This window comes from Rhizobium sp. R711 (assembly GCF_002211365.1).
GTDB lineage: Bacteria > Pseudomonadota > Alphaproteobacteria > Rhizobiales > Rhizobiaceae > Rhizobium.
In genome coordinates this window covers 1,026,179-1,082,104 of the sequence record NZ_LOKZ01000001.1, presented here as the reverse complement: position 1 = coordinate 1,082,104, position 55,926 = coordinate 1,026,179, and the positions used below count along the sequence as shown (strand labels likewise).

The window sequence follows — 55,926 nt, the reverse complement described above, 5'->3', positions numbered from 1 at the left end:
CAACGACGCAAGCTTGTCGCGAAGCGCGGTCGCTTCGTTCAGATCAAGCACCGCTGACAGGTTCAGCGTCTTTCCAGTTTTCCTTGCCGCCATCAGCTCTTCCTTGTCTCCTGGTTCTCACTCAACAAACGTGAGCAACGCTCATATACTGGTCTGTTAGTAAACAATCCGCCCTCCGACCGAGGCGACCGGCTGCGCGAATCCGAAATCCTCGTCGTCGGCCACGACATCGGCAGTCTGCTTGCCATCGATCGCCGAGGCCAACAGCGGCGCGCGGCGCGCGGGCTCGGCGTTTTGCCGGGCAATGCGAAATTCGCGGATCGTCTGGCCGAGTTCGACGATAACGGTGTGCAGGTAGTCCGCTCCTTCGGTGGAACGCGCGGCCGAAGCCGCGTTGTCGGTCATCTGCACGCCAAGCCCCTTTACGTCGGCCGTTACGACGTCGATGTTCGCGGCGTGCTCGCTTGCCTGATTTGCGACGGCGGCGATCGCCGTGTTGATCTCGCTGACCTGGCGAACGATGTTGCCGATCGAATCCTGGGTGCGTCCGACCATTTGGACGCCTGCGTCCACTTGCGATTTGGTGGTGCTAACAAGCGTCTTGATCTCGCGCGCGGCGTCCGCCGAGCGCTGCGCCAAGGCCCGCACTTCCTGTGCGACGACGGCAAATCCACGCCCGGAATCACCCGCCCGGGCAGCTTCGATACCGGCATTGAGCGCCAGGAGATTGGTCTGGAAGGCGATCTCGTCGATTGCCCCGATAATCTGGCCGATTCTCTCGGCGGACTGCTCGATATCGGCCATGGCAGCGATCGCGCGCCCGACGACTTCGCCGCTTTGTTCGGCTGCCGTGCGCGTCGAAGCCGCGGCCTGCGCGGCGGCACGGCTGCCTGCGGCACCGTGGCGGACGCTTTCCGAGAGGTCGGCAAGGGCGGCGGCAGAGGAGAGCAACTGCCGGGCATGAGCGGACGCATTGCCGGCAAATTGCTTCGACGCATCGCCGAGCGTCTGCACGGACGTTCCAGCAACCGCGGTCTTTTCGGCGATCGCCTGAAACTCGGACTGGACGGCATCCAGCGCACCGTTGAGCGCCAACGCGATGTCCCGATGGGCGCCGTCCTCCTCGACGGTTGCTCGAACCGTCAAATCACGGGCGGCAAGGCCATTGATCACATCGGCGAAAACGCGAGTGATCTCGGCTTTGTCACAGCTGCGCTGATCGGCGAGCGCGCGTTGCTGGGTCGCCCGCAGGGCATTGAAACGCAGGGAGACGGCAATCTCGACGTCCACCATCACGAGGCGAATGATTGCCGAAATTAGGTCGGAGATTTCCTTGGCGCGACGACGGCTGCTCGGCAGGAAGGAACGGCCGGCCAGCTCGGTCGCAAGGCCACCGATGACATGCTCGAGAACAACGCCATGGCCGGCAACGTGCCAGCGCGGGTCAAGGCCCATCTTGCTTTCGGAATCGGACAGAACCTTCACGCGCTCAGCATAAAGGCTGTCGAAACGCGCATCCGTCAAAACGTCCCAGTGCGAGGCCTGCAGGTCGTGGAGCCGCTCGACCTGGCGCTCACTTTCAAAATTCCGTGCGGCGTCGGGAAAGGACTGAAACCGCTGGAAGAGATCACGCAGGCCGGCGGTCAGGTGTTGCTGAAGATCGACGCGATGGCGCCGGACCAAATCACAGTGTTCGGCATCGAGACCGGCAAAGCGGAGTCGGTCACGCAAGCTTCCTGCCTGCGCTCCTCGTGCCTGATCTGATGGCATTTCCTGCCCCAACGCCTGTCCCCAACCACATGCCGGGCAAGAGGCCCGTCACTAATCTATTACCCCGAGCGGCAGGTACGTTGCTGACAGGTGGCTTGCCTCCGGCCGCCGCCGGCGGCCTGAAGCCTCCCGATCAGTAGATTCTGCTTCGGAGCTGCTTGATGAGATGGATTCCGGATCGACCGGTACGGCGGTGCGGCGTCATGCCTGGTGGGAACGAGTGAATTTTCCCATTCCGACGTTTCATGCAATGTTTATGGTTAATTCCTTGCCTGAAGGTTAATGCGTATTTTATGAATGTCGACTTTCCAGCAGGCCCTAATAACCATCTACGAATTACTGGGCTTGCGTTGCATCGCTGCTACAAGTCCGGCGCAAGCTTTGTGTTATACGCCCAGAAATAACCGTGACATGACGTCAGAAGGATTGGGCAATGATTGTTCTCGGATTGGGGTCTTGCTTCCTCGCAATTGCTGTTCTCGCGGCCGTTACGCTGCTGGACCGCATCGAAGCGACCCGCGGCCAAATTTCCCTGCGCGTCCTTTGAATTTCCATAACTAGGCGGTAAAGACCAGCCACGCGCCCGGCACGCCGGCGCGCTAAACTTCGGCTCTACTACTGCGTTTGCGTTTAACGGAACTTCCGTTCATGTCCGCCAGACTTGGCCTCTTTATCATTCTCGGCGTGACGCTCTGGCGAGTGATCACCCTTCATTTCGACACGACTGATCTATTCGTCGATGAGGCGCAATACTGGCTCTGGTCGCAGCATCTCGACTTCGGCTACTATTCAAAGCCGCCGATGATCGCCTGGGTCATTCGGGCAATGACCGAGCTTGCGGGATCGACATCGATCTATTGGATCAGGCTTTGCGGACCGCTGATCCATATGGCGACCGCAATCATGATGATGAAGACTGCCAAGCGTTTTGTCGGGTCCGACATCGAAGGGTGGACCGGTGTCACCTTCATCACCCTGCCGGGCGTTGCGCTGTCATCGGTGTTCTTCTCCACGGATGTCGTGCTTCTCTTTTTCCTGACCGTCGCGCTGTGGGCCTATTTCGGCCAGACCGCGAAGCGTTCCGCGGGTCTCGCCCTTCTTATGGGATTTGCCTTCGGCTGTGCCTTTCTGTCGAAGTACGCGATCCTCTTTGTTGTTCCCGGAGGGCTGATCGCGCTCATTCTGCTTCCCAGCGCACGTATAGCCTGGCGCGATTTCTTCATATCCGTCATCGTTGCGGTTGCCGTCGCAGCGCCGAACCTCTGGTGGAATCTTGCCCACGACGGCACAACCGTTCGCCACACCACCAACATCGCGCATTGGAGCAAGCTTCGCATCGACGTTGCCGGAGGCCTGGAATTTTTCGTGGCACAATTCGGCGTCGTCGGACCGATCGTGTTCTTCGCGATGCTCTGGGCCGTCGCGCGCGCGATCAAGGACAAGAGCGAGCCGCGGGAAAGGTTGCTGATCTGGCTATCGATGCCGGTCGTTCTGCTGATCACGCTTCAAGCACTGGTCGCCAAGGCCTATGCCAACTGGGGTGTGACCGCCTATATCGCGGGAACGATGCTTGCCGTATGGCTGCTTGACCGTCTCTGGCCAAAGGGATTGCGCATCTCGCTGATGATAAATGGCACGGCCAGTTTCCTGTTTCCGCTCGCCGCGGTCTTTGCGCACCAGCTGGTGCTGCCGAACGGCAACGAGATCATGAAGCGCTATCTCGGCCGCAGTGCGATCAGCCGCGAGGCTGGCGAGGTGGCGCGTCAATCGGTTATCCCAATCATTGTCAGCGACAGCCGCGACTTGCTGGCAGACATGTTCCACACGCTGCGAGACGATCCTGTCCGCATATACGCAAAGCCACCATCCGATGCACCAGACAACTATTACGAGCAGACCTTTGCCCTGCCGAGCGATGTTGCCGAGAGTGTTCTTTTCGTGACGACGCATCCGGTGGACTGCGCACAAACGCCCGAGTTGGTCCGGAGCTGGCAGCCGGTTGAAGGCTATTATCGCGGCAAGACGATCTTTTCCTACAGGATTTCACCGGCCTGCCTCACCGGCAAATAGACCGTCACTTCGGGACGGATGGGAGCCCAAGGCACGTTCCCGACCCCTCAACCTCCACAAACACGACGCCGCCTTTTTCGAAGGCAAGACGCAACTGCGCCTCGGTTGCACGATGAATTTCGTGGTGCTTTCCTTCATAGTCGCGGATTGTGCTGCGAGACACGGCCGCATGCTCTGCGAGGTCGAGCTGCGTCCAGTCAAGCAATCCGCGAGCGGCTCGGCAGAGTGCCGGTGTCAGAATTGTTTCCTTTGCGCCTTGACCCATAATGTCAAACCACCCATATTGGTTGAAATAAGCCATATATGTCATGTTTTAGCCGGGATTTCTAGTTCAGGAGAGAGTGATGCCGCACGATACGCCCCTGATTTCGACAATCGTCGGAGGCCTCGTGCTTGCGTTCCTTCTCGGCGCGCTTTCCAACAAGCTGCGACTGCCTCCCCTGGTCGGATATCTTGTGGCCGGCGTTCTCGCTGGCCCGCATACGCCGGGTTACGTCGCCGACCAGAGCCTTGCGCCCGAACTCGCCGAGATCGGCGTCATCCTGCTTATGTTCGGTGTCGGGCTGCACTTCTCCCTTAAAGATCTCCTGTCCGTTCGTGGCATCGCGGTCCCAGGCGCGATCGCGCAGATCGGATTTGCCACATTGCTCGGCTGGGGACTGGGCGCACTGATGGGATGGCCGACGGGAGGGAGCCTCGTCTTTGGACTTGCTCTTTCCGTCGCTTCGACAGTCGTCCTCTTGAAGGCGCTGCAGGAGCGACGGCTGATCGAGACCGATCGCGGCAAGATCGCGGTCGGTTGGCTGATCGTCGAGGACCTCGCAATGGTTCTGGCGCTTGTCCTCATCCCGGCCGCGGCCAGTATCGGCGGCGGGGATCACGCGACGGTCGAACCCCTTTCTGCCGCGATCAATAGGCTCTTCGGCCTCGACCTCGGCATCGGTGGCATAATCGTCATGACCCTCGTCAAGGTCGCGCTGTTTGTCGGGCTGATGCTGGTTTTCGGGCGACGGATCATTCCCTGGACGATGCACCGCATCGCCCACACCGGATCCCGAGAGCTGTTCCGCCTCGGTGTCCTGGCAATCGCTCTCGGCGTCGCCTTCGGCGCCTCCAAGCTCTTCGGTGTTTCGCTGGCGCTCGGCGCCTTCTTTGCCGGCATGGTCCTCGCCGAAAGCGAGCTCAGCCATCGTGCCGCCCAGGAGAGCCTTCCGCTTCGCGATGCCTTCGCGGTGCTGTTTTTCGTCTCGGTCGGCATGCTCTTTGATCCGAATATTGTTGTCCAGAAGCCGTTATTGCTGCTTGCCACTCTCTTCATTATCGTGATTGGAAAGTCGATCGCCGCCTTCCTGATCGTGCTGTTGTTCCGGAAGCCCGTCGGCACGGCGCTGACTATTTCCGCGAGCCTTGGGCAGATCGGCGAATTCTCCTTTATCCTGGCGACGCTGGGCGTCTCTCTCGGCCTGCTGCCAGAGGAGGGACGCGACCTCATCCTGGCGGGCGCCATCATCTCGATCATTCTCAACCCGCTACTCTTCTACGGTTGCGATCGCCTGCGTCTGTTGTTGGAGCGCACGAAGCGCGACGAGTCTGCCGCGGAGCCGGCGGCACCGGAGCCGGCTGAAGAACCGGCGGTAGCGGATGATGTGCAACCGACAACCCTTCGTGGACACGCAATCCTTGTCGGCTACGGTCGCGTCGGCAGCATCGTAGGGCAGAACCTCAAATCGTCCGGGACGCCTTTCCTTGTGATCGAGGACTCGGACAAGCGCATTGGGGAACTTCGGGACCAGGGAATCGAAGCGATCAGCGGCAATGCGGTTTCGCGCGAGGTACTCGACCTTGCGAACCTCGCCGGCGCGCGCAGTCTTGTCGTCGCCATTCCCAACGCGTTCGAGGCCTGCCGTATTGCCGAGCAAGGCCGCGCCATCACCCCATCCATCCTGATCGTGGCGCGCGCGCATTCGGACGCCGAGGTCGAGGCATTGAAGGAATACGGTGCAGACACCGTCATCATGGGCGAACGAGAAATCGCCATGGGCATGGTTGACCGGCTGGCCCAAGTGCATCATGACAGTGTGCCCTATGAAGACAAAGCCGAGACTGCTACAATCGCAGCCGAGGAAGCGCCTTCTCCCGATAAAGAATGAGAGACTTTTGCGCCGTTGAGCCGGTACGAGGTTGAAAATCCAAATGATCACGAGATGAGGCTCGACGCGCGCCGCATGAGCAGCCGCGTTGCGATCTCCCTGGTCGTTGCCATTTTCGCCTATCTCGGTCTGCTGCTCGGCGGCAATCTCGTCATCGGTCCGACGCGCGGCCCGAATTCGGTTTCTTCGTCCAGCAAGGACAGCCAGCCGCCGCAGGTAAGCGCGCGAGACGTCGTTCGCGGCATCTTGACCCCCGAGCGCAAGCAGGCCTTCAAATATACTCCCTATGATTCCGGTAGCGCGGCAACAAGCGTAACGCCTAGAATCGCGCTCCTCTCAACTGGGGAGCCCACGTATCCGGTCGCCTTCCCCCCGCAGCTTCATGCTGCCGATGGCAAGGCTTACGATTCGCATGGCCCGCCAGCGGCCGCGGCATGAATGCGCGCCTACCCGGCGCTTTCCATTGCTTTTAAGACACGCCGCCTGCGCGAGGAGCGCAGGCTCAAGCGTTATCAAGGATAAACAACAACATGCGTAATTCACCATGGCTGGTGTTCACCTATACGGTGATCATTCTCCTCGGCATTCTGATCGCTTTGCCGAACGCACTGCCGCAATCAACGCTCGACCGCTTGCCTTCATGGTTGCCACACAACCGGGTTTCGCTCGGTCTCGACCTTCGCGGCGGCTCGCACCTCGTTCTCGAAGTCGACGAAGCTGACCTGACCCGTGAGCGCCTGCAATCTCTCCTGCAGGACGCCCGTCGCGTGCTTCGTGAGAAGAGTATCCAGACCAAGTCGATCGTCCGCAACCAGAACCAGATCGTTGTCACCTTGACCGATCCGGCCCAGAGCGACGAAGCCGTCACGCAGCTGAAAACCCTCGGCAACGCGATCGCCACCGGCCTCAGCGCTGGCCAGTCCGATCTCTCGGTAACAACCAATGGCGGCAATATCATCGTCGCCTTCTCGCCCGCCGGCATCGCGGCAAACGTCGACTCGGCCGTTCAGCAGAGCCTCGAAGTCATTCGCCAGCGCGTCGACCAGGTCGGCGTTGCCGAACCGACGATCCAGCGTATCGGCGGGAACCGCGTGCTCGTACAGCTCCCAGGTGCACAGGACCCGTCCCGCCTTCGCCAGCTTCTCGGCTCGACCGCGAAGATGTCCTTCCACATGCTCGCCCCGAACAACCAGCCAGGACCGGGCGTAACGATGCTGCAGGACGAAAAGGGCAATACCTATCCTGTTCTCGACCGCGTCGAGATCTCGGGTGACCGCCTCTCGGATGCCCGCGTCAGCTTCGATCCAAACACGCATGAGCCGGTCGTCAGCTTCCGCTTCGACAGCGCCGGCGCAACCCGATTTGCCGAAATCACCCGCCAGAACGTTGGCAATCCCTTCGCCATCGTCCTCGACGACAAGGTTCTGAGCGCACCTGTCATCCGCGAACCGATCACCGGCGGCTCCGGCCAGATTTCCGGCAGCTTCTCGGCCGAGAGTGCAACCACGCTCGCCGCCATGCTGCGCGCCGGTGCCTTGCCCGCCAAGCTCACCGTCATCGAAGAACGCACCGTCGGTGCTGACCTCGGCGCAGACGCTATCCGCATGGGTATCTATTCGGGTCTCGTCGGCTTCGTGCTCGTCGCAGCGTTCATCTTCATCTTGTACGGCACGTGGGGCTTCCTTGCGAACTTCGCGCTGCTCGTCCACACGATCCTGACCTTCTCGGCCCTGACGCTCGTGGGCGCGACGCTCACCCTGCCAGGTATCGCGGGTGTCGTTCTCGGTATCGGTCTTGCGGTTGACGCGAACGTTCTCATCAACGAGCGCATCCGCGAAGAGACGCGCAAGGGCAAGAGCGCCTTTGCCGCCATCGACACCGGTTTCCGCCGCGCCTATTCCACGATCATCGACGGTAACATGACGGCGCTGATCGCGGCGGCGATCCTGTTCTGGTTCGGTACTGGCCCGGTTCGCGGCTTTGCCGTGACCATGGCGCTTGGCCTGATCATCTCGATGTTCACGTCCGTCGCATTCGTTCGTGTAACGATGATCGAGATCACGCGTCGTCGTAAGCTGAAGGTCCTGAACATCCGTCCGCTGATACCGATGATGTTCAATCCTTACGGCCGCCACATCCAGTTCATGAAGGCTCGCTTCTTCGGCGTGACGGTCTCGGCGCTTCTGTCGATCGCCTCGGTCGTGCTCTTCATTCATCCGGGCCTCAACTACGGCGTCGACTTCCGCGGCGGCATCCAGATGTCGGTTAAGACGCAGGAGGCCGCCGATCTCGGTCGCTTCCGCGAAGGCTTGAACGGCCTTGGCCTCGGCGAAGTCTCACTCCAAACCTACGGTGACAACAACACCATGGCGGTGCGCGCGCAGCGCCAGGACGGTGGAGAAGAAGCCCAGACGGCAGCCGTCGAGAAGCTGAAGGCGGAGATCATCAAGATCGACCCGTCGGCAACCGTGACCGGCACCGACGTCATCGGCCCGAAGGTCAGCGGCGAGCTTGCCTGGGCCGGCATCCTGTCGGTCGTTATCGCAAGCTTGGCGATGCTGTTCTACATCTGGTGGCGCTTCGAGTGGCCATTCGCTGTGGGCGCCATCGTCACGCTCATCCTTGACGTGACCAAGGCGATCGGCTTCTTTGCGCTGACCGGCCTCGACTTCAACCTCACCGCCATCGCCGCAATCCTGACGCTCGTCGGCTATTCGGTGAACGATAAGGTCGTGGTCTATGACCGCATGCGCGAAAACATGCGGCTCTATAAGTCGATGCCGCTGCGCGAAATCATCGACCGGTCGATCAACGAGACGCTGGCACGAAGCCTCTACACCAACGCGACGGCCTTCCTCGCCCTGCTGCCGATGGCGATCTGGGGCGGCAGCGCGGTCTCGAGCTTCGCGATCCCGATGGTCTTCGGCATCCTCGTTGCTGGCGCTTCGTCGATCTTCATCGCAGCGCCGATCCTGCTCTTCCTCGGCGACTGGCGTCGCCGCCACGGCAAGGCCCTCACCGCGGCCGAACCCGAAGCAGAGATCATTCCTCCGCAAGAGGGCCAGCCGCGCAAGACCGCCGGCTGAGTATGATGCTGAGCTGAATGAAATGAGGGCGCCGGCTGCAGAACCGGCGCCCCTTTATTTTCAATGGAGGGAGATTCCGCGGCCCCGGCGCAAGCGCCTCCACGATCAACCGCCACCCTCCGGCAATTCCTCGACGTTCTGGACGAACTGGACAGTTTGGATTTGCAGCCACGCGGAGATACTCTAGTTCTTTGGGCAGAACATTCGAAGCAAGCTCCAACTGCAACGGCATGACGTTTATAATCGCACTGATTCTGGCGCTTACGTCGCCCTCCAAGCCATCCGGACTGTATTCAATGGTATCTGGCATCCATCACGTGACCCTTATCACCCGAAAGGTACAGGCAAACGTGGATTTCTACGCGGGGTTTCTCGGCATGCGGCTGGTCAAACAGACCGCCGGCTTCGAAGACGCCACACAGCTTCACCTCTTTTACGGAGACGCCAAAGGCAGCCCCGGTTCGCTGGTAACCTTCCTCGTATGGGAAGACGGCTCGCCCGGGCGCGTCGGCCACAGCCAGATCGGTGAGTTGTCGCTTGCCATCGATCCCGCCAGCATCGGTTATTGGCTGACGCGCGGCATGAGTTTCGGGATCCGTTCGGAAGGTCCGGTCGATGAGTTTGGTGAACCAGTCCTGCGCCTGAAGGATCCCGACAACATCATCGTCAAGCTCGCCGGAGCCCGCGATCTGAAATCTTCGGCCGTTTGGGATGGGGCGGGTGTGCCGGTGGAGCACGCGGTTCAACGCGTGCGCGGCGTTACCATGCTGACGGAAACGCCGACCGAAAGCCGCGACTTCGTGGAGCGCCATTTCGGTTATCGCTTCCAGGCCAATCGCGGCAACATCGATCGGCTTGTGTCAGAATCCGGCGATATCGTCGACGTCAGGAATGCCCAGGGGTTCTGGTCCGGCGCTCCGGGTCCGGGGACGGCTGATCACGTCGCGTTCCGCGCTACCAGCGTAGAGCGGCTTCACAAGGTTCACGATGCGTTGAAGGAGAGCGGCGCGTCTGCGACGAACCTGCACGATCGCAATTATTTCGAATCGCTCTACGCCCGCGAGCCGGGCGGAACCCTGATCGAACTGGCGACCGACAAGCCCGGCATGACGGTGGACGAGCCACAGGCCACGCTTGGCACCAAGCTTTTCGTTCCCAAGGATCCGATCACCGATCTCAAGGATCTGAAGGTCGTTCTTCCGCAGTTTTCGATGCCCGGCGAGCCGCGTATCAATTATCGCGACCTGCCCTTCGTGCACCGCTTCTATACCCCGCCAGACCCCGACGGCAATGTCTTCGTCCTGTTGCATGGCTCGGGCGGGAACGAAACAACACTAATGCCCCTGCTGCACGAGGTTGCCCCGCATGCCACGCTGCTTGGCGTACGCGGACGGGCGACCGAAGAGGGCATTCCGCGCTGGTATAAGCGCATCACGCCATTCTCCTTCGACCAGGACGACATCAAGAGCGAGGCCGAGGCCTTTGCCGCCTTCATCGAAGGCGCCGTATCCTCATATGGACTGGATCCGAAAAAGATCGTCTATGTCGGCTATTCCAATGGCGCGAACCTGCTCAACTCACTGCTCTATCTGCATCCGAATCTGGTGCACAAGGCGGTCCTGCTGCGCTCCATGTCAGTCCTGAAGACCTATCCGCACGCCGATCTCAAGGGCACGGATCTCCTGGTCATCAGCGGAAAGACGGATGCCTATGGCAAGTACGCCAGCGAGCTTGAGACGCGTCTGAGGCAATCGGGAGCGACCGTCGATTCGGATGTCATTTCCGGCGGACACGACCTCGGCGACGCGGACGTTCCGATCATCCAGAAATGGTTGTTACAGCGGAGCAACTGACTGGACGGGTTCTGGCTGCGCCGGTACGGCGTCTCAGGCGCGGCGAGTCCTATCTCAGGTATGGCGTCCGCGCGGAAACGCCGGCAATTCCGTCCTCTTGCATTGTTCGGAAGCAACGATTGAAAGAAAAAGCGAGCAAGCCGCCGTCAATTCGCGCCAGACGATAGCAAAGAAATAACTTCCGTCCCTGTCGGTTGCACTTTCTGCTTTGCGCTGCGTATGAACAGTGGTCGCGGCGCGCCGGCGCGTGTTGGTTATTTGTTATTCATGAAGAAGTTTGCGTTCGTTTCTCCAGGGTTCTAAAGCCGCTCGCATCATCTACTACGAGACATACAACGCATAAGCATCTCTCAGGCAATATTTGGCGCCTTATAAAATAAATTTTGCTTTTTGCATGTTGCATAACGCTATTCTCATCTTATCAATATTTAATTTCGTACAATTATGAATTTTTAAGAATTATTGCAACTTGATTTATCCACGGTGTTTAAGATCTATTTTTTACATCTATATTTAGATTGTATTATTCTCTACAAGCGGCAAGAAATTACCACATTCGTCTGCGAACTGCTCCATCTGTTCTATTTTGCTGCAGCGCAAAATGCTCCTTGCCGAAGCAGGGTCTCAGCCCTATCCTCGCTTCGACATCGATCGCAGAAGGGGAAATTGAATGCCTCCTCGACCCGTGGACATCAGCCTGATCATCTCGTCGAGAAATCGGGCCCATGGACTGACAAACTGCCTGGATGCTATTTCTGTTGCCGCCCGGCAGGCAGACTATCTGAGACTTGAACTCGTCTTCGTGGACAATGGATCCACAGACGAAACGTCGGATGTCGTGCGGCAGTGGGCGTCGACCGCTCCGATCAAAACCAACTTGATCTATGAAGCGAAGCCCGGTCTCGCCGTCGCCCGCAATACGGGCTTGAGCGCCGCGAGAGGCCGCATCCTCGCCTTCACCGACGACGATTGCGAAATCTTTCCCGACTATTTCAGCACGCTCGCGGCCCTGTTCAGCTCCGATACGGAGATGGTCATGCGCGGCGGCCGGATCGAGCTCGGCGACGCGCGCGACCTGCCGGTGACGATCAAGCCTGAGATGGAACCTGCGGTGCTGACCAGCGACCTGCATGCCGGTGGCTTCATTCATGGTGCCAACATGGCGTTTCCCTACACGCTGGTTGAGAAGATCGGTCTCTTCGACACGCGTTTCGGCGCCGGATCACCGTTCCGTTCCGGCGAGGACACCGATTACGTTCACCGCGCCTTCAATGCCGGCGTGCGTGTCGAATATCTGCCCGATTTTGCCGTCAAACACTTTCATGGGCGGCGCGAGCTTGCGGATATCAAGCGCCTCCAGACCGGCTACGCCTTCGGCAACGGAGCACTATACGCCAAATACCTCTTCGATCGCCGGTCGAACATGCGCGGTATGCTGCGCTGGGAAATCCGCCAGGCGCTTATGGAAACGATGGGGCGCAGAAAACTCAACGAAGAGCTTGGCCTGACCTACCGCAGCCAGCTTCGTGACAACCTGACCGGCATGCTCGCCTACTGGCGGGCTCCGAAGGCAAAGCAGCCCGCCTGAGGCGCTCGCCTCGCCGCCAACAGAATCAACACGCGACTCTTCGCGAGCCAAATTCGATTGGATAATGCATGGCCGATACGGCAATTGCCCACGCCGACCTCAAAAAGAAAACCGCGCTTTCCGTCCTGTGGTCGGTGGTCCGCGTCGCCTGGAGCACGATCGCAACCTTTGTGATCTTCGTCATCCTCGCCCGCATTCTCGGCCCCGGCGATTTCGGCACCTTTGCGCTTGCAAGCCTGTTCGTGGAAATTGGTCGCGTGCTTGCCTATGCGGGCCTCGGCGACGCTGTCACGCGTCAGCTCGATCTCGACGAGGAGCTTGCCGACACGGCCTTCTGGGCGACGATCGCCTTCAGCGCCATCGTTGCTTCGCTTGTGTTCTTCTTTGCACCCTACTACGGCAATCTGGTGCGCGATCCGTCGGTATCAGGCATCCTTCGCTGGCTGGCGCCGCTGCTTCCGATTTCCTCGCTGGCGGTTATCCATAATGCGCGCCTCGCACGCGAATTCGGCCACAAGAGCCTCGCCGGACAGGCAATCGCCGCAAGCCTGCTGTCAGGCATCACCGCCGTCGTCTGCGCCTTTCTCGGCTGGGGCGTCTGGGCGCTCGTGGCGCAGACCGCGGTCAACGCCGCCGTGACCGTGCTCCTCGGCTGGTTCTACTATCCCTGGATGCCGAAGTTTCGCTTCAACGTCACGATGTTCCGGTCCGTCTTTCTCTTCAGCATCAGCCTCGTTGTGACGCAGCTGATGTGGATGCTGCTTGCCCGCGTGCAGGACATCTTCATTTCGCGCTGGTTCGGCCCAGTCGAAGTCGGCCGTTATCGCATTGCCTGGCGGCTGATCGAACTGATCGGGCAGGCAGTGCTCGCGCCGATTGGCAGCGTGTCGCTCGTCACGCTGTCGCGGCTGCAGAACGACCACACGGCCTTCCGCAACGCCTACAACAAGATCGTCGGCGCTGCCGCGCTCGGAACCATGCCGCTGCTGCTCGGCTTCGGCGCTATGTCGAACGACATGATCGCGCTGCTCTTCGGTGACAAGTGGGGCAATGCCGGCGACATCGCCACCGTGCTCGTGCTGATGGCGGTTCCGTTCGTCATGAACTTCTTCGCTTCGTCGGCGCTTTCCGCGGTCAACCGGGCGGAGTCGATCCTGTCCGTCGCCGCCTTGCAGCTTGCGACGACACTGATCCTTACCTGGCTGCTCGTCCCCTACGGCGTTGTCGCTGTTGCTGCGGGCTACACGCTACGCGCCTGGCTGACGATGCCTTATCAGCAATATGTCCTCGCCCGATATGCGCACATCGACGCGAAGAGCACGCTGAAGGCCGTTGCCCTGCCCTTCTGCGGCGCGGCGCTGATGGCCGTCTGCGTCTGGTTTGCGCATCCTGTCGTCCTGGCGCACGTTCACAACCGCTGGCTGGCGCTCGGCCTCAGCATTGGCCTTGGCGGCGTGATTTACCTAGCCTTCCTGCCGATCTTCGGCCGCTCGGTGATCCGCCCCTATATCGCGCTCGCCATGTCCCTCAACCCATTCCGCAAACAGGCCGAAGCTTAGCCGCTTGCATGGACTACTTGTCCGTAAACAAGGAGCATTTCATGGAATCCAATATTACGATCATCAACCGCCTTCAGGGCGTGATCGCCAATTGCCTTTCCGATCTCTTTGATCCGTCCGAGCGTTTTGCGCTTCTCGACTTTCCGAACCATTACAATATCGGTGACAGCGCCATCTGGCTCGGCGAGCTGGCCTATTTCGACCGCAAGCGCACGCGCCCGTCCTACGTAACCGAAATCCCGACCTACGATGAAGACCGGATGCTCAGCGCGATCGGCAGCGGCCGCATCTTCCTGCATGGCGGCGGCAATTTCGGCGATATCTGGGCGGGCTACCGCCAGTTCCGTGAAGGCATGCTCGACAAACACAAGGGCCGCCCGATCATCCAGATGCCGCAGACGATCCATTTCAAGGAGCAGGCCAACGTCGACAGCACCGCACGCGCCATCGAGCGTCACGGTCAGTTCACGCTTCTCGTTCGCGACCAGCGAAGCCTGGAATTTGCCCAGCGCTGGTTCCAGTGCGAAACACGCCTTTGCCCCGACATGGCCTTCTGCATCGGTCCGGTCACCCGTCCGACGCCCCAGCATGAGCTGCTGCTCAATCTGCGCGAGGACCAGGAAGTCGGCGCCGCGCAGGATCTGACGGCGGCAACCTCGCGTCCGGGTACCGTGAAGTCAGACTGGCCCGACGAGCCCGCCGATTTCCAGCGCCAGACGAAACATGCCGCAATCTTGAAAGGCCTGCTGACCGGCCGCATCGGCGGCCGCGCGCGGATGACGGAGCTTGCCTATCGCGAACGGGCGCAGCAGCGTTTCGACCGCGGCGTGGCGCTGCTGGGCTCGGCGCGCCAGGTCATTACCGACCGGATGCACGGGCACATCATGTGCGTGCTTCTCGGCGCCGATCACTGCGTCCTCGACAACAGCTACGGCAAGACGAGCAGCTTCATCCAAGCGTGGGGCACCTGCAACAGCGACAAGGCGGAGCTTGCCTCGACGGTCGACGAGGCGCTTGCCATCCTCGATGCGCGCCGCGTCGCGCCGGCGACCGCGGCCTGAAAGGCTCTCGATCAGCCTCGCCGGGCAACCAGAATCCCGGCGAGCACCACGACGCCGCCGATCGCCTGCATTGGGCCGATCGGCTCGCTGAGCAGCACCCAGGCGAGGATTGCCGCCACGACGGGCTGCAGCAGCAGCGTCAGCGAGGAGAAGGTGGCCGGCAGATAGGCAAGTGCGTAAGCAATGGCCACCTGCCCGCCCGCATGGCTGACGAAGGCGAGGCCGAAGACGATTGCCCAACCGTAGGCCGTTGGCGGCAGCATGTGGCCTTCATAGAAGAAGCCTAGCGGAAAGATACAGACAGCGGCGGACGCAGTGCTCCAGAGCATGATGCGAACCGTATCGAAGCGGCTGCGCAGCTTGCCGATCGCCAGGATGTAGCCCGCATAGAACACGGCTGCGATCACCGCGACGCCATCGCCGCCGAGATCGCCATTGCCCAGTGCCGCCGGGCCTCCCTTCAGGATGACGACACCGGCGAGAGCCAATGCCAGACCGAGAACGAACACAGGCGTGACCGCCGCGCCGAAAAACAGTAGCCCGATCACCGTGACAAAGACGGGGGCAAGATTGGCGAGCAGCGTTGCGTTCGCCACCGACGTCATGGTGATCGAGACATGCCAGGCGGCAAGATCCATGGCAAGCACGACGCCAGGCAGGATCAGCAGGGCATAATCCGAGAGCTTTTCAGGCTTCGGCCCGGCATCCCTGCCCTTCGCAAGCGAGAAGATGAAGATCGGGATCAGGGCTAGGGCCACTCGCCAGAAGGCGGTTGCCATCGGCCCGACTTCGGACAGCCGCACGAAGATCGGCGAGCCGCCGATCGCCGCGCCGCCGAGGATCAGGGCAGCAAGGGGAAATCGGTTGGATGCGGGGGTTTCAGCGATAGTCGAAGCGGCTTGCGACATGTCTCTCGAATGCTTTCTGACCGCCTTAAGACTGGCGGCGAGCAACGGACCTATCAGAAGCTGTGGCGAGCGAATAGCCGAGGAACGGCAAGGGCAGGCAAACGCGCAATCTTAAATATCTGTCGATGCGAATTTACCGCACTGTACAAATCAGCCCGAGATGACGGTCGAGAATTCAGGCGTCCCGCGGATGGTGTTGCTGACCGTGCAGATCTCTTCCGCCGCATGCGCGATCTTCAGGCGCGTCTCTTCGTCGAGGTCGCCTTTGATCGAGAAGACGATGTTGAATGCCTGGACGCGCGACGGGCCATCGCTCGCCTTTTCACCTGTGACGTCGGCGGTAATCTCGGTGACGCGGTCGAGAATGCCCATCTGGCTCGCGGCAATACGGGCGCTCAGGACCAGACAAGCCGACAACGACGCATATAGAAGGTCCAGCGGATTGAAGCCCGGTTGCGAGGCGCCGGTGACGATATCGAGCTCGCCTCTGGTGGCTGAGGTGATATGCGGAAAACCCGTGCGGCCAAGAACGGCGGCAGCGCCAACGGGACGGGGACGGGCCTTGAGGTCGGCCATACGAAAATCCTTTGGTGATGATAGCCTGTGCTAGATAGGCATTTTGAACCACCTGGGCAACGCGCTTCTCGTTAGTGGCGGAAGGACAGCAGACCATCCCAGGTGATTCGCCCTAATCTAACCGCTCGTCAACCTCAGTTTGCCATCCCGATTTCTGAGGATAGCCCCGCGCCAGCTTCAAGACGCAATATAAGTATGCCCTAAAACAGAAACGACTCATTGGAGTTATCCATGCGAGCACTTGCGGCTGTTCCTGTTGCACCGAGCGTCATCATCGATGCCGAGCCCTTCGGCTATGTCAGAAAAGTCTACGTCGACGACGAAGCCTGCTGGGGTCTCTTCGATTCCGATGGCGACGTGATCTTCGTCGGCGACGTCGCCCGCGATTGCCACGACTACGCGGCCAAGGAACAGATCCGGATCCAAATCATCCATTGAACTGTCGGCCGCGCCCGGAACGGCATGAAATCTCAAAGACGGGCGCGGTCAACCTGCCCGGCAAGCGCAATAGGCCTGCCGGACCGAAATGCATGAAAGGCCATCAGCGATATGACGGCGCCGGCGGTGTAACCACCGCCTTCTCGCCGGAGAAGACGATGAACGCGAAGAGTAACACGCCGGCCAGCGTGATGAACGACGCAATCGCCACGATCGGCTCCATGGCCGCGTTGCCCTGAAGCATGAGATAGAGCGACGGCACCATCATCGCGATACCGGCCGTATAGACGTAGTACTGGATCATGGCGATGCGCTTCTCCGCTTTCTGGGGATTGAGCGCATGGTAACCGCCAAAGATCGCCATGGTCACCCAACCCAGGAGATTACAGTGCGCATGCGCGCCGATGACGCTATGATCGCCGGAGATCGCCATTTTCAGGCCCATAACGATGCCGATGATCAGAAATAGAATGGCTGTCTTGAAGTAGAGTTGCGAGATTCGCGGCATAGAGTTCCCCCTCCGTTTGCACCGCAAGTATTATCATGGCGCAGGAGAAAGGAGAACGGCCGACACGGTGGACCGTTAGTTTCACAACACTGTCCCATTACAATCGCCAAAGTGGATCCGCGAATCGGCATTCTTGACCGGTGAGGCGAGCGGCACAGGCAACAGACGACAGCAAATTTATAAGCAATTCCTTAAACTCATCTCAGTTACTCTGTATCGTCGGCTCGTTCGCGGAGAAACGGAAATGCGAGACGTCTACAAACCCTTCGTCGCCAACGACGACCCCGATCGGGACATCCGCTGCCAGGACGCGCTGCAGTTCGCCTTCCGCGATCTCGTCGCGGCATCGGTCGAGGCAGGCTGGAACGAGCAGGAAGCGCTCGAGGCCATCATCGCGCTCGCCGACGACAGCCTCAGGCGGATCGGCGCCAATGACGATGCCAAGGCGCTGCTGGATATGTTGCGCAAGATGGCTTAGGCGGCGATCGGCAGCATATCCTGTCGATCTGAGATCATAGTCGAGTTAGGAAATCTTAGGAGTGGTGCCCAGAGCCGGAATCGAACCAGCGACACGCGGATTTTCAATCCGCTGCTCTACCAACTGAGCTATCTGGGCCAACCCGCTTCGTGGACATTCTTTCCTGCGAAAGAACCGAGGGGCCTTGGTTCGCCCCGGAAGCGAGCGGGGTTATAGCATCTTGTCCGGACATGGCAAGCGCCAAATGACAGTTTTTTGAGAAGCCGTGGAATTTTCCAAATTCATCAACGAATTTAATGGCTTCACTCGTGGAAAAACCGACTTAGTTCTCGCCCTCGCGGTCCGCCTTCGCTTCGTCGTCGGCAACGGGAATGGCGTAGGAGCCGGATAGCCAGCGCGAAAGATCGAGCTCGCGGCAGCGGTTCGAGCAGAACGGGTAGTGTTCGCGCTGGGAGGGCTTGCCGCATTCCGGGCATGGCCGCGTCTTGCGCAGCGGTTCGACCTTGGCGGCTGTTTTCTTTTCGTCCGACATCAGCGGTCCCTTCGAGGATCAGCCCTCGGGCCACCGGCTATGCACGTCGAAGCCTTCGCCGGCCAGCAGAAGGATGGTTTCATAAAGTGGCAGACCGACGACATTGGTGTAGGAACCAACCATCTTCTGCACAAAACTGCCGGCCAGACCCTGGATGCCGTAGGCGCCGGCCTTGCCGCGCCACTGCCCTGACGCAAGGTAGTTCTCGATCTCGAAACCGGAGAGGCGCTTGAAGCGAACCTTGGTCTCGACGATCTTCTGGCGGATCTTGCGGTCGGGCGTCACCAGGCAGACGCCGGTATAGACCCAGTGGCTACGGCCGGAAAGCAGATGCAGCGAGGCCGACGCCTCGTCCGCGAACTCGGCTTTGCCCAGAATCCGGCGCCCCACGGCGACCACGGTGTCGGCAGACAGAATGTAGCTGCCCTTCCACATCATGTCGCCCTTGATGGCGGCAAGTGCTGCCTCGGCCTTTTCCGTCGACAGGCGCCGGGCGAGCGAGCGCGGGTGCTCGGACTTCTTCGGTGTCTCGTCGATATCCATAGGCATGAGACGCGACGGCTCTATCCCTGCCTGATTGAGCAGATCGACGCGGCGGGGCGAGCCGGAAGCCAGAATGAGCTTGTATTTCAGCGTCATGGAACCTCGACCACCGGAAGACGGAGAAAGGAGCCTTTCGAGCCTTGTAAGCCCTACTTGAAGCGGTAGGTGATGCGGCCCTTGGTCAGGTCGTAGGGGGTCATTTCAACGAGAACCTTGTCGCCAGCCAGAACGCGGATGCGGTTCTTGCGCATGCGGCCAGCCGTGTGAGCGATGATCTCGTGTTCGTTTTCGAGCTTCACGCGGAACGTCGCGTTCGGCAAAAGCTCGGTCACAATACCCGGAAATTCGAGGACTTCTTCTTTAGGCATATAGTGGTTTTCTTCCTGTCGGTTGAGATGACGGCAAATAGCCGCCCCAAATTTTGCGCGGAAACTACACAATCAGCGGAGGTTTGTGAACCTAATTGATCGCGTTTCCGTCATTTGTTTCATGCCGATTGCGCGGCGATGCCGTTTCTCCTGACCAGCCGGCTCTCGATGAGTTCGGTCAGGTGATCGCGAACCTCCCGGTAGCTGTCCAGAATCTGCTCTCGCGTGCCTTGGACGACGGTCGGATCCATCGTCGGCCAGTAGACGACTTCGATGGCGTTTGACCGGGTCAGCTCCAGCGCGGCATGGTGTGCCTGCGGCGAGAGCGAGATGATCAGGTCGAAGTAGTCGTCCTCGAGTTCTTCCAGCGTGTGCGGATGATGCCGACCGAGAGAAAGGCCGATCTCCTCCAGCGCGACGTCGACGAAGGGATCCCGCTCCCCGGCCCGGACGCCTGCGGACCTGACGTAGACATTCGCCGGGAGCATGCTGCGGGCGATCACTTCGGCCATCGGGGAGCGAATGGCATTCATGCCGCACATGAACAGGATGGCGCCCGGTCTTGCTCCCTCGCCTGCTTCGACCAGCGTTTCCATCGGCGTCAGCCGCGCCAGTAAAGCACGCAGACCAGCGTGAACAGCCGGCGCGCGGTATCGAAATCGACCTCGATCTTGCCGTTCAGACGGTCCCTCAGCGTCTGTGATCCCTCATTGTGAATGCCGCGCCGCCCCATGTCGATCGCCTCGATGCGGCTGGGCGAGGCCGAGCGGATGGCCTCGTAGTAGCTTTCGCAGATCAGGAAATAATCCTTCACGATGCGGCGAAACGGCGTCAACGACAGGATGTGGGTCGCCACCGCACCGCCGTCCTCCGTCGTGATTGCGAAAACCAGCTTGGAATCGACCAGCGAGATGTTCAGCCGGTACGGACCGCCGGGATGGCCGATCGGCGTGAAGCTGTTTTCCTCAACAAGATCGAAAATGGCGACCGCGCGCTCGTGCTCGACGTCGGGCGTCGCTCGGCCGATGGTGTCGTCAAGGACGACGTCGCAAAGCCGAAAGTCGCCCGCTGCCATCTGTCACCCTTCCAGGTTCAGGCGGATCGCGACCGATCGCGCATGCGCGTCCAGTCCTTCGGAAACCGCAAGCGCGATGGCGGCAGGGCCGAGCGTGCGAAGCTGCTCGGGGCCGAGACGCAGGATCGAGGTGCGCTTGACGAAATCGAGTACGGAAAGACCAGAGGAGAACCGGGCCGAGCGGGCCGTCGGCAAGACGTGGTTCGAGCCGCCGACGTAGTCACCGATCACCTCAGGCGTATGGGCGCCGAGGAAGATCGCGCCGGCATTGCGAATCCGCGGCAGCAGCGCGTCCGGATCGACAACGGCAAGCTCCAGATGTTCGGGCGCGATCCGGTTTGCCAGCGGAATGACGTCCTTCAGCGACTTCATGAGAATGATCGCCCCAAAATCGCGCCAGCTCGCGGCAGCGGTTTCGGCACGATTGAGTGTCTTCAGCTGTCGCTCGACGGCAGCCTCCACCGCCTTGGCGAGCTCGGCATCATCCGTCGCAAGGATCGCCTGCGCGCTTGCATCGTGCTCGGCCTGCGCCAGCAGATCGGCGGCGATCCAATCCGGGTTGTTGTCCTTGTCGGCGATGACAAGCACTTCCGAGGGACCTGCGATCATGTCGATGCCGACGGTGCCGAAGACCTGGCGCTTGGCAGCGGCAACATAGGCATTGCCCGGACCTGTGATCTTGGCGACAGGCGCGATCGTCTCGGTGCCGTAGGCAAGGGCTGCGATCGCCTGCGCGCCGCCGAGGCGATAGATTTCGGTGACGCCCGCAAGCTTGGCGGCGGCGAGAACGGCCGGATTGACCGTGCCACCGGTTGCGGGAACGGCAATGACGATGCGGTCTACGCCGGCAACCTTCGCCGGCACGGCATTCATCAGTACCGAGCTCGGATAGCTCGCCGTACCGCCCGGCACATAGAGCCCGACCGCCTCGATCGCCGTCCACCGGGAGCCGAGGCCGACACCCATGTCGTCTTCGTAAATATCGTCCTTCGGCAACTGGCGACGATGATGCGATTCAATACGCACTGCGGCGACCTTCAAGGCGCCCAGAACTTCGGCCGGAACCGCTTCGACGGCGGCGTCGATCTCGGCCTCGCTCACGCGCATCGGAGTCACGGCGAAATCGATCCCGTCGAATTTCTTCGAATATTCGGCAAGCGCCGCGTCGCCGCGCGCCCTGACATCGTCAATGATGGCGCGAACGGCGTTGTTCACATCCTCGGAGACCTCGCGCTTGGTTGTCAGGAAGGCGGCAAACCGTTGCTCGAAGCCCTCCGATGCCTGATCCAGCCAGATTGCCAATGCGATGTTCCTCTTTAGATACTCTAAGAACCAGATCTCACGCGCCGGGATGACGCGGCTTGGATGCGGTTTCCCACGCCCCGCCGATATCCGCAAGCTGAACCTCGATGCATTCGACATCCAGCGCAATCGTTGCGGTGCCTGACAGCGCCAATTCAACCGTCCCCTCGGGCCCTTCGCCCTTCTGCTCGAAGCGAATGGCCAAAAGGGACAAAACGTCGTCGTGGTTCTGGCGGTCGACACCGGTCGAGCGCACCGCAAGCGCGCGCTTGAAGACGACAGCAGCGCGGCGGCGCTCGAAGCCCTTGCGCTTCTTGCCGGCTTCCTCCCACACGAAGCGGTTGACGGCAACCGAGAACTGACCCTCGCGTGGCGACCAGGCGATATCGGCGACCTTGAAGACGCTATCCTGCAAATGCGCGGAGACGACCGCAAGATCTTCGTTATCGAGCGCAACGAGCCTCAGATCGGTCATTCAGGCAAAACCCCATTCCCAATGCATCGCCGGAACGGCGATGCGTCTGACAACGGACATAAGGCGCGACAGAAGAATGCGCAACCATGACAAAGGGCGTGTGACGCCCTTTTAGTTACTCGCTGACGCGCTCGACGATGGCGCCGCAGCGGGTGAGCTTTTCTTCCAACCGCTCGAAGCCGCGATCGAGGTGATAAACGCGGGACACCATCGTCTCGCCTTCGGCGGCAAGGCCGGCGATGACGAGCGAAACGGACGCACGCAGGTCGGTCGCCATAACAGGCGCACCCTTCAGCCGCGGAACGCCTTCGATCTTCGCCGTTTGGCCCGACAGCGAGATCTTCGCGCCGAGACGCGCCAGTTCCTGCACGTGCATGAAGCGGTTTTCGAAAATCGTCTCGGTGACATGCGAGATGCCGGTCGAGCGCGTCATCAGCGCCATGAATTGCGCCTGCAGGTCGGTCGGGAAGCCCGGAAATGGATCGGTGACGATATCCACCGGCTTGATGCCGACGCCATTGCGGCGGATGCGCATGCCGTTGTTGGTCGGCGAGATCTCGGCACCCGAGCGGCGCAGCGTTTCGAGCGCCGTGTCGAGGAGCGCGACATCCGTGTTCTCGAGCGTAACATCGCCGCCGGCCATGGCGACGGCCATGGCGTAGGTGCCGGTCTCGATGCGATCGGGCAAAACGCGATGGCGCGCGCCGGAGAGCGATGTAACGCCCTCGATCGTGATCGTGCTGGTGCCGGCGCCGGAGATCTTGGCGCCCATGGCGATAAGGCAGTTGGCGAGATCGACGACCTCAGGCTCGCGGGCGGCGTTGCCAATGACCGTCGTTCCACGAGCAAGCGTCGCCGCCATCATCATGACGTGGGTCGCACCTACCGATACTTTCGGGAAAGTATAGCGGGCGCCGATCAGGCCGCCTTGCGGCGCCGTCGCGTTGATATAGCCGCCGTCGATCTCGAGGTTTGCACCAAGCGCGGTCAGGCCATCGAGGAAGAGGTCGACCGGACGCGTGCCGATGGCGCAGCCCCCCGGCAGCGAGACGCGGCACTGGCCTTCGCGGGCGAGCAGCGGACCGATGACCCAGAAGGAGGCGCGCATCTTGGACACCAACTCGTAAGGAGCGGTGGTATCGACAATGGTACGGCAGGTGAAGTGGATGGTGCGCGAATAGGCGTCTTCCTGACGCTCGCGGCGGCCGTTGACGGCAACGTCGACGCCATGATTGCCGAGGATGCGCATCAGGAGCTCGACATCGGCCAGATGCGGCACGTTTTCGAGCGTGAGTGTATCGCTGGTAAGCAGCGAGGCGATCATCAGCGGCAGGGCGGCATTCTTGGCGCCGGAAATCGGAATGATGCCGTTAAGCTCATTGCCGCCGACAATTCTAATACGATCCATGTGCGCTTACGGGCGATGCCCGCCTTTCTGAAAGGCTGTCTGAAAAAAGATGCGGGTGTTTAGACGAAATTAGCGGGAGCTTCAATTCGCCGTGAACCGAACATTACGATTCGTCCATTTTTGCGGCAGGCAGCCCATCCGTCTCGTCCGCCTGCCCGGATCGGCGCGCCCGGGTCTGCTGTTTGCGGCGGGACAAATTTTCTCGGAGCTTTTCGGCGGCGCGCTCGCGGCGCAGTTTCGCCTGGCGTTCGATCTCCGCCTTGCGGCTGTGCTGGCCTTTTTCGGTATTCTCGGTCATGCCGCAGGCTTACCTGAATTTGCGCCAATTCAAAAGTGGCCCGACCTCAATCTCTACAAAGATGGAAATTGCGGCTTGCGCTTATCATGAAGCTGTGGCAATAGGCCCCCCGTTCACGCAATGCAGCCGGTTCGGTTGCGCGTCTGGTCCTTGCTGCCGTAGCTCAGTGGTAGAGCACACCCTTGGTAAGGGTGAGGTCGGTGGTTCAATCCCACTCGGCAGCACCAGTTTTCCATTAAAAAAATCAAGAAATTGAGAGCCGCTTTTTTGTCTTCGATGGGCCACTTGCCCCCGCAAGATACACGAGGATCATCCATGCTTTTGTTTGATGCATTTCTGATCTGGAAAAAGGTAACCCATTCGATACGGCGCAGCCTCATCGGAAAGAAGAGGTTCCATTCAGAAAATGCTCGCTACGCATTCGAGACGATGCCTAAGAAAGTTCCACGCGTCGTATGGATGTATTGGGACAAGCCGCTGGATCAAGCGCCACCAATCGTCCGCTACGCTGTGGATTCCTGGATCAGGAAAAATCCATCCTGGAATGTGAATGTCCTGAGCGATGCAAACGTGGCCGAATTCGTCAGCGTGCCGCCTCATAAACCCGGTCGCAAAATTCAGTGGAGAGCAGATCTAATCAGGGTTGCCCTCCTAAGGGATCATGGCGGGGTTTGGGTGGACGCGACGACTTTCTGCGTCAAACCGTTGGACGAATGGCTGCCACCGCTAATGGAAAGTGGATTCTTCGCCGTTCCGGACAGTTATCCAGGTCGGACAATGGGGATTTCCTTTCTGGCCGCGGAGCCCCAAAATTATCTCGTGTGCAAGTGGTTCCGGTTGATGGTGAAATACTACTCAAAGCCCGGCAAGCTCCTGCATTACTTTTGGGTCATGTATCTTTTTGAGTACATTATAAGGACCGACCGCAGAGCACTCGCTATTTGGAAAGCTACCCCGAAGCTCTCATCGAAGGGTCCGATTCTTCTAAAGCGCATCCTCACGCAGCCGGATCTGTTGGAGCCTGTTCCGGACAACGTCGATACGACAGCGATACCGTGGCTGAAGATCAGCTCTGATACCAAGCTTAGCAACAAAGAGGTCTTGTCCGCCCTCGAAAACAACACCGATATTGACCTCCGGAAGGTCGCCGAAAGCGCGCTTCAAGATCGGCGGCGCGGAGGCCACGCATCATAACTGCACCTCGGTCCGGAGCCCTAACGCCCTGAGATTTCAGTTGAAACGCTCTGCGAGTGCTGCTTAATTGCCAGCAACCAGGAGGACGTCTCATGCGAAATGTGGTTCTAGCGGCTGTGCTTTTGCTGTCGTCCGCATCCTTTGCCGGCGCCGTCACCCAGATCAACGCCCGCGATCATACATGCGGCGAGATCGCGCAAATCATTCGCCAGGAGAAGAAGGTGTTCGTGCGCGTCGGCATCGGTGGCCGAAGCTTCCGTTACCCGCCGGCTCGCTGCGGGCCGGGCGACAAGCGTGAGACAACCAATCTGCGCGATGCCGAGGGAAAGCAGTGCCTGTTAGATTACGCCTGCGTCTACGATCCGGAATCGCTTTATAACTTCCGGTAGGTTCGTGGCGCGCAACGGCAGGTCGTTGGCTCGAAGACGAACGGCCTCAGCGTGATGTCAGGCGTCGAAGTGCCAGTCCTTCGTCGGACGACATGACAGATAATCGGATGCATCGAGATCCTGGATCATCTGCCTCAACGTTCGGACCGTCTCCTCAAATGCCGCAAGCTTCGCATCGGTGACGTCCACTTTGCTGCCGGTGGCGTCGTTGACCTCGAGCCATCGATATTCACCACGTCGCATCGATACGACCAGAGACACATATTTCTGGCATTCCGCGTTCAGCACATGCTTGAGGTCCTGCATCTCCGATCTCCAACGCTGACAGGGGGCGGCTTACGTTGAGGCTTTATGGTTGCACAAAGCGCAACATTCGGCCAGTTAAAAGTGCAAGCAACCGGTCTGCCGCCGCGCGAAGGGAGACCACGCCTTGCTGTGCAAAAGATCGTTAGACCCGGACGCCACGAATACAGCGGTCGACCCCGCACCAGTTTTCCCATTTGCGGGGTCTGAAAATATCGCTAAAATACCTTCAGCATGAGACCTTCTGCAGGAACAAGGGGGCTGATGCGCACGTTTTTGGCCTAAGCAATAGAGGAGCACGCCGATGGCCGCAGAGAGATGGAATGATCCTATCCACGTGGGATTTGAAAATACGGGCGCGCGCACCATCCTCGGTCCCCTGGACGCGCTGAAATACTTGGCAGACCTTTGGCCGAGTGCTCGCGGATTGCGTTATCTGAAGGCAAGAAGCACATGCAGAGCCGCTCTCGACGGCCGCAAGACGGTTGAGGAGGCCCGCGCTGAGTTCGTCGCGGCTGCAGAGGAAGCGAAGCTGAAGGTCCATTGATCAGCCTCATCCGCCGATCCGCGCAGATTTGACAACCTGTCTCAGAATAGGGCGATAGTTTATTTTTGGTTAACCCTTGGCGGCACTTGCTGTTATCAGCACGACAAAGCTGATTGCCATTCAGGCACGTCCCTCAATAGAACATCGACAGCCGTCATGATGATGGTCAGAGGCTCGTCACCCTCTGCGAAAGCAAACGAGCCTCGATTGCAATTAGCCGCCTCACGCCGGCTTTAGACGCCTTCTCCCGATCCTGTCCAACACTTTGCGCCCGAGCTTCTGGCCCGGCCCTTCGATACGCGTGAAACCGAGGTAAGCCAACGCATAGGCTAGCGGCAGAAGGGCGGCCACGACGATCGCGAACCGTACCGGCGCGGAAATCTCAGCCCCGAAATGCCTGATGATGAACGCGGCGATCGGCTGCAGCAGCAGCAAATGGATCAGGTAGACGCCGAACGAAAGTTCGCCGAGCCAATGACAGAAGCGATTTCCCATGACGGAAGAGACACGGTCGCCGAGCCGTCCGATGAGGCCAGGCAACAGGTGATAGTGCACCAGCGCGAAGAAGCCGATCACGAGAAGCACGCGGATGGCGACCTTCGTCGAGGTCATGTCCCCGCCAATCGGAATCATCACCAGAATGACGGCAAGCAAGCCGTTCATGATCGTTTGCCGCTGCGACACGAACAAGCCGTTGGCGATCAGCATGCCGCACAGGAAGACGTGCATCTTCAGCGGCAGGAAAGACGCCATAGGAAAATCGACATGCGCGGCCTGAATGGCCTTGGCGATGAGGAAGGCGGCAAGCGCAACAACGGCAGCGCCCGGCAGCCATCTGGTTCTCCGCAAAAGCAGCATCGCAAGCGGGAAGACTGCATAGAACTGCATCTCCAGCCCAAGACTCCAATCCGGCAGCGGCGTGCGGAACGCATAGGCAGGGTGCAGCCCGAAGACGAAGCTTGCATGAATGAAGAGATTGCGCAGGCTGCCATCCAGATAGCGCTCCGGCAATTGCGGGCCATGCGCGAGAAAGGTGTCAATGACCATGCGGCTCTCATAGAGCTGCGGCCCTAACAGCAGGGCGATGCACAGCATCACATAATAGAGCGGCGCGATGCGGAAGAAGCGCTTCAGCCAGAAGCCGAACCAGGTGGATGGCTTTTCCCAGGGATTAGCCGTCTCGCGCAACTGATAGTGAAAAACCATCAGGAAGCCGGACAGCATAATGAAGAGGTCAACGCCCAAATCCGGCGACGAAAGGATCGGAAGGTGCCAGCCTGTCAGTTGCAGGCTATGGCCCACGAGCACCCAAAGGGCGGCCAGGCCACGCAGGCCGTCGAGGCATCCGATCAGCTTGCTCTCAATGATCATCGGGTATCCTTCTGGTTGAGGCTCAGCTTCGCGGGAAGCTAACGCAATGTGCTGCAACGCACAACGCACAACCAGAAAAGTTGATCAGCCCTACCGAAGAGAGCGCGATCTTGGCTACTCTATTTCACAAGCGAAGCAGAGACGATCAACAGTGACCGTCGCTCTGCACTTCGAGGTAGCCGACGCCGATAATCGTGCCGTCAAAAGACCGAATGAAGGATGGAACATAATGCGTCGTCGGCCTGGTGCATGACACCGAACCGGTATATTCGTTCATCGCCATCTCATCCCGCGGCAGGGCGGAATAGTCGCTCGTGATCTCCAGCGAAGCCGAAGCTGGCGTGATGAAGGTCCCTATTGCCAGCGCAAAAGCCGGCACTCCCAGTCGAAGAAGTCTTCGCATGCGCCTCTCCCGTATTTTGATTACAAGCATTAACTAATGAAAAGCGTTTTTAGTTCCAGTGGCGCCGCTACTACTTTCGCACAGTTAACTCTTCGTATTTTCGATTAAGCTAAATTGTATGATTTTACATGCCGGTAGGTGGACGCTTCTATATGCGCAGCTACGTGCAGTATGCGCGCGCCAAAACTGATGAATTTACAGTATTATATGTGAGTAGCCCGGCTAACGTCGTAGCATCCGGCCGCAGACGTGCCCCTTGCCCACCACGTCTTCAGCGACCGCAATCGCCCGCTCGATATGGCCTTTATGCCGGACGAATCCCTCGAGAACGACGTAAGGTCCGAGGATCGACACGACGATTTCGCTGCTATCGATGTCATCGGCGGCGCTGAGGGCGCTTTCCACCGAGGCGCGGGTTGATGCGACGTCGTGGCCGTGCCCGCAGGCGTCGCCGTGACCTTCCGTCGTCTGAAATCGAAGCACCATGATCGCCTCCGAATGGCAAGAACCAGTCACTGACTAACGCCGGAGGGGAGGTTTAGTTGCGCCGCATCTATCTATACTTGGACGAACCTCACATAGGCCAGCAGGAGCTACTTGGCTTCTCGACCTAGAGGACCATATATACCCACGGTTTAGTGCGGGGTTGCAACGATGAAAATTCTGCTTCCGACAATTCTGTCGGTCGTGATGCTATCGGGCTGCGCCACGGACAGCTCGACCGAGGTACAGCCGATCCCGGGCAGCATCACCTATGGCGAGCAGCCGCGCACAAAGTTGACGAAATCCCCACCCGGCAGTGTCATCTACAATTCCTTCTACGACTCGACCGGCAGCAGGGTTAAGGAAACCTATATCCTCCAACCGGATCGCACCCTGAAGCTGACCCGACGTGTTATCGTACCCGATTACCCCTCACGAAACGGTTCTTGACAGCGGCGTCCTTCGAGAACATTCAAGGAACGTCGAATATTTCCGCGGTGCGATTCTCCGCCGAAGCAACCGGACGGCTGAATGTATCTTGAAAAGCTCAATCCCCAGCAGCGCGCGGCCGTCGAATACGGCACGCTCACTGAGGGCACCCATGTTGCTGGTCCACTGCTGGTCATCGCCGGCGCCGGTTCGGGCAAGACGAACACCCTCGCGCACCGTGTTGCGCATCTCATCGTCAAGGGCGCCGATCCACGCCGGATCCTGCTGATGACATTTTCGCGGCGCGCGGCCACCGAGATGGCCCGGCGTGTCGAGCGCATCTGCGCCCAGGTCCTCGGCGGCAATTCCGGCATCATGGCGGATGCCCTCGCCTGGAGCGGCACCTTTCACGGGATCGGGGCGCGGCTCCTGCGCGACTACGCGGAGCAGATCGGCATCGACCCCGCCTTCACAATCCATGATCGCGAAGACAGCGCAGATCTGATGAACCTCATCCGGCACGAGCTCGGCTTCTCGAAGATGGAGAGCCGATTTCCGACGAAAGGTACCTGCCTTGCGATCTACTCGCGCGTCGTCAATTCGGAAAGCGAACTCCGCCTCGTTCTGCGCGACGCGTTCCCGTGGTGCTCGGCCTGGGAAAATCAGCTACGGGAACTCTTCGGCGCCTATGTCGAAGCCAAGCAGAACCAGAACATTCTCGATTATGACGATCTGCTGCTCTACTGGGCGCAGATGGTCAGCGAGCCGATCATCGCGGACGATATCGGCAGCCGTTTCGACCATGTGCTGGTTGATGAATACCAGGATACGAACCGGTTGCAGGCCTCGATCCTGCTCGCATTGAAGCCCGGCGGACAAGGCCTGACTGTCGTTGGCGACGATGCGCAGTCGATCTATTCCTTTCGTGCGGCCACTGTGCGCAACATTCTCGACTTTCCGGCGGCATTCAGCCCCTCCGCAAACATCATCACGCTCGATCGCAACTACCGCTCGACGCAGCCGATCCTGGCGGCGGCGAACGCCGTCATCGATCTCGCCTCGGAGCGCTTCACCAAGAACCTCTGGACGGAGCGCCAATCGGCCCAGCGTCCAAAGCTTGTCACCGTGCGCGACGAGACCGACCAGGCGCGATACGTCGCCGATAAGGTGCTGGAGAACCGCGAGGAAGGCGTGAAGCTCAAGCAGCAGTCGGTGCTTTTCCGCGCATCGCATCACAGCGGCGCGCTGGAAGTCGAGCTGACCCGCCGCAACATTCCGTTCGTGAAATTCGGCGGGCTGAAATTCCTCGACAGCGCCCATGTGAAGGACATGCTGGCCGCTTTGCGCTTTGCCCAGAATCCGCGCGACCGCGTCGCCGGCTTCCGGTTGATGCAACTGCTCCCGGGCGTCGGACCCTCGACGGCGCAGCGCGTCATCGACCAGATGGCGGCGGATTCGAGCCCGATGCAGGTGCTTGCCGAACTGCCGGCCCCTCCCCGCTCCGGAGAGGATTGGACGGCCTTCGTTTCGATGCTGCAGGAGGTAAAGATAGGCAAGGCCGGCTGGCCGGCGGAGATCGGCCTCGTTCGCGAGTGGTATTCGCCGCATCTCGAACGCCTGCACGAGGACGCCTCGACCCGCCAGGCTGACCTGCTGCAACTGGAGCAGATCGCCAACGGCTATCCTTCCCGCGAGCGCTTCCTGACGGAACTGACGCTCGACCCACCGGATGCGACGAGCGACCAAGCCGGCGTACCGCTGCTCGACGAGGATTATCTGATCCTGTCGACGATCCATTCCGCCAAGGGACAGGAATGGACGAGAGTGTTCATGCTTAATGTCGTTGACGGCTGCATCCCGTCCGACCTTGCGGTCGGCACCAGCGCCGAGATCGAGGAAGAACGGCGACTTCTCTACGTCGCGATGACCCGCGCGAAGGACAATCTCGACCTCGTCGTGCCGCAGCGCTTCTTCACGCACGGCCAGAACGCGCAGGGCGACCGGCATGTCTACGCCTCGCGTACGCGCTTCATCCCGGCAACGCTGCTGCAGTTCTTCGAGGTGGTCGGCTGGCCGCAGGCCAGAGCCGGTGGCAGCGCCTCGCATCAGGCGCGACAGGTGCGCGTCGATGTCGGTGCGCGCATGCGCGGGATGTGGCGCTGAAGATTAGAGCGCGAGCGGTGGCTCAGCCGGCCGGAAGAAGGCATCAATGGCCGCCTGGTCGACCGCTTCCGGTGTCGCCGGCATCCAGTGTGGATTGCGATCCTTGTCGATAATGGCGGCGCGGATGCCCTCGTAGAAATCCGGGCTTTTCAATATTTGCTGGCAGGCGCCGAGTTCGCGGTTCAGGCACTCGGCAAGGTTTCTGCTTTGCCGGCCCTGGCGCAGCAGACGAAGAGCAATCTTAAGACTGGTCGGGGAGCGCGTCTCGATGATGCGCAGCGTTTCAGCGGCAAAATCGCCGGGCTCCCTTTGCAGCGCATGGATGATTTCCTCGACTGTGCCGAAATGAAAGCAACGTTCGATCAGGTCGCGGTTGCTTCTGATCGAGCTCGTCCCCGGATTGCTGGAAAGGTTTTTCAGCACCGCCTCGACGTCACGCTGCGCTGCGTTTCGCGGCAATTCCGCCAGCGTGTCGACGATGTCAGGCAGCCGGAAGGAAGCGATGTGGTGATCGGCCAATCCAGCATAGATGATATCTGCTGCGTCGATCGTCAGTCCCGTCAATCCCATCCACGTACCGGCCTCGCCCGGCGCACGCGGCAGCAGCCACGTCGCCCCGACATCCGGGAAATAGCCGATCCCGGTTTCCGGCATGGCAAGCTTGGTTCGTTCGGTCACGACACGGTGGCGCCCGTGCGATGAGAGACCGACGCCACCACCCATGGTGATGCCGTCCATCAGAGCGACATAGGGCTTGGGATAGGTCGCGATACGGTGATTCAGGCGAAACTCTTCGCGCCAGAAAGTCATGGCCAGATCGGTGCCGGCGCGGCCGCTTTCGTGCAGTGCGCGAATGTCGCCGCCGGCGCAGAAGCCGCGCTCCCCTTCCCCGGATACGATCACAGTGGCGACATTGGCGTCCGCTGCGAAGTCGTCCATTGCTGCGGCAAAGGCGCGGACCATGTCGAGTGTCAGGCTGTTCAGCGCACGCGGTCGATTGAGGCGGATGAGACCGGCCGAGGCGCGCCGTTCGACAATCACCTCACTCTGCTGAACCTCATCCCGCATGCTGACCTCCTCGCTTCCATGACACCGCTTCGCCGCAATTCGGGAACCTCGCTTGGAGTGAACCGGCATTGCCGCATGACGTCACCTTACCGCACTCGGCGGCATAGTCGATGGCCGCCGGCGGAGGTCGAGGATTGCATTGGGTCTCAGAACGACGCGGCGGCGAGCGCCCGGTGGAGGCTCTGTAGATCGTCGGCGTTGCGATTGAGCAGAAACTCTTCCCAGTCGAGCGCGCTTTGAACGATCGTCTCCAATGAATCGTGTGTCGGCTTCCAATCCAGAACGCGTTGGGCAAGCCGTGAGTCTGCGACAACGCTTGCGGCGTCGCCCGGACGCCTCGGCGCCATATGAACCTTGAAGGAGCGTCCGCGCAGACGGGTGACCATGTTAAGCACGTCGAGCACGGAATAGCCGGTGCCGTAGCCGCAATTGGCGACGAGCGAGCCGCTTCCACGGCGTAAATGCTGAAGCGCCTTCAGATGAGCCACGGTGAGATCGCTCACATGGATGTAGTCGCGCACGCCGGTACCGTCGTGAGTCGGGTAATCGATGCCGTAAACATGAACGCCGCTGCGTTTACCAAGCGCTGCCTCGCAGGCGACCTTGATCAGGTGCGTCGCGCCTGAAGTCGATTGACCGCTGCGTCCGAGCGGATCGGCGCCGGCGACGTTGAAGTAGCGCAGCGCCACATAGTCGAAGTCGTAGGCCGCCGCCGCGTCCCGCAGCATGAATTCCGTCATCAGCTTCGACTGGCCGTAGGGGTTCTCGGGATTGAGCGGCGCCGTCTCCTTGACCGGCTCGGACGTGTTCTGTGGCCCGTAGACGGCAGCCGTGGAGGAAAAGACGAAATGGCGAATGTTGACATTGATCGCAGCGCTCAACAGCGCCCGCGTCTTGCCGGAATTGTTGTCGTAATAGGCAAGCGGATCTGCAACGGATGCGGGCACGATCGCCGAACCGGCAAAGTGGATGATCGCTTCGATGTCGTTCTCGATGAAGATCGTCTTGAGAACCTGGGCATCGGCGACATCGCCGAGATAGAAACGCGCACCCGGAGCGACCGCCCAGCGAAAGCCAGTCGATAGATTGTCGAGGACAACGACGTCCTCCCCCGCATCCAGCAATGTCCAGACCATGTGGCTGCCGATATAGCCCGCCCCGCCCGTGACCAAAATTGCCATGTCCTGCATCTCCGCCTCATTTACGCGGGGTGCATCTGGCGCGGCTTTTCCTTACAGAATCTCCTATCGAATCCGGCTTCCAGGGTTTCAGCCCGGGTAAGTTTGATGGCGTGGTTAGAGGCCGATTTCGCGCTCTGCTACAATTTTATCGATCCGCCGTTTGAACAAGAAAGTGACCGCCCATGGCCCAAAACAGACATCTCCGCACCGTTCATACAAGGCGTTCCAGAAACACGCGTTCATAGCTCTTGAATGGCGGGGTTTTCCCATATCTTGAATTCGCCTCTATCGCTTCAGCGTCTCTGGCAACCTCTTCGCGATACAGAAAATAGGCGGCGTCATCCAGGAAAGTGAATCGCGCAACAGCAAGCGCACGAAGTTCATCCTTCCCTGTTCCTGGGAAGCTCAAGACTGCCCCAGCCGGGCCCTGACGAGAAATGAAGTATCCGTCGTGCGTCCCGCCGTAACGTTCAATCAGCTTCATCCAAGTCCGCGCGTAGCTTTTGAACTCACTAATCGCATCCGGGTCGATGTAATAGCGAACCTCGCAAATGACGGGGGTGTTGGACATTGGAGCTCCTCAGGACAACAGTGGACCGTTTACATGGCCTTTCGAAGAAGGCCAATCATCGAATGACGGCCGCTGGGGCCCAAAGTCGACGATCAGTCGGTCAATGACGATGGATTGTGCTTTCAGTTTTGCTTCCGCAACTCACCTCGGCGAGACGCGAAGAGTGCCGCGACATCAATCCTAAATGGTGCTACGCTTCTCCGCGGGTCGCTCCGATCCCCGGAGAAAAGGGCATGGGTAATTCTGAGGAAAGGCCTTCGTCCGCGTCATCGCGCGGCGGGGGTAGGGTCATTGCGGACGAAGTCCGTCGATCTCCTGCTCTCGCGCTTATTGTTTTCGTGCCCGTTGTTATTCTCCTGGAACGGATCGTGCCCGATGCGCATACGCTGCTGTTCCTCGTTTCAGTGGTGGCGATTGTGCCTTTGGCCGCGCTCCTCAGCCGCGCAACCGAAGCCATTGCCGCCAGGACCGGAGACGCTGTCGGCGGCCTGCTAAACGCCACCCTCGGGAATCTGACCGAACTTGTGATCTCGCTTGCGGCTCTTCAGGCCGGGCAATACCTATTGGTCAAGGCGTCCCTGGCAGGCGCGATTGTGACCAATACCCTATTCATGCTCGGAGGTGCATTTTTCCTTGGAGGTCTCAAGCATCACGTCCAGGAATTCAATCGCATCAACGCACGCTTTCAGGCCTGTCTTCTATTCCTTGCAACAATCGCCATTCTGGTTCCATCGTTGATTAGTGAAGTGGACCAGCCTCCTGCCCTGCATGTCTCTCAAGACCTCAGCCTGGGCTTGGCGGTTCTTCTCATCGTGGTCTATGCGCTCGGTATGCTGTTTTCATTGAGGACACACCGGGAGCTTTTCGCCAGCGTCGGCCACGCGGATGAAGACGAAAAACCTTGGCCGCTCGGGCTCAGCGTCATCCTGTTGATCGTCGTTACGCTATTGGTCGCGATGGTGAGCGAGATCTTCGTCAGTTCGGTACAAGTCGCGGCAGAGCACCTTGGAATGACACCCGCCTTCGTCGGTTTCATCGTCGTAGCCTTGGTGGGCGCAGCCGCGGAGATGACCACCGCCTTTTCGGCCGCCCGTGCAAATCGCCTCGATCTCAGCGTCGGGATCGCACTGGGCAGTGCAGCCCAGATTGCCCTCTTTGTCGCGCCGGTCCTGGTGCTCGTCAGCTATTTCGTCGGCCCAGAACCGATGACCCTTCAGTTTTGGCGGGGCGCGGTCACGATGATGATCGTTGCCACGATAGCAGCAACCCTCTTGTCCAATGGCGGGCGTGGAGCATGGTATGCCGGGGTCATGGCCCTTGCGCTCTATGCCATTTTTGCATTCACGTTGTTTGTCTTGCCTCCTGCAAATCCGTCTTGATGTATGCGCACTGAGCAACTGGCATAAGACGCCAGGTGCGTGGTCATCCGCGCCTCGGACCTCGGGCATGCGGTTCGACAGCACTGCAAGGGAGGCATGGCGACGCACCATACGAACTGAGAGGGAGAAGGCATGGCGGAAAGCTCCAGGGTTCAATCGAAGCGAATGAGACGACTGTTCTTTGCCGCGCTGTTCCAGCAGGTTCGCATATTATGGCCAGTCATCTCCGGGATTCTTGTCATCATGATTGGCTTCGGCGCGGTCATCGGCCAGATCGAAGACTGGCGATTCGGTGAAACGGTGTATTTCACTTTCGTCACGGGACTGACGATCGGCTACGGTGATCTTGCGCCGAAGCATACCTTGGCGCGGATACTGGCGTTGGTGATCGGCTTTTCCGGCATCGTCCTGACTGGCCTGGTCGCGGCCGTCAGCGTGAAAGCGCTCGACGCGGCGGACCGCGAAAGCCGGACGGAATGAAGCCTCCTCCGGCAGTTTTGTGGTGTCGGCTTCCGCAAACTCTGAGACTTCGGCACTGGTAAATCTTATCGACGCGCCGTCTTCAGACGCCGACGCTCTCGATTGCCGAGGCTGCCGCCGGTGTCTTGAGGCGCAAGCCGAGAACCATCGGCACACTGATCGCGTAAACGACGACGACCGATAGCCAGATGGCACCGGGCCATTGCTCTCTGACGACGAAGTAGAAGCTCGAGAAAGCCAGCGGCCCAACGATCGACGCCAGACTCACGGCGGATGCCAGCACGCCCTGGAACTGGCCTTGCTGGCTCTCGTCGACCTGCCGGGTCGCCAGCGATTGCAAAGCCGGCACGCCAATGCCGCCGAGAGCGAAAACCGGCATGATCGCGAAGATCATCCAGCTTTGGGTCGCGAAAGCCATGACGATCAGTGCAATGCAGACGCCGGCAACGCCCGTCAGAACGGCGGCGCGTTCACCGACCAGCTTCACGATTGGCCCCGGGAGGAACGCCTGGGCGAGCGTCTGGCAGACGCCGAAGGTGCCGAGTGAAAGGCCAATCCAAAGCCCGTTCCATTGGAATGTGTCGCTACCCCAGAGGGCCCAGCATGTGCCGTAGGCCTCCCCGGTGGCGCTGAAGACGAAAAAGATGAAGATGATGGGCAACACGCTCCTCACCGAAAACACCCAGCGCAGTGGTCGAAGGGGATTGAGTGCGCTCAAGTCGATCTTCTCGCGGGTCGGCATGTGTGACTCCGGTAGCACCAAGAACGCCAGCAGGAGATTGCAGGCGTTCAGCACCGCCGCCGCGATGAACGGCAGCCGCAGCCAATGGTCGCCAAGGGCACCGCCGAGGATAGGACCGATGATGAAGCCGATGCCGAACATGGCGTTGAACAAGCCGAAGCGACGGGCGCGCATGTGTTCAGGAGAAATGTCGGTGATGTAGGCGGTAGCCACGGACATGTTGGCGCTTGTCAGGCCCGCGATCGCGCGGCCGAGCAGCAGCATCCAGAGATTGGATGCAAACGCCAGGAACGAGTAGTTGATGGCTGCGCCAGCAAGGGAAATCAGCAGCACCGGTCGACGGCCGAGCCTATCGCTAAGGGCGCCAAGCACCGGCGCAAAAATGAACTGCATGACCGCGTAGAGAGCGGTCATTGTGCCTATGTAGGGCGCCACGCCCCTGGAATGAGTGACCTCCTGCAGCAACGAAGGCAGAATCGGAAAGATGAGGCCGATGCCGACGGCATCGAGGACAATGGCGGTAAAGATGATAATGAGTGGTCTGTTCATGGGCGTGTTCCGATCGACGCAAGCGTGCAGCGTCGCCGCGAGGCGCCTGAGGCTTGCGGTGGTTGGGCCTGACGCGACGTCAGGCATTGCTTTTTGGAAAACGCTGGCCGAACCATGCTTCAAAAGCGCATGGCTGGCGTGTACTCGGCCACCTGGACGACTATTCGTCCACCTGTTTACTCCGCTGTTGACGGATCAAGGGAAGCGGCCGCTTTGCGCGATAATCGCCAATTACACCCGACGATCGCAGACGACAAGTCACTTTTTGCCAATGACGAACGAACCGGTGGCGGGTCGCTGACGCCCTCAGCGCCGTCGAAGGAATTCCGTAAGGTCTTCCCACAGGATCACAAGCCCAATGACAAGTAGTCCGCCGGGAACGAGATAATACAGGATTCTAACGGGATAGACGGTGAAGAACAGCAGGTACAGAAGACCGTAGATCCCGGCGACCACCAGAACCGTGCCCAAAACGAGGGAAATTATCTTCCTCACCAAGACGCCCCCTCACTAAACCCCTAAGGGAATTGCTACACCAAACATGCCCAAGCTGTATAGCAGAACGACGTCACCGTCGTTCGGAACGCCTCGACGAGACGACGAGGTATTCAGCGCAGGACGCCGTCCTCGCGGTCATTCTAGGCGTGCTCCGTACGCGCAGCTGATGCTTCCCGGCGATACATTCATCTGCAATCGGGCCCGAAGCGGACCTGCTCTCACAACTCCATGACCATCTCGTGCCAGGCCATGCAGCCATGATCTGACGCGGAGGGCTTGATGTAGCGGTAGCCCATTTTCGCGTAAAGCGACACATGCTTGTCCTTGCACATGAGGTATCGTCTCCTTCCCCACCTCCCTCATCTGTTCGATGAAGCGCTGCATGAGGAGCTTCGAATAGCCCTTTCCCTGCGCGGACGGATCAACGACGACGGACATGATAACAACGTTCGGAGCTTCAGGATCATGACCGACCAACCAGTTCCTTAAACTCTTCGTCGGACATCACGACGTGGAACGCGCAGCCGCTGTTGATGAAACCAACGATTTCTTCGTCGGCTTCCAGGATAAGAAACCCCCGAGGGTACTCCGCAATTCGTTTGACGATCCTTTCTAATGGCGCGGCTTCGTCGCCTTCGTAAGCCGAGGTTTCGATTTGAAAGCATCGGAGGGCGTCATCAGGTGCTGGTTGGCGGAAACATAAAGTGGTCACTGGCTAATCCTTGTGGTGTCCCGAGCCTAAATCACAGCGCATCCATGCTTGCGCTGCATTGTTTGCATGCCATAATGTAATACATGCATTCTGCCCTGCGTCGACTAGATCTCAATCTTCTCATCGCCTTCGACGCCCTGATCCGGAATCGGAGCGTCCTCGCTGCTGCCGACGAGATTGGCATGAGCCCATCGGCATTCAGCCACGCGCTTGGACGATTGCGCACCGCGTTGTCGGACGAACTCTTTGTCCGATTTGGAAATGCTATGCAGCCGACGACCTATGCGGTTGAACTGGCTGAGAGCGTTCGGGAAGCCCTGCGGATCCTCTCCGATGGACTGGCTGGAGCACAGATGTTCGACCCGGCGACGAGTGCTCAAACCTTCATTTTTGCTGCCACAGATTTTACCGCCTTTGCTGTCCTTCCGCGCCTGATCGCATTATTGGACAAGGCTGCGCCGGATCTGCGAACCAAGGTCGTCTATTCGACGCGAGCCCAGGCCTTTGACGATCTATCCGCAGGCCGCGTCGATTTCTCACTCGGATTTTCAGAGGATGCATTGCGAGCCGAAGGCGTCGAAGCCTTCGACTGTTTCGAGGACGACTATGTCGTGGCGGCGCGGCAGGCTCATAGCAGGATCGAGGAGACGCTGTCCTTAGAGGATTATCTACGAGAAAAGCATGTCGTCGTCACACCGTGGAGCGAATCGTCCAGCGTCGTGAACGCGGCGCTACTCCGCCAAGGATACCGTCGGGAGGTTGTCGTCGAGCTTCCAAGCCTCTTGGCGGCACCGTTCATCGTCGGGAGAACCGATCATCTGATAACGCTGCCCAAGCTTGCGGCGATGCAGATGGCGGAGGCGGCATCTCTGAGAATATTTCCGGCACCATTCGAAGTTGCGCCTTACACCCTGCGCGTTTTCTTCCATTCGAGGCATGCTGGAACGTCGGCGCATCGATGGATGCGAGATCAACTGCAGAATTTGGCGAAACAGATGCGATTAGGGTTGATGCGATGACCGCTGTTGGGACAGACGCCTCTATCGGATCCTCTGAGTTCGCGTGGTGGCTTTGGCGCACAATCGCGCAAACTCCCAATGGAGCCGGGCACCGGACCGCACTAAAGCTTCAGGATGTAATCGCACAACCTGTCCGCCGCCATCCGGATCTGGGCCGGATCGCGCAGGAAGCAGGCGCGCAGGAAGAGCTCGCCGCCCGGGCCGAAGGCCGCACCCGGCGCTAGCCCGACACCTGTCTTGTCGACAATGTCGATCGCTGCCTTGCGGCTGTCGGTCACCCCATCGATCTTCAGAAAGGCGTAGAGCGCGCCATCCGGCTTCAGCGTTTCGACGCGGTTCGTCGCAATCAGCGCGTCGCAAAGGATGTCGCGGGAACGCCTGGCCTTTTCAATGTTGGACTGCACGAACGCGTCGCCGTCGTTCAAGGCGGCGACCGCCCCCCGTTGCATGAACTGCGCCACGCCCGAGGTCGAATACTGGATGAGGTTCTCGAGCACCTGGCCGGTCTGCGGTGGGGCAACGATCCAGCCGACGCGCCAGCCGGTCATCGACCAGTTCTTCGAGAAGGAGTTGACGAACATGACCTTGTTGTCCGGCTCCATAATGTCGAGGAAAGACGGCGCGCGACCGCCGGCAAAGTAATAGCGCGCGTAGATCTCGTCAGCCATGATCCAGAGGTCATGCTTGCGCGCGAGCGCGAGGATATCTGCCAGATCGTCCCTGGTTGCTGTCCAGCCGGTCGGGTTGGACGGCGTGTTGATGAACAGCCCCTTCGTCCTCGGCGTGATCGCCGCCGCGATACGATCGAGATCGACTGACCACCTGCCGCCCTCGAACGTCAGCTGCACGCCGACCGAACGGGCGCCGGCAATTTCCAGGGCGGCCGCTATGTTCGGCCAGGCGGGCGTCAGATAGACGAGCTCGTCACCTGGCGAAGTCAATGCCTGCACGGAGATCTGGATCGCCTGCATGCCGGAACCGGTGACGTAAAAATGCTCGACCGGCAGGGTCACGTCGAAATGCCTGGCGTAGTAGTCCGAGAGCGCCTGACGCAGTTCGGGAATGCCGCGCTGGTAGGTATAGAAGGTCTCGCCGCCCGCAAGCGCGTCAATTGCCGCCTTGTTGATGAACTCCGGCGTCGGCAGATCGCCCTCGCCGACCCAAAGCGGCAGAAGGCCATCGCGGCCACGGGCATAGTTGACGACTTCGACGATCCCGCTTTCAGGTGCCATAACGGCGCGCGGGCTAAGGCTGCTGACAATCGACATGCATCACTCCGGTTTGCGCCTACATAAAGCAAAGACGTTCGGAAATCTCATGACAATCGGTGAAGCCGCATCGATTTTTGTGATGATTGATCCCGCCGAAACGGTAGGATCGATCCTCAACTCATGCCGGGCGCTTGGCCAGCAGGTCGCGGATTTCCGTCAGCAACGCGACATCGGCCGGCGGCGCAGCGGCCTCCTCCTTCGCCTGCTTGATCTTCAGCTGCTTGTCGACCTGCTTCTGCAGCGTATTCACGCCCTTGACCATCAGGAAGATGATCCAGGCAAGGATGAGGAAGTTGATGAGAACCGTGATGAAGCTGCCATAAGCGAGCACCGCTCCCTGCTGGCGAGCGGCGGCCAGGGTCTGCGCGTTGACATTGGAGGACAGGCCGATGAAGTAGTTCGAAAAGTCGAAGCCGCCAAAGACGGCGCCGACGATCGGCATGATCACATCGTCGACCAGCGACTTCACGATACCGCCAAAGGCACCGCCGATGATGACACCGACAGCAAGGTCCATGACGTTGCCGCGGGCGATAAATGCTTTGAACTCACTGAGCATCCGATCCGTCTCCCTCTGATGCAGTCTCATTGACAGGTCATTGTTTTCATTAGCTACATCTTCGATGCAATTAATCAATTGGCGATAATCAATTATCGACAGCCTTCGAACGTCTTTGACTTAAGGCCTAGAGCCCGCCCGATGTTCAAACTTTGGGAATTGCCTTAGTCTTGGTGCTCCGTGAGGACCGGCGCGTGGTGCCGGTGGAGGTTCGATGCTGCCAGGTTGGGTCATAATTGCATCCGCGTTCGGCTATCTGCTCCTGCTTTTCGCAGTGGCGAGCCATGGCGACCGCAGACGGCGAATGTTCGGTACGCCGGCCGGCGGCCGCCCGGCCGTCTATGCGCTCAGCCTCGCGATCTACTGCACATCCTGGACCTATTTCGGCAGCGTCGGGCTGGCATCGCAGCGCGGGCTGGAATTCCTCGGCATCTATATCGGCCCCATCCTCGTCTTCACGCTCGGCATGCCCGTGCTGCGACGGATCACCGAGCTTGCCAAAGCCGAGAAGCTGACGTCGGTTGCCGATTTCATTTCCGCGCGCTACGGCAAGAACCCCGCGGTCGCGACCATCGTGGCGCTGATCTCGCTGGTCGGCGCCATCCCCTATATCGCGCTGCAGCTGAAATCGGTGTCGAGCACCATGACGGCGATGCTCAACCCGTCGGACTACGGCATCGGCAGCGGCAATCTCTATTTTCTCGACCTGCCGCTGCTCGTGACGCTCGTGCTGGCCTGCTTCGCAATCATGTTCGGCACACGCCATACGGATGCGACGGAGCACCAGGATGGATTGATCCTCGCCGTCGCCATGGAGTCCGTGGTCAAGCTTTTTGCCTTTCTCACGGCCGGCATCTGCGTGATCTGGTTCCTGTTCGACGGTCCTCTCGACCTCTGGCAAAAGGCGAGCGAAAACCAGCTTGTGCTCTCGGCTGTGCACTACAAGACGCCGATCAGCCGCTGGATCGCGCTGACGCTGCTATCGGCCTTCGCGATCATCATGCTGCCGCGACAATTCCACGTCACGGTTGTCGAGAACAGAACCGCACGGGAACTTCGGCTCGCCGGCTTCCTCTTCCCTCTCTATCTGATAGTCATCAATCTCTTCGTACTGCCGGTGGCAATCGGTGGCCTGCTGACCTTCGGCGGCAGCGGCAGTGCCGACCTCTACGTGCTTTCGCTACCGCTCGCGGGGCCGATGCCCGTCGTCTCGCTGATTACCTTCATCGGCGGCTTTTCGGCGGCGACGGCCATGGTGATCGTCGCGTCCGTCGCGCTCTCGATCATGGTGTCGAACGACATCATCATGCCGATCTTCCTGCACCGGAAGCTGACCGATCGCACAGGGCAGCGCAGCGACTTCGCCAAGACGCTGCTCAACATACGGCGCAGCGCGATCTTCGCCGTGCTGCTGCTCGGCTACGCCTATTATCGCTCAACCGACAGCACAGCGGGGCTCGCCTCGATCGGCTTGCTCTCCTTCGCCGCGATTGCGCAGATGGCCCCTGCCCTGTTCGGCGGCCTGGTCTGGCGGCGGGCCAATGCACGCGGCGCCATCCTGGGGCTCACGTCGGGTTTCGTGATCTGGGTCTACCTGCTGTTCCTGCCTTCGCTTGGCGGGCCGGACTATTCGGGCGTCGCAAGCGCCGTTCTCGGCTTCATCTTTCCGGGTACGACGGTCTTCACTGGCAACGCTGCCGATCCGCTGGTCAACGCCACGGTGATGAGCCTGCTTGTCAACACGGCCTTCTTCATTATCGGTTCGGTGACCCGTAATGCACGACCGCTCGAACGCATCCAGGCCGGAATCTTCGTCAAGCGGCAATCCCGCTCGCAGTTTGCCACGCGCGGCTGGAAGACCCGTATCAGCGTCGGCGATTTGAAGGCGACGGTCTCCCGCTATCTTGGCGAAGAGCGCATGGAGCGCTCGTTCCAGACCTATCAGCAAAATTCTGGCCGCGATCTGGAAGATGATCAGCCGGCCGACATGGCGCTGATCCACTTTACCGAACAGCTGCTCGGCAGCGCCATCGGGTCCTCGTCCGCCCGGCTCGTCTTGTCGCTGATCCTCCAGAAGGTGGAGGACGCCTCCGCCGATACCGCCTGGCTGCTCGACCAGGCGAGCGAGGCACTGCAATATAACCAGGACATGCTGCAGACTGCGCTTTCGCAGATGGACCAGGGCATCGCGGTGTTCGACAGCTCGAACAACCTGACGATCTGGAACCGGCGTTTCCGGCAATTGCTTGATCTGCCGGAGAATACTGGACAAGTCGGCTTCCCGCTGGCCGACATCGTGGCGATCCTCAGCCAGCGCGGCGACATTGCGGCCGGCGACGTCAACCAGACAGTCCGGCATTTCCTGACGCTGGACAAGCCCTTCGCGCTGGTGCTTGGCGGTGGCGAGCGCATCATCGAAGTGCGATCCAATGCCATGCCTGATAAGGGCATCGTTGCGACTTTCACCGACATCACCCAGCGGGTCGCCGCCGACCGGGCATTGAAGCAGGCGAATGAAACGCTGGAACAGCGCGTCGTCGAGCGCACGGCAGAGCTCACCCGCGTCAACCACGAACTCGGCGAGGCGCGGGCTGCGGCTGACGAGGCCAATCTCGGCAAGACACGGTTCTTCGCCGCCGCCGGCCACGACATCCTGCAACCGCTCAATGCCGCCCGGCTCTATTCCTCGGCGCTGGTCGAGCGCATGGGCCAATCCGAAAGCAGCGCCATCGTCCGCAATATCGATTCCGCGCTGGAATCGGTCGAGACCATCCTTGGCGCCGTGCTCGATATTTCGCGGCTCGATACCGGGGCCATGCGGCCACGCCTCGCCTCCGTGCCCCTCTCCGATCTGCTGGAGCGTATCCAGACCGATTTCGCACCGATCGCCCGCGAGAAAAGGCTGAAGCTGGTGGTGATGCCGACCTCGCTGCGGGTTCGCTCCGACCCCAACCTGCTGCGCCGCCTCGTGCAAAATCTGGTCTCCAACGCGATCAAATACACGATCGACGGCAAGGTGCTGGTCGGTGCGCGCCGGCGCGGACACCAGGTCGTCATTCAGGTGATGGATTCGGGGATCGGAATTCCGCCGTCGAAGTTCCGGACCGTCTTCAAGGAATTCGCCCGCCTCGACGAAGGCGCCAAAACAGCCTCGGGGCTCGGCCTTGGCCTTTCAATCGTCGATCGCATCGCGCGCGTCCTCAACCATCCGGTGGAATTGCACTCGACACACGGCAAGGGCACGGATTTCCGCATCATCATGCCGCGCGACGCGTCGCGACTTCCCGAGCGGTTGGGTGTTGCTCAAACGGTGGAACATTCAGCGCAGAACCTCAAGGGGCTGAAGGTCCTCTGCGTCGACAACGAACTGCATATTTTGGAAGGTATGCAGCTCCTGATCAGCGGCTGGGGCTGCGAAGTTCGATGCCTGGGCTCGCTGGCAGAGATCGACGCACTCGATGCGCGCCAGGCGCCGCCCGACCTTGTTATCGCGGACTATCACCTTGGCGACGGCACCGGCGTTTCGGCCATCCTGACGCTCCGAGAGCGGTTCATGGCGTTCATTCCAGCGCTGATCGTCACCGCGGATCGCACGCCGGAAGTCCGCGCCGAAGTCGAGCGGCACGGCATCGGCCTCCAGCACAAACCGGTCCGCCCGGCGGCGCTGAGGGCCTACATTACGCAGATTTCCGCTCAGAAGCGTGCAGCGGCGGAGTGACATTCCCGTCCGTCGTCAGGACCCCGGGATCGCAAGTCGCCGAACGCAGTAGCGCTGCGCGGCTGCCGGTCTGAGTTAAAGGTAGCTCGTCACCGCGGGTTCGTTCCACCAGTTGTCGTGACGCCCGTCCATATAGCGAACCGGCAGAGCCGCAAGCTCTTCGGGCGATATGTCATCAAGGCAGGCGATGTTGATCGAAACATAGTCTCCGCCAATCTCTGGAATTTGACCATGCCCATAGGCATGAAGGCCGCATGTCGGGCAGAAGCGGTGATGGCCGCTCATCGTTGCGAACTGATAGTCAGCGGCCGCCGTCTCCTCGCACAGCAGACGGAAATCCTCGGGCTTCACGACCGCGCCCCAATAGCGCCGCTTGCCGCAGACGGTGCAATTGCAGCGGCCGGTGCCGGCCTGGAGATCGGCATCGACCTCGTAGCGGATTTTGCCGCAATGGCAGCTGCCCGTGTAGGTTTTCTTCATGGATTTCCTCCTCCGCCCTTTGCAATGGTCAATCGTCATGACAATATGTTGTCATGACCGATGAAATACCAATACGACAACATATTGTCAAACAAAACCGCCCGAGACGGACCGCCGAAGGCGATGCCTTCTCGCTGTTCACCATCGCTGCGCTGCGGCTCGCAGGCCGGTTGACCGCCGCCGGCGACGAGTTGGCGAAGCCCGCCGGACAGACGAGCGCCCGCTGGCAGGTACTTGCCGGTGCGCGAAGTGGCGCGCATTCCGTCGCGCAGATTGCGCGCCTGCTCGGGGTCGCCCGACAGGGCGTGCAACGGCTGGCGGATGCACTCGAAGGCGACGGGCTGATCAGCTATGTCGATAACCCGCAGCATCAGCGCGCCAAACTGGTAAAATTGACGGAGGAAGGCGAATCCCGCCTCGCCGCGATCGAGACAGCGCAGGCGGAGTGGGCCGACAGGCTCGGGCAGTCATTTGCCGTCGCCGAGATGGAGGCAGCCCTGGCCGTCATGACCAGAGTGATCGAAACCCTCGACACGGAAACTGGCAAGGCATAGGCCGGCTATGGCGCCGATCGGCCTGAAGCAAGTAGCTTATGATATCTGCTAAAGGACGCGAGCAATCGCGGGGTGGCCCCTAAGCCGGAGGCTACAGTACATAGAGCAACGCGGTATCAGGTTCCCTGGACGGCCTGCGCCCCATTGGAACTGACATTGGCTGCATGCGCTTCGAGGATTGCGGCGGCTATGACCTTCTGAAGCTCGTAAACCAGTGTGCGCGAGCGCTTGCGATCCAGATCCTGCGCCGCCTTCGCAAGATTCAATCCTTCGTTCAGGACGATATGGTGAGCTCGCGTCAGCGCCCAGCTTTCAATATCAAGACTTATCATTCGGAATCTCCGCCAAATCATTCAGCATCAACGACATTCACCGAATCACGATACGCAGAGCGCTTACACAGCAAGAAGAATCACAGTTGCAATATTTCGCAAATAACATTTTCCGAAGAATACGCGCGCAATGCGAAATTCTTCTTGAGCTGCGATAGATACAACCGCACTACCTCTGAGCCCGCACAACTGAGTCCGGGCTCTGCTCAAAAATATTCGGCGAAGCTTGCACGGACCTGCACACACCACGGCGCGCATTTTTATCGATCGCCCGTAAGCGCACGGAAGACCGGGAGGGCGCCGCAATCAGACTTTCGTGGCCGGGCCCTTGTTGCGATCCAAGAGGGCCTTCACCGTAACATCGTTGATCTTGCCGCTCGGCTCCTGGCCGATCGACTTCTGGAAGCTCTTGATCGCCGCAACGGTCTTCGCGCCCATCTCGCCGTCCGGCTGGCCGGCGTCGAAGCCGTTGTTGTTGAGAATCGCCTGGATGTTGCGGATCGCTCTCTTCATGTCGACCGTCGAGGTCTTGGTGGCATTGCCGACCCATTCATCCGGAACGTCGACGCCGTTCGCCTTGCTGTCGAGCGGCGCGGCCTTCCAGAGGTCTGCCTTGGCACGCGCCTTTTCCAGCTGGTCCGGCTTCATCGCGTTGGCAACTTCGTCGCGCTTCTGTGCCGCGTCCTTGTCACCGCCCTTGGCCGCAACCGCGAACCACTTGTAGGATTCGGTCAGATCCTGCGTGACCCCATTGCCGCGAGCGCAGAGGATCGCCAGATTGAACTGGCTGTCGGTAACGCCGAGGTCGGCCGCCTTGATGAACCAGTCCGCCGCCACCTTGTAGTCCTGCTGGCCGAGCGCACCGGACGCGTAGAGCACGGCGAGATTGTGCATCGCACTGGCATTGCCCTGGTTGGCGGCCTGTTCGTAATATTGCGTCGCCTTGGCGATATCGCGTCCGACGCCCGTGCCCTTCTCGTAAATGTTGCCGAGACGATATTCGGCCGGCGCGAAGCCCTTGTTTGCGGCGAGCTGATACCAATTTGCCGCTTCCTTCGCATCGACGGCGACACCGGCACGGCCCTCGCTATAGCGGGCACCAATTTCGAAGAGTGCCAGCGGATCGCCGCTCTTGGCTGCATCGGCGAGTGACTTCGGCTGCACCGTATCCGGGACGGCAATGCTTGCCGTTTCCGCGGTCGGTGTGGTGGCCACTCCAGCCGCAATCGGCGCAGTATCCTTGGCAACGAAACCGGAGGCGTCCTGAGGAGCGCCGGAAGGCGCAAGCGGCGCCGCCGCGTCACCGTTCAGCGGCGCGGTCGCAGTCAGATGGTCGGGTGCTGCCGGTGCGGGTGCCTGATCGCTGCTCGTCATCGGCGCGACAGGGGCCGCTGCAGCCGGGACTTCCGGAGCGATTGCAGCGACTTGGTCCGGCGCGGTTTCGCTGTCGGGCGGCAGCGAATTGCTTGATGTATCCGTCAGCACGGCAACTTCGGCGGACGGCGCCGGCTCACCGCTCGTCAGCGTGCGTGCGAGCGGAAACGCCATGATCGCCAGAAGCACGGCGCCGACGGCAAGCAGGATCGGACGGCGGAAGCGCGAGAAGGCGCCTCCCTTGGTCGAATCCTTAACCTTTGCCTTCTTGTCGGCTTTGGCGGGCTGCGGCTTGGCGCCGGGTTCGGTCTCCATTGCCGCGGCCTGCGCGGCGCGGCGGGCGGCGGCAATGTAGTCGGCGCGCTCGTTTTCCGTTGCGGGCTTGGCGTTCGTTCGCGCAGCGTTCTGGCTGGCGCGCACGCGTTCCAGGATTTTCTTGACATCGGGCGCACCCGAGCCCGGCTCCAGCGGCTCATTGGCGGCTTCGGGCGGCATCACATCGACGGGATCGATGGATGGAGCCGGATCGATCACAGTGCGCTCGGCGGCAGTGGTTTCCGCCTTCACCTTTTTGCTTGGCAGCAGACGCTTGCCGAGGCTCGCAAGGAGGCTGCTCTTTGAGGCATCGGCGGATGCGACAGGCTTCGTCGCCGCCTCAATGGCGACCACGCTGGTATCGGTCGCAGCCATAACCGGTATGGCCAGCGCTTGCTCGGTGACCTCTGGCTGGTGGCCTGCAGGGGCGCGGGTTCCGAACACCGCCGGTCTCTGCGCGTCCTCGGTACCGGCCTGCATCATCGCGTAGGTATCGACCGCGAAATCGACATCGGCGCTCGGCATTCTCGGCGCAGGCCTTGCGGCGGCGCGATCTTCCATCGTGTCCAATCGCTCGGCGATCTGGACCAGTGTTTCGTGCAGGGCCTGGAAGGTCTTGTGCGTGCGCTCCTCGCTGCTGCGGCTGAGGTCCTCAAGCTGGCGGAGATCTTCGGCAAGCGCAGTGAGCGCAGACATGTCGGCTGCGGCCGGCGCACCGCCCTGGAAGACGCCGCTTCTCGCATAGGCTTCGACCACCGCTTCCGCCGCCTGGCGGGCGGCCTCGATGATATATTCGTCGCTGGTCGCCATGTAGTCTTCGATCGCACCCATGCGGCGGTCGAAATCCAGCGGCAACTCGGCTGCGGGCCGCGGCTCGCTCATCAGGGCCGAGAGGTTTGCGATCTGGTCTTCAAGGTTCTTCAGCGCATAGGAATCGGCCGCCGGCGCGGCGGTGCTTTCCTCAAGGCGTGCGGCGATATCGCCGAGCCGGCTTTCGATGCGACGGATGGCGCTATCGTCCGCGGGAGCGGCGACAGGTTGAAGCGGCTGGAAATCCATTTCGTCGATGCGGCGTGCGAGATAGTCCAGGCGCTGCGCCAGCGCATCGTTGACCGAGCCGACCTCGAGCGCATCGATCTTGCGCGAGATGTCGGCAAGCGCGCCGGTCAGTTCCGGTTGCGGCGCGGCCTTGTGGCTTCGCTCGAGCAGGTAGGACAGATGCTCCAGGCGTTCGTCGAGGCGCGAGGCGGCCTCGGCGTTGGCGAGTTCCTCGACGCGCAGCGTCAGCGTTTCGAGCCGATCCGCCATGGCATCGGTCGGAACTGCGCGGCTCGCGACGCTATGGCCCATCATGTCGATCTGCTCGCCCAAGGCGTTCAGGCGGCCTTCGAGGCGATGCATCATGGCGGGATCGCCGCTGGTGGCAGCGCGGCCGGTTGCCGCAATGGCGCGGCTGATTTCGTCGAGCCGGCTATCGACCGCCGCAAACTGCTCGGCCATCGCCCGATCATGCGGCTGGATCATCGTGCCAAACTGCTCCATCGCCGTCGCGATAGAGAGAAGCTTGTCTTCCAGCGCCCGCACGGCCGGGCTTTCGCCCAAGCCGCCGATATGGCGCTTGATGTCGTCGAGCCGGTAGGCAAGCGCCACCAGCTCTTCCTGCAGGCCCGCCGTATCGAGCGCATGCAGCTGGTTCTCGAAGCCGTCCCAGCGCGTCTCCATATGGCGGATTGAATCTTCGCGCGCGAGCCCGTCCATCAGCGAGCGCAGCTCTTCGAACTCGCCGCGCAACCCTTGCGCTTCGGGCGCATTGGAGCGACCGGCAAGCTGGTCGATGCTGCTGGCGAGACGGCCCATATCGGCGCGAATGTCATCGGCGAAGCGGCGGTCTTCGGCACCGACCTTGATGCTGCGGATCTCCTCGCGCAGCGCGTTCATTTCCCGCGTCACACCATCGGAGATGTCGCGTTTCAGGTCCTGACGAAGATTGACGAGCGCCTGAGCGATCTCGGTCATGGTGTCGTCTGCGGCGCGATAGGCCGGCTTTGGATCGGCCGGACGCAGTGCGCGTTCGGCAACCGGAAGCGGCGCGCGCGATGGGGCCGGCTGCTCGCGCGTATGTGATACGGGCTCGTGCACTACAGGGCGTTCCCGGCTTGCCTCCAGAACGCGCTGGCGCTGGCGAATTTCGGCGAAAGGATCCGGCCGGGCTTCAGCGCCATAGGGTGCGCGGCCGGCATAGGGATCAGCGTAGGCCTCGCGCTCCGGCGACGGGGCGCGCTGGCGCTGGTCGCGAGCGCTCGCGCCCATCAAACCCTCGATCCTCGCTTCCAGACCTTCGATGGTGCGGTTCAGCGCATCGAGCGACGCCCTGTCGGAGTGCCGTGGGGAATTTGATCGCGATCCGTTCATTTTCTTGCTCGCTTCATCTGTCCGAACCCTCGTCAGGGCCGATCATTGGCTTCCGTCAGCGCCGCATCGAGATGCGGACGTGAGCACCGTTCATGAAGGGATAATCAATTAGACTTTCCTCAACCTGTGCGGCGTAGCGGCATTCCATGAAACGCGAGACTGAAAAAAGGAATGCAAGTCGCCAATGCTCAGACAGCACCTTTCATGAAACGTGGTAAACAACCCGTTAATCGGCGTGAGATTTTTTTAACTTTTCAGTATTTTCAGCCGTTTCCGTGCTGAAACGGGCCGCAAGCGCTCCGCGCGCGTCCAGCGGCATGTTAGGCGGATATCAGAAGGATTCCGTCCACGGCCGCACCTCGATTTCCTGCGACCAGGCGCTCCGGTGTTGCAGGAGCACATTGATATAGGTCTGCGCGATGGCGTCAGGATCGAGCGTCGCATCCGGCTTGGTCGGGTCTTCCCGGCGCATCTCCGAACGGATTCCACCGTCGATGATGAAATGGGCGACGTGAATGCCCTTTGGCCCGAGCTCACGGGCAGCGCTCTGGGCAAGACCGCGAAGCGCAAACTTGCCCATGGCGAACGCGGCCGACTGGGCATATCCCTTGATGCTCGCCGTCGCCCCGGTAAACAGGATCGCGCCGCGCCCATGCGGAAGCATGCGCCTTGCGGCCTGCTGGCTGACCAGGAAGCCCCCGTAGGCGCTGATGGCGATTGCCTGTTCGACGGCGGCTGGATCGAGTTCCGCCAAAGGACCGCGCAGGCGGCCACTGGCGTTATAGATGACGACATCGGGATCACCCATCGCAGCCGCGACGTCGTCAAAGAGTGCGGCGACGGAAGCTGGCTGCGCGGCATCCGCGGCAAAGGTCAACGCGCCGGTTTCGCCGGCGAGTTTGCTCAGCTTGTCGGTGTTGCGCGCCGCCAGCGCAACCTTGACGCCGCGCTCGCTCAACTGACGCGTAAGCGAGGCGCTGAGCCCCGGGCCTGCGCCGACGATGAGAGCGGAACTGTAAGGAAACTCGGTCATGGCTGTCCTCCGGTCGTTGTCGCCGAAACCTGCGGCTCAGAATACCCGTCGTGTTTGCCTGCGGATACCAGGCGAACCAGCATATGAAGCCAATTGCGGGTAAGCGCTTGTGCTGCTCGCTTGGATGATCCGCCGACACTCACTCGATCGCGCCGCCACGCCAAGCGCGTGCGAGCAGGATCGACAGGACAAAATGCAGGACGACTGCTGGCCAAAGCAGGACGCCCGTCAGCCCATGGGCGAGGCCGAGATAGGCGAGATATAGTGCCACGAGCGCGCTGTAGAACAGCATGCCTTCGAGGGGCCGACTCCGCCAGCAGGCGATCCCCAGTCCGATCAGCGCGAGGCCTGCAACGCGCGCGGCGGCCGCCGCCACGCCCACCAGCGCCTCCCCAAGCAATAACTCACCGACGAGCGCGGGAATGGCCACCAACGCGAGGCCAGTCACGATTTCACCGATGGCCGCGACAGCCAGCGCCCTGTTCATCACGCCGATCCTCCTCTCGGACCTCGGGTCAAGGCGACACTGCAGCACTAGCACGGAGGCAGCAGATAGTAGCCGCAGGCCCGTGGCGGTGCCGATGGACTTCGTCGCCGGCGCGGTAATGGCATTTTCGGCCAAAGCCGTCGACGATATGAGAACGCCGAGTGTCGCGGCTACAGCTATGGTGCTGATGGCGTGCTTGAGGCTCATTGGTTGCTCCTCCCTAGCTTGAAGGTCAGCTTGTCGATCTTGCCTGTGAACTTGAACGGCGTGTCGTAGCGATACTCCAGCAGCTCCACGCTGGTGCGGGTGCCTTGGCCGATGTCAAAAGTTTCGTCCTCGGGGCAGGTCACCGGAATGCCGTGCTCCAGGGAGTTCGTGGCCACTTGCTTTCCGTCGACGGAGAGGACGCCCGTGCCACCCGTACCAAGTTCGGTGCCGGTCGTTTTGTAGTCGAAGACGACGGTGTGCTTGCCGGCCTCGAGTTCCGGCCCCTCCCACATCGTGCGCTTGAGGTCGAGGAGGTTGTAGAGGTACACGACCCGGCCTCTGCCGACGCCGAAGTCCCCCCTGCTGAGGAACAGACCGTAGCCGCCGAAGCGCCCGCCCTGCGTGACGATCATGCCATCCGCGCCGCCTTCGGGAATCTCGATGTCGGCGGTGATCGTATAGGACTTGTTCAGAATATCAGGGGCGGCGCTGGCCGGCACGCCGGTCAACTCCCCGGGATAGGTGAATTCCGTCCCGAAAATCGTCTCGCGCAGCTTGTTCCAGTCGTCGTCGAACAGGTGCATGTCGCCGATCTTCTTGATCCATTCCGGCGTCGGGTGGTGTGGCGCATGGGTGGCACCAGGCACGTAATAGACGAGCCAGGGCTTGCCAGGAGCAACCTCCTTGAGCTGTTTGATGTAGCCGATGGCCTCGTCGGCCATTGCAGTCTCCATGTTCCAGCCGGGATTTCCTTCGAAGGGGTAGATGGCGGTTGTGTTGCGGAAGAGGTTCGGCTGCCACTGACTGGCATCGCCGCCGACGAAGCCATAGAAGTAATCGAAGCCCATGCAGTTCGGCCACTGATTGAACGGCCCAGCCTGGCTTGATTGATAGTACGGCGTGCTGTGGTCCTTGCCGAACCATGAGGTAGCGTATCCATTCTCCTTGAGTATCGTGCCCTTTTCGATGGGGATGATCGAATCGTACCCTGAATACCCTGTCGCTAATTCGCCGACGACGCCGAAGCCGACCGAATGATGGTTGCGCCCGGTGATCAGGGCAGCCCGCGTCGGCGAGCAGAGCGACGTGGAGTGGAAATTGGTGAAGCGCAGCCCCTGCTTGGCGATACGATCCATCGCAGGCGTAGGAATGACACCGCCAAAGGTACTCGGAGCACCGAAACCCTGGTCGTCCGTCATGATCAGGAGCACATTGGGGGCGCCTTTCGGCGCACACCGCCGAAATTCGGATCGGGCGGTGGAAGTTGTTTTCCGGTGATCGTGGCGGTGGCTTCGGGCGAACCTGGAGTACCGGTGACCTGTTGAGCCCATCCTGAGGCACAACCAAGAGCTAGGAAGCCCGCACATGCAAGCAAACTGCGAACGATCGGTATCTCGGCAGCCCCCTCAAGCGTTGCAACCGGATTTCTCGCACAACTCGCACAATTAGAAGTTTCTAATATACCATGAGGGCGAAGCCAGGTCGAGCCTTGCCTTTGGGTCCACAACCCCAAAGGCAGTGACGGCAGCCCGATCCCCACCTGCAGCCCGCGCTGCAATGTTTGTGTTGAAACATGCCTCTGCTGCGGGTACCCAGTCAGCGATTCCCGCTGCATCTGGGTCCAATGAAATAGAGGCGCGAATGGTGACAAGTCGACTGGGGCGGCTGCGGTTTAGCATCTTAAAGCGGCCCGGGCCGCGGGGGCTACACCCGCCGCGCCTTGATCGTATTCATCACGAAGCTCGTCTCGATCGTATCGACGCATTTCAGGCGGGCGATCTTTTCCTTGATGAACCGCTCGTAGTCTTCGAGGCCCGAACTCATCACCTTCAGCACGTAGTCGCGCGACCCGGTCACCAGATGGCATTCGAGTACCTCGTCCCACTCGCGCACGGCGCTCTCGAACATCTCGATCTCGTCCTCGTGCTGGCGGCTGAGGCGAATGGAGGCCAGCGCCGTCATCGTCCAGCCGTCGATGGCAGGATCGACGAGCGTGGTGTAGCCCTTGATAATCTCCGCGTCCTCAAGCCGGCGTAGGCGACGCAGGCAGGCCGATGCGGAAAGCCCAACGCGTTCCGCAAGCTCGTTGTTCGGAAGGCGGGCATCGACCATCAGTTCTTTCAGGATCTTCCGGTCCATATCGTCAGCAATTTTCTGCGTCACAATTCGCCATTCTCCGCACTAAGTTGCTCAAGAGAGCATGGCGACGCGGCAAATAGCAAGAACAGCCCGCGCGTTCTGATATAATTTGCGAGCATCACGGCATCTCTCGAGGAGACGACAATGACCGCACCGCACCCTTCCAAGACTCATATCGGCAATCATGCGCTGCATCCCGAGACGCAGATGCTGAATTATGGCTACGACCCGGAACTGTCGGAAGGGGCGGTGAAGCCGCCGGTATTCCTGACGTCGACATTCGTCTTCAAATCCGCCGAGGATGGCCGGGATTTCTTCGACTACGTATCCGGCCGCAAGGAGCCACCGGCCGGCAAGGGTGCGGGTCTCGTCTATTCGCGTTTCAATCATCCCAACAGCGAGATCGTCGAGGACCGGCTTGCCGTCTATGAGCGTACCGAAAGCTGCGCCCTCTTCTCGTCCGGCATGTCGGCGATCGCCACGACCCTCTTGGCCTTCGTTCGTCCTGGTGATGCGGTGCTCCACTCCCAGCCGCTCTATGGTGGAACGGAAACCCTGCTGGCAAGGACGTTTCTCAATCTCGGCGTTGCGGCTGTCGGCTTTGCAGACGGCGTCAGCGAGGCATCGGTGCAGGCGGCTGCGGAAGACGCCATGGCAAAGGGCCGCGTGTCTGTCATCCTCGTCGAGACGCCAGCCAATCCGACGAATAGCCTCGTCGACGTCGTAATGATCCGCCGTGTCGCCGACGCGATCGGCCGGAAGCAGGGCCATACGCCAATTATCGCTTGCGACAACACGCTGCTTGGCCCCGTCTTCCAGCGGCCGATCGAACACGGCGCCGATATCTCGCTCTATTCGCTGACCAAGTATGTCGGCGGCCATTCGGATCTGATCGCCGGTGCGGCACTCGGCTCGAAGGCCGTGATGAAGCAGGTCAAGGCGCTGCGCGGTGCCATCGGCACGCAGCTTGACCCGCATTCGTGCTGGATGCTCGGCCGTTCGTTGGAAACGCTGCAGATCCGCATGGAGCGAGCCGATAGCAACGCCCGCGTGGTCGCCGACTTCCTGCGCGAGCACCCGAAGGTCGAGGGGATTCACTACCTGCCCTATCACGATGCCAATTCGCCAGTCGGGCGCGTCTTCGCGGCGCAGTGCAGCGGCGCCGGATCGACCTTCTCCTTCGACATCAAAGGCGGCCAGCCCGCATCCTTCAAGTTCCTGAACGCCCTGCAGATCTTCAAGCTGGCGGTCAGCCTGGGCGGTACGGAATCGCTTGCCAGCCACCCGGCAACGATGACCCATTCCGGCGTGCCGGCCGACGTTCGCCAACGGATCGGCGTCCTGGAATCAACCATCCGCCTATCGATCGGCATCGAGCATCCGGACGATCTCGTCGCCGATCTGCAGCAGGCGCTGGACGCCGCGTGATTTTAGTGGCGGCTCAGGCGGCCGCCGTTTCCCTTACATCGTCGAGCAGGAAATGCACGACGACATATTTCGTCGTGTAGTGTCGGCCGC

The 55,926-nt window shown here is 60.5% G+C and carries 55 protein-coding genes, 2 tRNA genes and 1 pseudogene (2 of these 58 only partly in view); 22 read left to right on the top strand and 36 right to left on the bottom strand.

Annotated features, from left to right (window positions below; translation table 11 throughout):
* Both ATY80_RS05275 and ATY80_RS05270 read right to left on the bottom strand, forming a co-directional pair.
* Positions 1-93, bottom strand: the beginning of a protein-coding gene (locus tag ATY80_RS05275; RefSeq protein ID WP_088691356.1) for an STAS domain-containing protein. Its footprint begins 204 nt before the window's first position; only the first 93 of its 297 coding nucleotides appear in the window; it begins with the start codon at positions 91-93; its stop codon lies beyond the left edge, outside the window.
* Between the two features lie 63 nt (positions 94-156).
* On the bottom strand, positions 157-1,770 hold the full coding sequence (locus ATY80_RS05270) for a globin-coupled sensor protein (protein WP_088691355.1): 1,614 nt from the start codon (positions 1,768-1,770) through the stop codon (positions 157-159).
* Positions 1,771-2,418: 648 nt separating this feature from the next.
* Between ATY80_RS05270 and ATY80_RS05265 the strand changes: the two genes are divergently transcribed.
* The gene (locus tag ATY80_RS05265) at positions 2,419-3,840 is read left to right on the top strand and encodes a glycosyltransferase family 39 protein (RefSeq protein WP_088691354.1); all 1,422 of its coding nucleotides are present in this window, start codon (positions 2,419-2,421) and stop codon (positions 3,838-3,840) included.
* 4 nt (positions 3,841-3,844) lie between these two features.
* On the opposite strand, the gene ATY80_RS05260 is transcribed toward ATY80_RS05265, so the two are convergent.
* Positions 3,845-4,150, bottom strand: coding sequence for a transcriptional regulator (locus tag ATY80_RS05260; RefSeq protein WP_088691353.1), 306 nt, complete (start codon positions 4,148-4,150; stop codon positions 3,845-3,847).
* Between the two features lie 34 nt (positions 4,151-4,184).
* On the opposite strand from ATY80_RS05260, the gene ybaL reads away from it, so the two are divergent.
* The 7 genes from ybaL (at position 4,185) to ATY80_RS05225 (ending at position 15,137) form a co-directional block, all read left to right on the top strand.
* Complete coding sequence (gene ybaL, locus ATY80_RS05255) at positions 4,185-5,990, top strand: YbaL family putative K(+) efflux transporter (RefSeq protein ID WP_088691352.1); 1,806 nt, start codon at positions 4,185-4,187, stop codon at positions 5,988-5,990.
* A 54-nt stretch (positions 5,991-6,044) separates the two neighbouring features.
* On the top strand, positions 6,045-6,428 hold the full coding sequence (locus ATY80_RS05250; protein ID WP_088691351.1) for a hypothetical protein: 384 nt from the start codon (positions 6,045-6,047) through the stop codon (positions 6,426-6,428).
* 92 nt (positions 6,429-6,520) lie between these two features.
* A complete protein-coding gene (gene secD / locus ATY80_RS05245; protein ID WP_088691350.1) occupies positions 6,521-9,076 on the top strand; it encodes a protein translocase subunit SecD in 2,556 nt (851 codons plus the stop codon).
* Positions 9,077-9,306: 230 nt separating this feature from the next.
* Positions 9,307-10,929, top strand: coding sequence for a VOC family protein (locus ATY80_RS05240; protein ID WP_189637085.1), 1,623 nt, complete (start codon positions 9,307-9,309; stop codon positions 10,927-10,929).
* A 670-nt stretch (positions 10,930-11,599) separates the two neighbouring features.
* Entirely contained in the window at positions 11,600-12,517 is a 918-nt protein-coding gene (locus tag ATY80_RS05235; protein ID WP_088691349.1) for a glycosyltransferase family 2 protein, read from the top strand.
* Positions 12,518-12,585: 68 nt separating this feature from the next.
* A complete protein-coding gene (locus ATY80_RS05230; protein ID WP_088691348.1) occupies positions 12,586-14,076 on the top strand; it encodes a lipopolysaccharide biosynthesis protein in 1,491 nt (496 codons plus the stop codon).
* A 41-nt stretch (positions 14,077-14,117) separates the two neighbouring features.
* Complete coding sequence (locus ATY80_RS05225; RefSeq protein WP_088691347.1) at positions 14,118-15,137, top strand: polysaccharide pyruvyl transferase family protein; 1,020 nt, start codon at positions 14,118-14,120, stop codon at positions 15,135-15,137.
* Positions 15,138-15,148: 11 nt separating this feature from the next.
* Here ATY80_RS05225 and ATY80_RS05220 read toward each other — a convergent pair whose 3' ends face one another.
* The gene (locus tag ATY80_RS05220; protein ID WP_088691346.1) at positions 15,149-16,045 is read right to left on the bottom strand and encodes a DMT family transporter; all 897 of its coding nucleotides are present in this window, start codon (positions 16,043-16,045) and stop codon (positions 15,149-15,151) included.
* A gap of 150 nt (positions 16,046-16,195) precedes the next feature.
* Positions 16,196-16,621, bottom strand: a complete 426-nt coding sequence (locus ATY80_RS05215; RefSeq protein WP_088691345.1) for an OsmC family protein — start codon at positions 16,619-16,621, stop codon at positions 16,196-16,198.
* 231 nt (positions 16,622-16,852) lie between these two features.
* Here ATY80_RS05215 and ATY80_RS05210 point away from each other — a divergent pair, with 231 nt between their 5' ends.
* Positions 16,853-17,059, top strand: coding sequence for a hypothetical protein (locus ATY80_RS05210; protein WP_088691344.1), 207 nt, complete (start codon positions 16,853-16,855; stop codon positions 17,057-17,059).
* Positions 17,060-17,162: 103 nt separating this feature from the next.
* Here ATY80_RS05210 and ATY80_RS05205 read toward each other — a convergent pair whose 3' ends face one another.
* Positions 17,163-17,567, bottom strand: a complete 405-nt coding sequence (locus ATY80_RS05205) for a hypothetical protein (RefSeq protein ID WP_088691343.1) — start codon at positions 17,565-17,567, stop codon at positions 17,163-17,165.
* A gap of 244 nt (positions 17,568-17,811) precedes the next feature.
* Between ATY80_RS05205 and ATY80_RS05200 the strand changes: the two genes are divergently transcribed.
* The gene (locus ATY80_RS05200) at positions 17,812-18,045 is read left to right on the top strand and encodes a hypothetical protein (protein WP_088691342.1); all 234 of its coding nucleotides are present in this window, start codon (positions 17,812-17,814) and stop codon (positions 18,043-18,045) included.
* Positions 18,046-18,107: 62 nt separating this feature from the next.
* On the opposite strand, the gene ATY80_RS05195 is transcribed toward ATY80_RS05200, so the two are convergent.
* The 10 genes from ATY80_RS05195 to ATY80_RS05150 form a co-directional block, all read right to left on the bottom strand.
* Positions 18,108-18,183 (bottom strand) — tRNA-Phe (locus ATY80_RS05195).
* Between the two features lie 184 nt (positions 18,184-18,367).
* Positions 18,368-18,577 carry a DNA gyrase inhibitor YacG gene (gene yacG, locus ATY80_RS05190; protein ID WP_088691341.1) on the bottom strand — a complete coding sequence of 70 codons (210 nt, stop codon included), beginning with the start codon at positions 18,575-18,577 and terminating at the stop codon, positions 18,368-18,370.
* Positions 18,578-18,595: 18 nt separating this feature from the next.
* Complete coding sequence (locus tag ATY80_RS05185; RefSeq protein WP_088691340.1) at positions 18,596-19,216, bottom strand: Maf-like protein; 621 nt, start codon at positions 19,214-19,216, stop codon at positions 18,596-18,598.
* Positions 19,217-19,269: 53 nt separating this feature from the next.
* On the bottom strand, positions 19,270-19,488 hold the full coding sequence (infA, locus tag ATY80_RS05180) for a translation initiation factor IF-1 (RefSeq protein ID WP_003545338.1): 219 nt from the start codon (positions 19,486-19,488) through the stop codon (positions 19,270-19,272).
* A gap of 119 nt (positions 19,489-19,607) precedes the next feature.
* Entirely contained in the window at positions 19,608-20,084 is a 477-nt protein-coding gene (locus ATY80_RS05175; protein ID WP_088691339.1) for a low molecular weight phosphatase family protein, read from the bottom strand.
* Positions 20,085-20,089: 5 nt separating this feature from the next.
* Entirely contained in the window at positions 20,090-20,563 is a 474-nt protein-coding gene (locus ATY80_RS05170; protein WP_007529989.1) for a UPF0262 family protein, read from the bottom strand.
* A gap of 3 nt (positions 20,564-20,566) precedes the next feature.
* Entirely contained in the window at positions 20,567-21,865 is a 1,299-nt protein-coding gene (gene hisD, locus ATY80_RS05165; protein WP_088691338.1) for a histidinol dehydrogenase, read from the bottom strand.
* 37 nt (positions 21,866-21,902) lie between these two features.
* Entirely contained in the window at positions 21,903-22,340 is a 438-nt protein-coding gene (locus tag ATY80_RS05160; protein WP_088691337.1) for a DUF2948 family protein, read from the bottom strand.
* A 115-nt stretch (positions 22,341-22,455) separates the two neighbouring features.
* Positions 22,456-23,748: a UDP-N-acetylglucosamine 1-carboxyvinyltransferase gene (murA, locus tag ATY80_RS05155; RefSeq protein ID WP_088691336.1), complete on the bottom strand. Its 1,293-nt coding sequence runs from the start codon at positions 23,746-23,748 to the stop codon at positions 22,456-22,458.
* A gap of 103 nt (positions 23,749-23,851) precedes the next feature.
* Positions 23,852-24,046 (bottom strand): hypothetical protein, encoded by a 195-nt coding sequence (locus ATY80_RS05150; RefSeq protein ID WP_088691335.1) that lies wholly within the window; start codon positions 24,044-24,046, stop codon positions 23,852-23,854.
* 152 nt (positions 24,047-24,198) lie between these two features.
* Here ATY80_RS05150 and ATY80_RS05145 point away from each other — a divergent pair.
* The 3 genes from ATY80_RS05145 to ATY80_RS05135 all read left to right on the top strand — a co-directional run bounded on the left by ATY80_RS05145 (position 24,199) and on the right by ATY80_RS05135 (position 25,629).
* Positions 24,199-24,273, top strand: a tRNA-Thr gene (locus tag ATY80_RS05145).
* An 88-nt stretch (positions 24,274-24,361) separates the two neighbouring features.
* On the top strand, positions 24,362-25,240 hold the full coding sequence (locus tag ATY80_RS05140) for a capsular polysaccharide synthesis protein (protein WP_088691334.1): 879 nt from the start codon (positions 24,362-24,364) through the stop codon (positions 25,238-25,240).
* A gap of 92 nt (positions 25,241-25,332) precedes the next feature.
* Positions 25,333-25,629, top strand: a complete 297-nt coding sequence (locus tag ATY80_RS05135) for a hypothetical protein (protein WP_088691333.1) — start codon at positions 25,333-25,335, stop codon at positions 25,627-25,629.
* A 57-nt stretch (positions 25,630-25,686) separates the two neighbouring features.
* Here ATY80_RS05135 and ATY80_RS05130 read toward each other — a convergent pair whose 3' ends face one another.
* The gene (locus ATY80_RS05130; RefSeq protein WP_088691332.1) at positions 25,687-25,935 is read right to left on the bottom strand and encodes a hypothetical protein; all 249 of its coding nucleotides are present in this window, start codon (positions 25,933-25,935) and stop codon (positions 25,687-25,689) included.
* Between the two features lie 301 nt (positions 25,936-26,236).
* Here ATY80_RS05130 and ATY80_RS05125 point away from each other — a divergent pair, with 301 nt between their 5' ends.
* The gene (locus tag ATY80_RS05125) at positions 26,237-26,479 is read left to right on the top strand and encodes a DUF982 domain-containing protein (protein WP_088691331.1); all 243 of its coding nucleotides are present in this window, start codon (positions 26,237-26,239) and stop codon (positions 26,477-26,479) included.
* A 222-nt stretch (positions 26,480-26,701) separates the two neighbouring features.
* On the opposite strand, the gene ATY80_RS05120 is transcribed toward ATY80_RS05125, so the two are convergent.
* The 3 genes from ATY80_RS05120 to ATY80_RS05110 all read right to left on the bottom strand — a co-directional run bounded on the left by ATY80_RS05120 (position 26,702) and on the right by ATY80_RS05110 (position 28,739).
* Positions 26,702-27,850: an acyltransferase gene (locus ATY80_RS05120; RefSeq protein WP_088691330.1), complete on the bottom strand. Its 1,149-nt coding sequence runs from the start codon at positions 27,848-27,850 to the stop codon at positions 26,702-26,704.
* A gap of 145 nt (positions 27,851-27,995) precedes the next feature.
* The gene (locus ATY80_RS05115) at positions 27,996-28,253 is read right to left on the bottom strand and encodes a hypothetical protein (protein ID WP_088691329.1); all 258 of its coding nucleotides are present in this window, start codon (positions 28,251-28,253) and stop codon (positions 27,996-27,998) included.
* 222 nt (positions 28,254-28,475) lie between these two features.
* Positions 28,476-28,739, bottom strand: a complete 264-nt coding sequence (locus tag ATY80_RS05110; RefSeq protein ID WP_088691328.1) for a BON domain-containing protein — start codon at positions 28,737-28,739, stop codon at positions 28,476-28,478.
* Positions 28,740-28,907: 168 nt separating this feature from the next.
* On the opposite strand from ATY80_RS05110, the gene ATY80_RS05105 reads away from it, so the two are divergent.
* Both ATY80_RS05105 and ATY80_RS05100 read left to right on the top strand, forming a co-directional pair.
* Positions 28,908-29,186 carry a hypothetical protein gene (locus ATY80_RS05105; RefSeq protein ID WP_088691327.1) on the top strand — a complete coding sequence of 93 codons (279 nt, stop codon included), beginning with the start codon at positions 28,908-28,910 and terminating at the stop codon, positions 29,184-29,186.
* 81 nt (positions 29,187-29,267) lie between these two features.
* A complete protein-coding gene (locus ATY80_RS05100) occupies positions 29,268-31,328 on the top strand; it encodes an ATP-dependent helicase (protein ID WP_088691326.1) in 2,061 nt (686 codons plus the stop codon).
* A gap of 3 nt (positions 31,329-31,331) precedes the next feature.
* Here the strand turns inward: ATY80_RS05100 and ATY80_RS05095 are convergent, their stop codons facing one another.
* The 3 genes from ATY80_RS05095 to ATY80_RS05085 all read right to left on the bottom strand — a co-directional run bounded on the left by ATY80_RS05095 (position 31,332) and on the right by ATY80_RS05085 (position 34,148).
* On the bottom strand, positions 31,332-32,396 hold the full coding sequence (locus ATY80_RS05095) for an enoyl-CoA hydratase/isomerase family protein (RefSeq protein ID WP_088691325.1): 1,065 nt from the start codon (positions 32,394-32,396) through the stop codon (positions 31,332-31,334).
* A gap of 146 nt (positions 32,397-32,542) precedes the next feature.
* Positions 32,543-33,577, bottom strand: a complete 1,035-nt coding sequence (galE, locus tag ATY80_RS05090) for a UDP-glucose 4-epimerase GalE (protein ID WP_088691503.1) — start codon at positions 33,575-33,577, stop codon at positions 32,543-32,545.
* Between the two features lie 211 nt (positions 33,578-33,788).
* Positions 33,789-34,148, bottom strand: coding sequence for an NIPSNAP family protein (locus ATY80_RS05085; protein ID WP_088691324.1), 360 nt, complete (start codon positions 34,146-34,148; stop codon positions 33,789-33,791).
* Positions 34,149-34,381: 233 nt separating this feature from the next.
* Here ATY80_RS05085 and cax point away from each other — a divergent pair, with 233 nt between their 5' ends.
* Entirely contained in the window at positions 34,382-35,527 is a 1,146-nt protein-coding gene (gene cax / locus ATY80_RS05080; RefSeq protein ID WP_088691323.1) for a calcium/proton exchanger, read from the top strand.
* A 165-nt stretch (positions 35,528-35,692) separates the two neighbouring features.
* Positions 35,693-36,007 (top strand): potassium channel family protein, encoded by a 315-nt coding sequence (locus ATY80_RS05075; protein WP_088691502.1) that lies wholly within the window; start codon positions 35,693-35,695, stop codon positions 36,005-36,007.
* 82 nt (positions 36,008-36,089) lie between these two features.
* On the opposite strand, the gene ATY80_RS05070 is transcribed toward ATY80_RS05075, so the two are convergent.
* The 3 genes from ATY80_RS05070 to ATY80_RS29205 form a co-directional block, all read right to left on the bottom strand.
* Positions 36,090-37,298, bottom strand: coding sequence for a TCR/Tet family MFS transporter (locus ATY80_RS05070; protein WP_088691322.1), 1,209 nt, complete (start codon positions 37,296-37,298; stop codon positions 36,090-36,092).
* Positions 37,299-37,604: 306 nt separating this feature from the next.
* Complete coding sequence (locus ATY80_RS05065; RefSeq protein ID WP_245306755.1) at positions 37,605-37,793, bottom strand: hypothetical protein; 189 nt, start codon at positions 37,791-37,793, stop codon at positions 37,605-37,607.
* Positions 37,794-38,259: 466 nt separating this feature from the next.
* Positions 38,260-38,508 carry a hypothetical protein gene (locus ATY80_RS29205; RefSeq protein ID WP_210190810.1) on the bottom strand — a complete coding sequence of 83 codons (249 nt, stop codon included), beginning with the start codon at positions 38,506-38,508 and terminating at the stop codon, positions 38,260-38,262.
* An 83-nt stretch (positions 38,509-38,591) separates the two neighbouring features.
* Here ATY80_RS29205 and ATY80_RS05055 point away from each other — a divergent pair, with 83 nt between their 5' ends.
* Positions 38,592-39,527, top strand: coding sequence for a LysR substrate-binding domain-containing protein (locus ATY80_RS05055; RefSeq protein ID WP_088691320.1), 936 nt, complete (start codon positions 38,592-38,594; stop codon positions 39,525-39,527).
* A gap of 101 nt (positions 39,528-39,628) precedes the next feature.
* Here ATY80_RS05055 and ATY80_RS05050 read toward each other — a convergent pair whose 3' ends face one another.
* Complete coding sequence (locus ATY80_RS05050) at positions 39,629-40,795, bottom strand: pyridoxal phosphate-dependent aminotransferase (RefSeq protein ID WP_088691319.1); 1,167 nt, start codon at positions 40,793-40,795, stop codon at positions 39,629-39,631.
* 121 nt (positions 40,796-40,916) lie between these two features.
* Positions 40,917-41,357 (bottom strand): large conductance mechanosensitive channel protein MscL, encoded by a 441-nt coding sequence (gene mscL / locus ATY80_RS05045; protein WP_088691318.1) that lies wholly within the window; start codon positions 41,355-41,357, stop codon positions 40,917-40,919.
* Positions 41,358-41,571: 214 nt separating this feature from the next.
* On the opposite strand from mscL, the gene ATY80_RS05040 reads away from it, so the two are divergent.
* Entirely contained in the window at positions 41,572-45,075 is a 3,504-nt protein-coding gene (locus ATY80_RS05040) for a PAS-domain containing protein (RefSeq protein ID WP_088691317.1), read from the top strand.
* A 75-nt stretch (positions 45,076-45,150) separates the two neighbouring features.
* On the opposite strand, the gene ATY80_RS05035 is transcribed toward ATY80_RS05040, so the two are convergent.
* Entirely contained in the window at positions 45,151-45,555 is a 405-nt protein-coding gene (locus ATY80_RS05035; protein WP_088691316.1) for a GFA family protein, read from the bottom strand.
* A gap of 53 nt (positions 45,556-45,608) precedes the next feature.
* Here ATY80_RS05035 and ATY80_RS05030 point away from each other — a divergent pair, with 53 nt between their 5' ends.
* Complete coding sequence (locus ATY80_RS05030; protein ID WP_088691315.1) at positions 45,609-46,109, top strand: MarR family transcriptional regulator; 501 nt, start codon at positions 45,609-45,611, stop codon at positions 46,107-46,109.
* 116 nt (positions 46,110-46,225) lie between these two features.
* Here the strand turns inward: ATY80_RS05030 and ATY80_RS05025 are convergent, their stop codons facing one another.
* The 6 genes and pseudogenes from ATY80_RS05025 to ATY80_RS05000 all read right to left on the bottom strand — a co-directional run bounded on the left by ATY80_RS05025 (position 46,226) and on the right by ATY80_RS05000 (position 54,432).
* Entirely contained in the window at positions 46,226-46,441 is a 216-nt protein-coding gene (locus ATY80_RS05025; RefSeq protein WP_088691314.1) for a hypothetical protein, read from the bottom strand.
* 306 nt (positions 46,442-46,747) lie between these two features.
* Positions 46,748-50,542 (bottom strand): SEL1-like repeat protein, encoded by a 3,795-nt coding sequence (locus tag ATY80_RS05020; protein WP_088691313.1) that lies wholly within the window; start codon positions 50,540-50,542, stop codon positions 46,748-46,750.
* Positions 50,543-50,873: 331 nt separating this feature from the next.
* Positions 50,874-51,575: an SDR family NAD(P)-dependent oxidoreductase gene (locus ATY80_RS05015; RefSeq protein ID WP_088691312.1), complete on the bottom strand. Its 702-nt coding sequence runs from the start codon at positions 51,573-51,575 to the stop codon at positions 50,874-50,876.
* Positions 51,576-51,714: 139 nt separating this feature from the next.
* Positions 51,715-52,269 carry a hypothetical protein gene (locus ATY80_RS29455; RefSeq protein WP_245306754.1) on the bottom strand — a complete coding sequence of 185 codons (555 nt, stop codon included), beginning with the start codon at positions 52,267-52,269 and terminating at the stop codon, positions 51,715-51,717.
* Positions 52,266-53,662 (bottom strand): annotated as a pseudogene (locus ATY80_RS05005) (sulfatase-like hydrolase/transferase). Before ATY80_RS05005 ends, ATY80_RS29455 begins: the two are co-directional and overlap by 4 nt.
* A 311-nt stretch (positions 53,663-53,973) precedes the next feature.
* Entirely contained in the window at positions 53,974-54,432 is a 459-nt protein-coding gene (locus ATY80_RS05000; RefSeq protein ID WP_088691311.1) for an Lrp/AsnC family transcriptional regulator, read from the bottom strand.
* Between the two features lie 120 nt (positions 54,433-54,552).
* Here ATY80_RS05000 and ATY80_RS04995 point away from each other — a divergent pair, with 120 nt between their 5' ends.
* Entirely contained in the window at positions 54,553-55,836 is a 1,284-nt protein-coding gene (locus ATY80_RS04995) for a cystathionine gamma-synthase family protein (RefSeq protein ID WP_088691310.1), read from the top strand.
* Between the two features lie 13 nt (positions 55,837-55,849).
* Here ATY80_RS04995 and ATY80_RS04990 read toward each other — a convergent pair whose 3' ends face one another.
* Positions 55,850-55,926 carry the end of a hypothetical protein gene (locus ATY80_RS04990; protein WP_088691309.1) on the bottom strand. 295 nt of this gene lie beyond the right edge of the window, so only the last 77 of its 372 coding nucleotides appear in the window; its start codon lies beyond the right edge, outside the window; the stop codon is at positions 55,850-55,852.

Bases quoted from the DNA above. Each gene is read 5' to 3' on its own strand.
- ATY80_RS05270 (WP_088691355.1), bottom strand. From the start codon at position 1,770: ATGCCATCAGATCAGGCACGAGGAGCGCAGGCAGGAAGCTTGCGTGAC.
- ATY80_RS05265 (WP_088691354.1), top strand. From the start codon at position 2,419: ATGTCCGCCAGACTTGGCCTCTTTATCATTCTCGGCGTGACGCTCTGG.
- ATY80_RS05260 (WP_088691353.1), bottom strand. From the start codon at position 4,150: ATGACATATATGGCTTATTTCAACCAATATGGGTGGTTTGACATTATG.
- ybaL (WP_088691352.1), top strand. From the start codon at position 4,185: ATGCCGCACGATACGCCCCTGATTTCGACAATCGTCGGAGGCCTCGTG.
- ATY80_RS05250 (WP_088691351.1), top strand. From the start codon at position 6,045: ATGAGGCTCGACGCGCGCCGCATGAGCAGCCGCGTTGCGATCTCCCTG.
- secD (WP_088691350.1), top strand. From the start codon at position 6,521: ATGCGTAATTCACCATGGCTGGTGTTCACCTATACGGTGATCATTCTC.
- ATY80_RS05240 (WP_189637085.1), top strand. From the start codon at position 9,307: ATGACGTTTATAATCGCACTGATTCTGGCGCTTACGTCGCCCTCCAAG.
- ATY80_RS05235 (WP_088691349.1), top strand. From the start codon at position 11,600: ATGCCTCCTCGACCCGTGGACATCAGCCTGATCATCTCGTCGAGAAAT.
- ATY80_RS05230 (WP_088691348.1), top strand. From the start codon at position 12,586: ATGGCCGATACGGCAATTGCCCACGCCGACCTCAAAAAGAAAACCGCG.
- ATY80_RS05225 (WP_088691347.1), top strand. From the start codon at position 14,118: ATGGAATCCAATATTACGATCATCAACCGCCTTCAGGGCGTGATCGCC.
- ATY80_RS05220 (WP_088691346.1), bottom strand. From the start codon at position 16,045: ATGTCGCAAGCCGCTTCGACTATCGCTGAAACCCCCGCATCCAACCGA.
- ATY80_RS05215 (WP_088691345.1), bottom strand. From the start codon at position 16,621: ATGGCCGACCTCAAGGCCCGTCCCCGTCCCGTTGGCGCTGCCGCCGTT.
- ATY80_RS05210 (WP_088691344.1), top strand. From the start codon at position 16,853: ATGCGAGCACTTGCGGCTGTTCCTGTTGCACCGAGCGTCATCATCGAT.
- ATY80_RS05205 (WP_088691343.1), bottom strand. From the start codon at position 17,567: ATGCCGCGAATCTCGCAACTCTACTTCAAGACAGCCATTCTATTTCTG.
- ATY80_RS05200 (WP_088691342.1), top strand. From the start codon at position 17,812: ATGCGAGACGTCTACAAACCCTTCGTCGCCAACGACGACCCCGATCGG.
- yacG (WP_088691341.1), bottom strand. From the start codon at position 18,577: ATGTCGGACGAAAAGAAAACAGCCGCCAAGGTCGAACCGCTGCGCAAG.
- ATY80_RS05185 (WP_088691340.1), bottom strand. From the start codon at position 19,216: ATGACGCTGAAATACAAGCTCATTCTGGCTTCCGGCTCGCCCCGCCGC.
- infA (WP_003545338.1), bottom strand. From the start codon at position 19,488: ATGCCTAAAGAAGAAGTCCTCGAATTTCCGGGTATTGTGACCGAGCTT.
- ATY80_RS05175 (WP_088691339.1), bottom strand. From the start codon at position 20,084: ATGGAAACGCTGGTCGAAGCAGGCGAGGGAGCAAGACCGGGCGCCATC.
- ATY80_RS05170 (WP_007529989.1), bottom strand. From the start codon at position 20,563: ATGGCAGCGGGCGACTTTCGGCTTTGCGACGTCGTCCTTGACGACACC.
- ATY80_RS05160 (WP_088691337.1), bottom strand. From the start codon at position 22,340: ATGACCGATCTGAGGCTCGTTGCGCTCGATAACGAAGATCTTGCGGTC.
- murA (WP_088691336.1), bottom strand. From the start codon at position 23,748: ATGGATCGTATTAGAATTGTCGGCGGCAATGAGCTTAACGGCATCATT.
- ATY80_RS05150 (WP_088691335.1), bottom strand. From the start codon at position 24,046: ATGACCGAGAATACCGAAAAAGGCCAGCACAGCCGCAAGGCGGAGATC.
- ATY80_RS05140 (WP_088691334.1), top strand. From the start codon at position 24,362: ATGCTTTTGTTTGATGCATTTCTGATCTGGAAAAAGGTAACCCATTCG.
- ATY80_RS05135 (WP_088691333.1), top strand. From the start codon at position 25,333: ATGCGAAATGTGGTTCTAGCGGCTGTGCTTTTGCTGTCGTCCGCATCC.
- ATY80_RS05130 (WP_088691332.1), bottom strand. From the start codon at position 25,935: ATGCAGGACCTCAAGCATGTGCTGAACGCGGAATGCCAGAAATATGTG.
- ATY80_RS05125 (WP_088691331.1), top strand. From the start codon at position 26,237: ATGGCCGCAGAGAGATGGAATGATCCTATCCACGTGGGATTTGAAAAT.
- ATY80_RS05120 (WP_088691330.1), bottom strand. From the start codon at position 27,850: ATGATCATTGAGAGCAAGCTGATCGGATGCCTCGACGGCCTGCGTGGC.
- ATY80_RS05115 (WP_088691329.1), bottom strand. From the start codon at position 28,253: ATGCGAAGACTTCTTCGACTGGGAGTGCCGGCTTTTGCGCTGGCAATA.
- ATY80_RS05110 (WP_088691328.1), bottom strand. From the start codon at position 28,739: ATGGTGCTTCGATTTCAGACGACGGAAGGTCACGGCGACGCCTGCGGG.
- ATY80_RS05105 (WP_088691327.1), top strand. From the start codon at position 28,908: ATGAAAATTCTGCTTCCGACAATTCTGTCGGTCGTGATGCTATCGGGC.
- ATY80_RS05100 (WP_088691326.1), top strand. From the start codon at position 29,268: ATGTATCTTGAAAAGCTCAATCCCCAGCAGCGCGCGGCCGTCGAATAC.
- ATY80_RS05095 (WP_088691325.1), bottom strand. From the start codon at position 32,396: ATGCGGGATGAGGTTCAGCAGAGTGAGGTGATTGTCGAACGGCGCGCC.
- galE (WP_088691503.1), bottom strand. From the start codon at position 33,577: ATGGCAATTTTGGTCACGGGCGGGGCGGGCTATATCGGCAGCCACATG.
- ATY80_RS05085 (WP_088691324.1), bottom strand. From the start codon at position 34,148: ATGTCCAACACCCCCGTCATTTGCGAGGTTCGCTATTACATCGACCCG.
- cax (WP_088691323.1), top strand. From the start codon at position 34,382: ATGGGTAATTCTGAGGAAAGGCCTTCGTCCGCGTCATCGCGCGGCGGG.
- ATY80_RS05075 (WP_088691502.1), top strand. From the start codon at position 35,693: ATGAGACGACTGTTCTTTGCCGCGCTGTTCCAGCAGGTTCGCATATTA.
- ATY80_RS05070 (WP_088691322.1), bottom strand. From the start codon at position 37,298: ATGAACAGACCACTCATTATCATCTTTACCGCCATTGTCCTCGATGCC.
- ATY80_RS05055 (WP_088691320.1), top strand. From the start codon at position 38,592: ATGCATTCTGCCCTGCGTCGACTAGATCTCAATCTTCTCATCGCCTTC.
- ATY80_RS05050 (WP_088691319.1), bottom strand. From the start codon at position 40,795: ATGTCGATTGTCAGCAGCCTTAGCCCGCGCGCCGTTATGGCACCTGAA.
- mscL (WP_088691318.1), bottom strand. From the start codon at position 41,357: ATGCTCAGTGAGTTCAAAGCATTTATCGCCCGCGGCAACGTCATGGAC.
- ATY80_RS05040 (WP_088691317.1), top strand. From the start codon at position 41,572: ATGCTGCCAGGTTGGGTCATAATTGCATCCGCGTTCGGCTATCTGCTC.
- ATY80_RS05035 (WP_088691316.1), bottom strand. From the start codon at position 45,555: ATGAAGAAAACCTACACGGGCAGCTGCCATTGCGGCAAAATCCGCTAC.
- ATY80_RS05030 (WP_088691315.1), top strand. From the start codon at position 45,609: ATGACCGATGAAATACCAATACGACAACATATTGTCAAACAAAACCGC.
- ATY80_RS05025 (WP_088691314.1), bottom strand. From the start codon at position 46,441: ATGATAAGTCTTGATATTGAAAGCTGGGCGCTGACGCGAGCTCACCAT.
- ATY80_RS05020 (WP_088691313.1), bottom strand. From the start codon at position 50,542: ATGAACGGATCGCGATCAAATTCCCCACGGCACTCCGACAGGGCGTCG.
- ATY80_RS05015 (WP_088691312.1), bottom strand. From the start codon at position 51,575: ATGACCGAGTTTCCTTACAGTTCCGCTCTCATCGTCGGCGCAGGCCCG.
- ATY80_RS29455 (WP_245306754.1), bottom strand. From the start codon at position 52,269: ATGAGCCTCAAGCACGCCATCAGCACCATAGCTGTAGCCGCGACACTC.
- ATY80_RS04995 (WP_088691310.1), top strand. From the start codon at position 54,553: ATGACCGCACCGCACCCTTCCAAGACTCATATCGGCAATCATGCGCTG.